The 57671-nt window shown below is 60.2% G+C and carries 49 protein-coding genes, 3 tRNA genes and 1 pseudogene (1 of these 53 running past the window's edge); 30 read left to right on the forward strand and 23 right to left on the reverse strand.

The genetic code is table 11. The features are described from left to right. Positions 1–894: methyl-accepting chemotaxis protein (locus tag CTATCC11996_RS05225; protein ID WP_003073887.1), on the reverse strand; the 894-nt coding region annotated here is incomplete at its 3' end. A gap of 189 nt (positions 895–1083) precedes the next feature. Between CTATCC11996_RS05225 and CTATCC11996_RS05230 the strand changes: the two genes are divergently transcribed. The 3 genes from CTATCC11996_RS05230 to CTATCC11996_RS05240 are packed head-to-tail and all read left to right on the forward strand — an operon-like array spanning position 1084 to position 2944. Next, the gene (locus tag CTATCC11996_RS05230) at positions 1084–1947 is read left to right on the forward strand and encodes a 3',5'-nucleoside bisphosphate phosphatase (protein ID WP_034348299.1); all 864 of its coding nucleotides are present in this window, start codon (positions 1084–1086) and stop codon (positions 1945–1947) included. A gap of 18 nt (positions 1948–1965) precedes the next feature. Next, the gene (locus tag CTATCC11996_RS05235; RefSeq protein WP_003073889.1) at positions 1966–2610 is read left to right on the forward strand and encodes an L-threonylcarbamoyladenylate synthase; all 645 of its coding nucleotides are present in this window, start codon (positions 1966–1968) and stop codon (positions 2608–2610) included. 10 nt (positions 2611–2620) lie between these two features. Continuing rightward, positions 2621–2944 carry a hypothetical protein gene (locus CTATCC11996_RS05240; protein ID WP_003073890.1) on the forward strand — a complete coding sequence of 108 codons (324 nt, stop codon included), beginning with the start codon at positions 2621–2623 and terminating at the stop codon, positions 2942–2944. Between the two features lies 1 nt (position 2945). Here CTATCC11996_RS05240 and CTATCC11996_RS05245 read toward each other — a convergent pair whose 3' ends face one another. After that, positions 2946–4202 (reverse strand): methyl-accepting chemotaxis protein, encoded by a 1257-nt coding sequence (locus tag CTATCC11996_RS05245; protein ID WP_003073891.1) that lies wholly within the window; start codon positions 4200–4202, stop codon positions 2946–2948. Between the two features lie 227 nt (positions 4203–4429). On the opposite strand from CTATCC11996_RS05245, the gene CTATCC11996_RS05250 reads away from it, so the two are divergent. The 5 genes from CTATCC11996_RS05250 (at position 4430) to CTATCC11996_RS05270 (ending at position 11474) form a co-directional block, all read left to right on the forward strand. Continuing rightward, entirely contained in the window at positions 4430–5098 is a 669-nt protein-coding gene (locus CTATCC11996_RS05250; protein ID WP_003073892.1) for a site-2 protease family protein, read from the forward strand. A gap of 42 nt (positions 5099–5140) precedes the next feature. Beyond that, a complete protein-coding gene (locus CTATCC11996_RS05255; RefSeq protein WP_003073893.1) occupies positions 5141–6442 on the forward strand; it encodes a tryptophan--tRNA ligase in 1302 nt (433 codons plus the stop codon). Between the two features lie 79 nt (positions 6443–6521). Then, a complete protein-coding gene (locus CTATCC11996_RS05260; RefSeq protein ID WP_003073894.1) occupies positions 6522–7232 on the forward strand; it encodes a response regulator transcription factor in 711 nt (236 codons plus the stop codon). A 73-nt stretch (positions 7233–7305) separates the two neighbouring features. Beyond that, complete coding sequence (locus CTATCC11996_RS05265; RefSeq protein WP_003073895.1) at positions 7306–9012, forward strand: FecR family protein; 1707 nt, start codon at positions 7306–7308, stop codon at positions 9010–9012. Positions 9013–9128: 116 nt separating this feature from the next. Then, positions 9129–11474, forward strand: a complete 2346-nt coding sequence (locus tag CTATCC11996_RS05270) for a CHASE2 domain-containing protein (RefSeq protein WP_003073896.1) — start codon at positions 9129–9131, stop codon at positions 11472–11474. A 53-nt stretch (positions 11475–11527) separates the two neighbouring features. Here the strand turns inward: CTATCC11996_RS05270 and CTATCC11996_RS05275 are convergent. After that, positions 11528–11604 (reverse strand) — tRNA-Arg (locus CTATCC11996_RS05275). 1975 nt (positions 11605–13579) lie between these two features. Here CTATCC11996_RS05275 and CTATCC11996_RS05280 point away from each other — a divergent pair. After that, the gene (locus CTATCC11996_RS05280) at positions 13580–13795 is read left to right on the forward strand and encodes a hypothetical protein (RefSeq protein WP_003073897.1); all 216 of its coding nucleotides are present in this window, start codon (positions 13580–13582) and stop codon (positions 13793–13795) included. Positions 13796–13868: 73 nt separating this feature from the next. Continuing rightward, entirely contained in the window at positions 13869–14738 is an 870-nt protein-coding gene (gene trfA / locus CTATCC11996_RS05285; RefSeq protein ID WP_003073898.1) for a plasmid replication initiator TrfA, read from the forward strand. Between the two features lie 168 nt (positions 14739–14906). Here the strand turns inward: trfA and CTATCC11996_RS05290 are convergent, their stop codons facing one another. The 3 genes from CTATCC11996_RS05290 to CTATCC11996_RS05300 are packed head-to-tail and all read right to left on the reverse strand — an operon-like array spanning position 14907 to position 21876. Next, positions 14907–18191 carry a type I restriction endonuclease subunit R gene (locus tag CTATCC11996_RS05290; RefSeq protein WP_003073899.1) on the reverse strand — a complete coding sequence of 1095 codons (3285 nt, stop codon included), beginning with the start codon at positions 18189–18191 and terminating at the stop codon, positions 14907–14909. Positions 18192–18226: 35 nt separating this feature from the next. Next, positions 18227–19555, reverse strand: a complete 1329-nt coding sequence (locus CTATCC11996_RS05295; protein WP_034348257.1) for a restriction endonuclease subunit S — start codon at positions 19553–19555, stop codon at positions 18227–18229. Then, positions 19552–21876, reverse strand: coding sequence for a type I restriction-modification system subunit M (locus CTATCC11996_RS05300; RefSeq protein WP_003073901.1), 2325 nt, complete (start codon positions 21874–21876; stop codon positions 19552–19554). The genes CTATCC11996_RS05295 and CTATCC11996_RS05300 overlap by 4 nt, the downstream gene beginning before the upstream one ends. 333 nt (positions 21877–22209) lie before the next feature. On the opposite strand from CTATCC11996_RS05300, the pseudogene CTATCC11996_RS26100 reads away from it, so the two are divergent. Further along, a pseudogene (locus CTATCC11996_RS26100) lies at positions 22210–22374 on the forward strand (integrase); the annotation flags it as partial. A 310-nt stretch (positions 22375–22684) separates the two neighbouring features. Here the strand turns inward: CTATCC11996_RS26100 and CTATCC11996_RS05305 are convergent. The 3 genes from CTATCC11996_RS05305 to hrcA all read right to left on the reverse strand — a co-directional run bounded on the left by CTATCC11996_RS05305 (position 22685) and on the right by hrcA (position 24982). After that, a complete protein-coding gene (locus CTATCC11996_RS05305; RefSeq protein ID WP_003073903.1) occupies positions 22685–23740 on the reverse strand; it encodes a site-specific integrase in 1056 nt (351 codons plus the stop codon). Between the two features lie 105 nt (positions 23741–23845). Further along, positions 23846–23922, reverse strand: a tRNA-Ile gene (locus CTATCC11996_RS05310). 52 nt (positions 23923–23974) lie between these two features. Next, complete coding sequence (hrcA, locus tag CTATCC11996_RS05315) at positions 23975–24982, reverse strand: heat-inducible transcriptional repressor HrcA (RefSeq protein ID WP_003073904.1); 1008 nt, start codon at positions 24980–24982, stop codon at positions 23975–23977. 29 nt (positions 24983–25011) lie between these two features. Here hrcA and CTATCC11996_RS05320 point away from each other — a divergent pair, with 29 nt between their 5' ends. The 7 genes from CTATCC11996_RS05320 (at position 25012) to CTATCC11996_RS05350 (ending at position 32582) form a co-directional block, all read left to right on the forward strand. Next, positions 25012–25911 (forward strand): NAD kinase, encoded by a 900-nt coding sequence (locus tag CTATCC11996_RS05320; RefSeq protein WP_003066061.1) that lies wholly within the window; start codon positions 25012–25014, stop codon positions 25909–25911. Between the two features lie 2 nt (positions 25912–25913). Next, positions 25914–27671, forward strand: coding sequence for a DNA repair protein RecN (gene recN / locus CTATCC11996_RS05325; protein WP_003073905.1), 1758 nt, complete (start codon positions 25914–25916; stop codon positions 27669–27671). A gap of 4 nt (positions 27672–27675) precedes the next feature. Continuing rightward, positions 27676–28599 (forward strand): RNase adapter RapZ, encoded by a 924-nt coding sequence (rapZ, locus tag CTATCC11996_RS05330; protein ID WP_003073906.1) that lies wholly within the window; start codon positions 27676–27678, stop codon positions 28597–28599. 29 nt (positions 28600–28628) lie between these two features. Further along, positions 28629–29312 carry a winged helix-turn-helix domain-containing protein gene (locus tag CTATCC11996_RS05335; protein WP_003073907.1) on the forward strand — a complete coding sequence of 228 codons (684 nt, stop codon included), beginning with the start codon at positions 28629–28631 and terminating at the stop codon, positions 29310–29312. Between the two features lie 5 nt (positions 29313–29317). Further along, positions 29318–30772: a two-component system sensor histidine kinase CreC gene (creC, locus tag CTATCC11996_RS05340; RefSeq protein ID WP_003073908.1), complete on the forward strand. Its 1455-nt coding sequence runs from the start codon at positions 29318–29320 to the stop codon at positions 30770–30772. A gap of 107 nt (positions 30773–30879) precedes the next feature. Beyond that, positions 30880–32304 carry a cell envelope integrity protein CreD gene (creD, locus tag CTATCC11996_RS05345; RefSeq protein WP_003073909.1) on the forward strand — a complete coding sequence of 475 codons (1425 nt, stop codon included), beginning with the start codon at positions 30880–30882 and terminating at the stop codon, positions 32302–32304. Further along, positions 32301–32582, forward strand: coding sequence for a hypothetical protein (locus tag CTATCC11996_RS05350; RefSeq protein WP_003073910.1), 282 nt, complete (start codon positions 32301–32303; stop codon positions 32580–32582). Before creD ends, CTATCC11996_RS05350 begins: the two co-directional genes overlap by 4 nt. Positions 32583–32646: 64 nt before the next feature. Here CTATCC11996_RS05350 and mutY read toward each other — a convergent pair whose 3' ends face one another. From mutY to mutM, 3 genes are all read right to left on the reverse strand, one after another. Further along, on the reverse strand, positions 32647–33714 hold the full coding sequence (mutY, locus tag CTATCC11996_RS05355; protein WP_034348258.1) for an A/G-specific adenine glycosylase: 1068 nt from the start codon (positions 33712–33714) through the stop codon (positions 32647–32649). A gap of 4 nt (positions 33715–33718) precedes the next feature. Then, the gene (locus CTATCC11996_RS05360; RefSeq protein ID WP_003073912.1) at positions 33719–35716 is read right to left on the reverse strand and encodes a dynamin family protein; all 1998 of its coding nucleotides are present in this window, start codon (positions 35714–35716) and stop codon (positions 33719–33721) included. A gap of 267 nt (positions 35717–35983) precedes the next feature. After that, positions 35984–36823, reverse strand: a complete 840-nt coding sequence (mutM, locus tag CTATCC11996_RS05365) for a bifunctional DNA-formamidopyrimidine glycosylase/DNA-(apurinic or apyrimidinic site) lyase (RefSeq protein ID WP_003073913.1) — start codon at positions 36821–36823, stop codon at positions 35984–35986. A 50-nt stretch (positions 36824–36873) separates the two neighbouring features. Here mutM and CTATCC11996_RS05370 point away from each other — a divergent pair, with 50 nt between their 5' ends. From CTATCC11996_RS05370 to pth, 7 genes are all read left to right on the forward strand, one after another. Beyond that, positions 36874–38661 (forward strand): tetratricopeptide repeat protein, encoded by a 1788-nt coding sequence (locus CTATCC11996_RS05370; RefSeq protein WP_003073914.1) that lies wholly within the window; start codon positions 36874–36876, stop codon positions 38659–38661. Then, complete coding sequence (locus tag CTATCC11996_RS05375) at positions 38658–39179, forward strand: lipoprotein insertase outer membrane protein LolB (protein WP_003073915.1); 522 nt, start codon at positions 38658–38660, stop codon at positions 39177–39179. Before CTATCC11996_RS05370 ends, CTATCC11996_RS05375 begins: the two co-directional genes overlap by 4 nt. 59 nt (positions 39180–39238) lie before the next feature. Next, entirely contained in the window at positions 39239–40102 is an 864-nt protein-coding gene (gene ispE, locus CTATCC11996_RS05380; protein ID WP_003073916.1) for a 4-(cytidine 5'-diphospho)-2-C-methyl-D-erythritol kinase, read from the forward strand. Between the two features lie 30 nt (positions 40103–40132). After that, positions 40133–40209: transfer RNA gene (locus CTATCC11996_RS05385), tRNA-Gln, on the forward strand. A 44-nt stretch (positions 40210–40253) separates the two neighbouring features. Then, positions 40254–41213 (forward strand): ribose-phosphate pyrophosphokinase, encoded by a 960-nt coding sequence (locus tag CTATCC11996_RS05390; RefSeq protein ID WP_003066035.1) that lies wholly within the window; start codon positions 40254–40256, stop codon positions 41211–41213. Between the two features lie 156 nt (positions 41214–41369). Then, on the forward strand, positions 41370–41993 hold the full coding sequence (locus tag CTATCC11996_RS05395) for a 50S ribosomal protein L25/general stress protein Ctc (protein ID WP_003073917.1): 624 nt from the start codon (positions 41370–41372) through the stop codon (positions 41991–41993). Positions 41994–42121: 128 nt separating this feature from the next. Beyond that, a complete protein-coding gene (gene pth, locus CTATCC11996_RS05400) occupies positions 42122–42760 on the forward strand; it encodes an aminoacyl-tRNA hydrolase (RefSeq protein WP_003073918.1) in 639 nt (212 codons plus the stop codon). An 80-nt stretch (positions 42761–42840) separates the two neighbouring features. Here pth and CTATCC11996_RS05405 read toward each other — a convergent pair whose 3' ends face one another. Continuing rightward, positions 42841–43101, reverse strand: coding sequence for a YfhL family 4Fe-4S dicluster ferredoxin (locus CTATCC11996_RS05405; protein WP_003073919.1), 261 nt, complete (start codon positions 43099–43101; stop codon positions 42841–42843). A 175-nt stretch (positions 43102–43276) separates the two neighbouring features. On the opposite strand from CTATCC11996_RS05405, the gene CTATCC11996_RS05410 reads away from it, so the two are divergent. The 5 genes from CTATCC11996_RS05410 to CTATCC11996_RS05430 all read left to right on the forward strand — a co-directional run bounded on the left by CTATCC11996_RS05410 (position 43277) and on the right by CTATCC11996_RS05430 (position 48662). Next, on the forward strand, positions 43277–44239 hold the full coding sequence (locus tag CTATCC11996_RS05410) for an ABC transporter permease (RefSeq protein ID WP_003073920.1): 963 nt from the start codon (positions 43277–43279) through the stop codon (positions 44237–44239). Then, entirely contained in the window at positions 44236–45141 is a 906-nt protein-coding gene (locus CTATCC11996_RS05415; protein ID WP_003073921.1) for an ABC transporter permease, read from the forward strand. The genes CTATCC11996_RS05410 and CTATCC11996_RS05415 overlap by 4 nt, the downstream gene beginning before the upstream one ends. 6 nt (positions 45142–45147) lie before the next feature. After that, on the forward strand, positions 45148–46176 hold the full coding sequence (locus CTATCC11996_RS05420; RefSeq protein ID WP_003073922.1) for an ABC transporter ATP-binding protein: 1029 nt from the start codon (positions 45148–45150) through the stop codon (positions 46174–46176). Beyond that, a complete protein-coding gene (locus tag CTATCC11996_RS05425) occupies positions 46173–47003 on the forward strand; it encodes an ATP-binding cassette domain-containing protein (protein ID WP_003073924.1) in 831 nt (276 codons plus the stop codon). Before CTATCC11996_RS05420 ends, CTATCC11996_RS05425 begins: the two co-directional genes overlap by 4 nt. A 171-nt stretch (positions 47004–47174) precedes the next feature. After that, positions 47175–48662 (forward strand): ABC transporter substrate-binding protein, encoded by a 1488-nt coding sequence (locus CTATCC11996_RS05430; protein WP_003073926.1) that lies wholly within the window; start codon positions 47175–47177, stop codon positions 48660–48662. A 182-nt stretch (positions 48663–48844) separates the two neighbouring features. On the opposite strand, the gene CTATCC11996_RS05435 is transcribed toward CTATCC11996_RS05430, so the two are convergent. From CTATCC11996_RS05435 to ubiB, 10 genes are all read right to left on the reverse strand, one after another. Continuing rightward, on the reverse strand, positions 48845–49492 hold the full coding sequence (locus CTATCC11996_RS05435; RefSeq protein ID WP_003073928.1) for a LysE family translocator: 648 nt from the start codon (positions 49490–49492) through the stop codon (positions 48845–48847). Positions 49493–49570: 78 nt separating this feature from the next. Next, entirely contained in the window at positions 49571–50461 is an 891-nt protein-coding gene (locus CTATCC11996_RS05440; RefSeq protein WP_003073930.1) for a DMT family transporter, read from the reverse strand. Positions 50462–50656: 195 nt separating this feature from the next. After that, entirely contained in the window at positions 50657–51379 is a 723-nt protein-coding gene (gene folE, locus CTATCC11996_RS05445; RefSeq protein WP_003073932.1) for a GTP cyclohydrolase I, read from the reverse strand. A gap of 193 nt (positions 51380–51572) precedes the next feature. Then, positions 51573–52337: an endonuclease/exonuclease/phosphatase family protein gene (locus CTATCC11996_RS05450; RefSeq protein WP_003073934.1), complete on the reverse strand. Its 765-nt coding sequence runs from the start codon at positions 52335–52337 to the stop codon at positions 51573–51575. A gap of 14 nt (positions 52338–52351) precedes the next feature. Next, positions 52352–52855, reverse strand: a complete 504-nt coding sequence (nudB, locus tag CTATCC11996_RS05455; protein WP_003073937.1) for a dihydroneopterin triphosphate diphosphatase — start codon at positions 52853–52855, stop codon at positions 52352–52354. Positions 52856–53098: 243 nt separating this feature from the next. Beyond that, positions 53099–54904 (reverse strand): aspartate--tRNA ligase, encoded by a 1806-nt coding sequence (aspS, locus tag CTATCC11996_RS05460; protein ID WP_034348259.1) that lies wholly within the window; start codon positions 54902–54904, stop codon positions 53099–53101. 18 nt (positions 54905–54922) lie between these two features. Beyond that, the gene (locus CTATCC11996_RS05465) at positions 54923–55567 is read right to left on the reverse strand and encodes a DUF502 domain-containing protein (RefSeq protein ID WP_003058473.1); all 645 of its coding nucleotides are present in this window, start codon (positions 55565–55567) and stop codon (positions 54923–54925) included. A 14-nt stretch (positions 55568–55581) separates the two neighbouring features. Continuing rightward, positions 55582–55866, reverse strand: a complete 285-nt coding sequence (locus tag CTATCC11996_RS05470) for an FmdB family zinc ribbon protein (protein ID WP_003066005.1) — start codon at positions 55864–55866, stop codon at positions 55582–55584. A gap of 101 nt (positions 55867–55967) precedes the next feature. Further along, positions 55968–57419, reverse strand: a complete 1452-nt coding sequence (locus CTATCC11996_RS05475) for a high affinity choline transporter 1 (RefSeq protein ID WP_003073943.1) — start codon at positions 57417–57419, stop codon at positions 55968–55970. Positions 57420–57454: 35 nt separating this feature from the next. Beyond that, positions 57455–57671, reverse strand: partial view of a ubiquinone biosynthesis regulatory protein kinase UbiB gene (gene ubiB, locus CTATCC11996_RS05480; RefSeq protein WP_003073945.1) — the end only. The gene runs 1352 nt beyond the window's last position; the window shows 217 of its 1569 coding nt (coding positions 1353–1569); its start codon lies off the right edge, out of view — the gene reads right to left on this strand; its stop codon occupies positions 57455–57457.

Consider the following 57671-nt stretch of genomic DNA (forward strand, 5'->3'; position numbering starts at 1 on the left):
GAGGTTGGCCGCCGTCTGCTCGGTGCGTGCCGAGAGATCCTGGTTGCCCGTGGCAATCTGGCCCGAAGCCGAGGAGACGGATTCCACGCCCGAGCGCACCTGGCCAACGACGGAGCGCAGACGCTCAGCCATGGTATTCAGGGACTTGAGCAGACGACCCAGTTCGTCATGACGGTCATTGCGTACCGTTGCCGTCAAATCGCCGGCAGCGATGGAGTCGGCCAGAGTTACCGCCTCATTTAACGGAGCGATGATCGAGCGCAGGATCAGAGCCGCCATCGCCAGGCCCAGCAGAACGATCAGGCCGCAGACCAGACCGATAGCCACATAGGCCTGAGACTGGCGTGCTTCGCCATCGGCAATCGCGCGCTGGCTGCGTTGCTCCTGCAACTGCACAAACTTGCGCTGCGCATCCACGTATACCTTGGCGTTGGGACGCAGCTGCTTCTCAACCAAATCGAAGGCCGCCGCAAAATCATTGTCCTTGCGCGCGGCCTGCACGGCGGCATTGCTCTCCAGCGTCGCGCGCCTGCGCTCGGCGACCTCGTCCAGCACCTTGCGTGATTCATCGTCAGTGACCAGCTCGTTGAGCTTTTTCTGCAGTTCGGTGATATGCGCAATCCCGTCACTCATCAGCTTGCGCTGCTGCTCCACCAGGTTTTCCTCGGAGGAAATGGCCGCGACGATGGAGCGATCCACGCTTTGCTCGGTCAGATGACGCCACTCGCTGGCAATGTTGGCAGCCATTCGGGTACGTGTGGCCTCCTTGGAGATGCTCACGTACACGCGATCCAGATAGATCAGACTGCCCGCAGACACCAGCAACAAACCCGCCAGCAAGCCAATCACCAAAGCCCACAGCTTTTGTGACACAGAGAACTGATTCAATTTCATTTTTTATCCATCTCAATAGATCAAGCAACACCGTGGCAGCCTTAACGAATTCAGAAACTCACAAGCGCTGTAGCCAATCCTTAATCGGCATCCTGGCGAGAGATTTAAGCTTTGTTACAAGCTACGACCGCAACAGCGCTCGTGCTATGACACCAATCATGATTGCGTACAGCCGCCTACAATCAAGCCGTGCCCAAAACCTATCTGAACGCCGATCTGCACTGTCACTCCGTCGTCTCCGACGGCACTCTGACGCCCGAGCAACTGGCTCTGCGTGCTGCCGAGCGAGGGGTGGAGCTCTGGGCGCTGACCGATCATGACGAAGTCGGTGGCCAGCACCGGGCAGCAGCCGCAGCCAGGTCAGCGGGGCTGGACTATCTGACAGGCACTGAAATTTCCGTCAGCTTCTCGGGCAGCGGCGTACATATCGTGGGCCTGGGCTTTGACGCCGAAAACGCAGCGCTGACCCAAGGCCTGTACGACACGCGCAACGGCCGCGGCCCACGCGCCCGCGAAATGGCCAGGCAGCTGGAACTGGCTGGCATTCCCGGCGCCTATGAAGGAGCGCTGCGCCATGCAGGCAACCCCGAGCTGATCTCGCGCACCCACTTTGCACGCTTTCTCGTGGAGAGCAGAGTCTGCAGCGACACCTATGAAGTCTTCAAACGCTATCTGACAGAAGGCAAGCCCGGTTATGTCGCCCATGTCTGGGCGAATCTGGAGGATGCCGTGCGCTGGATCGTGGATGCAGGCGGCGTCGCCGTGATTGCTCACCCAGCACGTTACGACTTGAGCCGCAACGAGGAATATGCACTGTTTTCCAAGTTCAAGGAACTCGGCGGCCAGGGCGTGGAGGTCGTGACCGGCAGCCATCGCCCACACGAATATGCGATCTATGCCGATCTGGCCCTGGAGTTCGGACTGGCCGCATCGCGCGGCAGCGACTTTCACAGCCCCGATGAATCGCAGATAGACCTGGGGCAGCTGCCCTATCTGCCCAGCCAGCTCAAACCCGTCTGGGAGCTGCTGCAGGACCGCATACAGCGTGCATAAATCACAGAGAGAGATTGCATGACCATCGTTTTTGAAGTCTACCCAGAGAACCCGCAACCGCGCATCATCAAGCAGGCGGCAGACATGCTGCGCAAGGGTGCCATTCTTGCAGTACCCACCGACTCCAGCTATGCCCTGGTCTGCCACCTGGATGACAAGAGCGCCGTGGACCGCATGCGCCGCATCCGGCAGATCAACGACAAGCACCACCTCACGCTGCTGTGCCGCGACCTGTCCGAGCTGGCCAACTATGCCCGCGTGGACAACCGCCAGTACCGCTTGCTCAAGCTGGCCACGCCAGGCCCCTACACCTTTATTCTTGAAGCCAGCAAGGAAGTACCCAAGCGCCTGAGCCATCCTTCGCGCAAGACCATCGGCCTGCGGGTGCCGGATCGCAAGGGTCTGCAGCTGCTGCTGGAAGAACTGGGCGAGCCCTTGCTGGCCACCACCTTGATTGCGCCCGGTGAGACCGAGCCGCTCAATGATGCCGAGTCGATTCTGGAGCGCTTCCCCCATGAGCTGGACGCAGTGGTCGACTCCGGTGCCTGTCCGCAGCAACCCACCACGGTGCTGGACCTCACGCCCATGGCCTTGAACAATTCGCCCGTCGTGGTGCGCCAGGGCATGGGCAGCCTGAAAGACATAGGCCTTCAGCCCGAATAAGCGCGGCCTCATGCAGGAAAAGCAGCTGCCGCAAGACTTTGTCCAGCGCCACTGGCCCTGGCTCATGGGCTTTTTGTGCGCGTACTCGGTGATGGTGGCTGTGCTGTTCTGGCAGGCGTCTCAGTCATGGCTGATCTATGCCCTGGCCACCCTCTGGACGGCGTGGGCAATCAGAGCCTATGGCAAAGACCAATCATTCCATGTCTCTCCAGGACTGTCGGCACATGAGGATGACTCCATGCTGCGCCGCAGAGTCCTGCTGGGAACAGCTATCTGCCTCCATTTCGGCTTTACCGTCGTAGCCATTTACGGCTCTGTGCACGAAATTCGCTGAATCAAAGCTCTTCATAGGCCAGCTCGCGGGCACGAGCCGGACGCGCCTGAGTGGCCACAGCTGCGCGCGGAGCTGGCATGGCAGAAGGAGCCAGACCAGGCGACTCATCGTCATCGAGTTTGAAGGCACCCACCGCCTGCTGCAGATCCTGCGTGCGCGCATTGAGCGCAGCAGCGGCCTGCGTGGCCTGCATGACCAGGGCGGCATTTTCCTGATTGGTGCTGTCCATGTGAGCCACGGCCGTATTCACATGGGCGATGCCCTCGCTTTGCTGCTGCAGTGCACCGGAGATTTCGCTCAGCAGGCCTGTGACCTGGCCCACGGACTGCATGATTTCCTTCATGGTGCTACCTGCCTGGCCCACCAGGCCAGAGCCGCTTTCAACCTGAGTCACGCTGGCCGTGATCAGCTCCTTGATCTGCTTGGCCGCTTCGGCACTGCGCTGCGCCAGCGAGCGCACCTCACTGGCCACCACGGCAAAGCCACGCCCCTGCTCTCCGGCACGCGCCGCTTCAACGGCCGCATTGAGGGCCAGGATATTGGTCTGGAAGGCGATACCTTCAATGACCTGAATGATGTCCACAATCTTGCGCGAGCTGCCGCTGATGGCATCCATGGTGTGAACGACCTGGTCCACCACATCACCGCCACGTCCGGCCGTGGCCGATGCTGTGACCGCTAGAGAACTGGCCGAATGAGCACGCTCTGCGTTCTGGCGCACGGTGACGGTGAGCTGCTCCATGCTGGCTGCGGTTTCGGTCAGCGCGCTGACCTGCTGCTCGGTACGGCTGGAGAGGTTGGTGTTGCCTGCATCAATCTCGTAGGCCGAAACGGCCAGCGAATCAGTGGACTGCTTGATACGGCCCACCAGCTCGGTCAGCGTGTCTTCCATGGTGCTCAGTGCCGTCAGCAAACGTCCGAACTCGCCTTCGGCATTGGAAGAGAACTCCTTGCTCAGATCACCTGCCGCCACGGTCTCGGCAATCAGGATGGCTTCCTGCAGGGGCGCGACGATGCGGCGGCGCAGGCTGACCCACGACCAGGCGCAGGAAATGCAGACCCAGGCCCCCAGTGCCAGCAGCCACCAGCGCGAACGCTCCACCTCGGCCATCAGGCTCTCGGACTGCTGCGCCGTCAGCGATCCCGCCTTGAGCACCTCCAGCACATCGGACATTGCTGACCATGCAATTCCCATCAAAGCCAGCACAAAAACGCTGATGCTGACAAACGCGATCACCAGTCGCTTGCTTACCGTCATATCGATCCCCTTGCCCTGTCCTGCCGAACGCCGTGTTATGTATTGATTTCATCAACCCACACAAAACCTGTTCCGCCTTGCAGGCAGCAACCGCGGATTTGCGCGAGTTGCATTTTGCAACATCTGGTTTACCACACAACTATGTGCAACCCGCATTTCTGCAACAGCAAACCGGCTTGTCCCGGCACAAGACAGCAGCTTGGCGCGTCGTCTGAGACAATCAACACGTGGAACTCACCGAACTCATACAAACCGTACTGATTTACGCACTGCCCGTGCTGTTCGCCATCACCATTCATGAGGCGGCGCACGGCTATGCTGCGCGTCACTTTGGCGACAACACGGCAGCCATGATGGGGCGCATCACGCTCAACCCCATCAAGCATATCGATCCCATCGGCACCATCTTGATGCCGCTACTGCTGTATTTCGCTACCTCGGGCGCGTTTCTTTTCGGCTACGCCAAGCCCGTGCCCGTTCGCTTTGACCATCTGCGCCACCCCAAGCGCGACATGATCTGGGTAGCGCTGGCCGGTCCCGCCTCCAATTTCGTGCAGGCCGTGTTCTGGGGTCTGCTGCTGATCGTCCTGGTAGGTTCAGGTCTGCACGAGCGCTTTTTCCTGGAGATGTGCCGCGCCGGCATTCTGGTCAATCTGGTGATGTGGGCGTTCAATCTCTTTCCGTTGCCGCCTCTGGACGGCGGCCGCATTCTGGTCGGTCTGCTGCCCTGGAAACAGGCGCAACTGGTGGCGCGTGTCGAACCCTATGGCTTTTTCATCGTCATGGCACTGGTGATTGCCGGCGTGGTCGGCAGCTACTGGCTGCGCCCGTTGATGAGCCTGGGCTACTCGGCCATCGATCTGATCCTCTACCCCTTCATGGCCTTGCTGCGCTGAACCCCGCGCCTGGTCTGCTACTGATATCTGTTGTTGATCCCTATGAGCACTACCCGTTTTCTGACCGGCATCACCCCCAGCGGTACCCCACACCTGGGTAACTACGCAGGCATGATGCGCCCCGCCATCGAAGCCAGTCGCGACAAGAATGTGGAGAACTTCTACTTTCTGGCCGACTACCACGCGCTCATCAAGTGTCAGGACCCCGAGCGCGTGCAGCGCTCGACCATCGAAATCGCCGCCAGTTGGCTGGCCGCCGGTCTCGACCCCGAGCATGTGACCTTCTACCGCCAGTCGGACATCCCCGAGATTCCGGAGCTGACCTGGTTCCTGACCTGCGTGACCGGCAAGGGCCTGCTTAACCGCGCCCACGCCTACAAGGCGGCGGTGGACAAGAACAATGCATCCGGCAGTGAACCTGACGACGGGGTGACCGCCGGTCTTTTCATGTACCCCGTGCTCATGGGTGCCGACATTCTGATCTTCAACGCCAACAAGGTTCCTGTGGGCCGCGATCAGGTGCAGCATCTGGAGATGGCGCGCGACATGGCGTCGAGCTTCAACCACATCTACGGCAGCGAGTACTTCACGCTGCCTGAGGCCGTGGTGGAGGAGTCTGTCGCCACCCTGCCCGGCCTTGACGGCCGCAAGATGAGCAAGAGCTACAACAACACGATTCCGCTGTTTGCGCCGCGTGAACAGCTCAGAAAGCTCATCAACAGCATCACCACCGACTCGCGCGCCCCCGGCGAGGCCAAGGAAGTCGAAGGCTCGGCCCTGTTCCAGATCTATCAGGGCTTTGCCAGCGAAGAGGAAAGCGCCGCCCTGCGCCAGCAATATGCCGAAGGCATTGCCTGGGGCGATGCCAAGCAGATCCTGTTCGAGCGCATCGACCGTGAAATCGCCCCCATGCGCGAGCGCTATGAATACCTGATTGCCCACCCCGCAGAGCTGGAAGAGATTCTTCAGGCCGGTGCCGTCAAGGCACGCAAGCTGGCGACGCCTTTGCTGCAGCAGCTGCGCGGCGCCGTGGGCATCCGCAATCTGGCACAGGCCAGCAAAGCCAAGACCAAGGCCGCCAAGACTGCACTGCCCCAGTTCAAGCAGTATCGCGAATCCGATGGCCAGTTCTACTTCAAGCTGGTGGCCGCTGACGGTCAGCTGCTGCTGCAAAGCCTGGGCTTTGCAGCCCCCAAGGAAGCGGGGCAGAGCATTGCCCAGTTGCAGCGCGAAGGCGCGACGGCTCTGGCCGCCATCAAGCCGCGCCTGCAGACACTGGATGGTGTCAGCGATGACCTGGTGATCCAGGCTCTGGAACAACTGCGTGAGGCGGCCGAGCAATAGCTCCTCGCTGCCCGATGGACGCTGCCTCTGCATTCAAAGGACAGCGTGGATGCAATCCTTCGCACTAAAGGAACTACCGATGCGTATTGCTGCTCTGGATGACGATCCACTACAACTGGAACTGTTGCAACAAGTCGCGACGGAAGCCGGGCACAGCTGTCACTCCTACCTCAAAGGGGCAGCCCTGCAGCAAGCCCTGCGCCGCGAAAGCTTCGATTTGCTGCTGATTGACTGGGAGCTGCCCGATGTCAAGGGGCCCGATATCGTGCGCTGGGTGCGCGAGCAGATCAGCAAGGAAGTGCCGGTCATCTTTGTGACCCACCGCAGCGAAGAGGCCGACATTGTCGAAGGCCTGGCCTGTGGTGCCGATGACTTCATGATCAAGCCCGTACGTGCGGGCGAGCTGCGTGCTCGCATCTCCGCCCTGCTGCGCCGCGCCTATCCGCTGACAGCACAAAGCGTGCTGGACTTCGGTCCCTACCGCTTTCTCACCACCACCAATGGCATAGAGATGGACGGCCAGCCCGTGGAGGTCACGCACCGCGAATACACGCTGGCACTGACGCTGTTCCAGAACCAGGGCCGTTTGCTCTCGCGCGATCATCTGCGCGAAGTCGTCTGGGGCCATAACGCCGAGGTGCAGTCACGCTCGCTGGACACCCATGTCTCGCGCCTGCGCAATCTGCTGAACTTGCGCGCCGGTCAGCCCTATGCCATTTCAGCCGTTTATGGCTATGGTTACCGCCTGGATGCCCCCGAAGCTGCGCAGCCCGCAGCCCCAGCTGCCTGAGTTCTGCAGCCCCCATAACCCGCCCTTAAAGATGCCTGATTTACGTCAAAACCTCTTTTCCGTCCACTCCCCCATGCCTATTCTGGGTGCAGGCATGCTGTGGGTGGCGTTTGGAGGGATGACGGCAACAGGTCTGGCTCATGCCCAGATCACGCCCCGCGGCAACGATGTCATTGCCCACCACGTGGTGACTGGAGATACGCTGGAGACGCTGGCAGCACGCTACCTGGGCGACCACATGCGCTGGACAGCACTGCAAAGCCACAACAAAGTGGAAGACCCCTTGCGCCTGCGCCCAGGTTCGGTGCTGGAAATTCCCACGCGCCTGTTGCGCGCCGCGATGGCTTCGGTGGTGTTTGTGCAGGGCGATGTGCAAAGCACACGCTCTGTGAGCCATCTCGCAGACTCCGTCAACGCGCCGCCGCAGCCTGTGCAAAAAGGCCAGCTGCTACAGGAGGGCGATTCGCTGCAGGTTCCCGCCAACGCCTTTGTCTCTGTGCGCCTGGCAGATGGCTCACTGGTGCGCGTGCAGTCCGAATCCGATGTCGAGCTGCGCCAGATGCGCCGCAAAGGCCGAGCCGGCACTCTGCAGTCCGTCATCGATCTGCGCGAAGGCGCGATTGAAGCAAAAGTGTCCAGACAGACCAATGGCGAGCGCCGCTTCGAAGTGCGCACCCCGGCGGCCTCGACCAGCGTGCGCGGCACCCAGTTTCTGGTAATGAGCGATGACGAGGGCCGCACGGCTGCTGCCGTCGACGAAGGCTCGGTCGCCGTACAGACGGGCCAGCCCTCAGCCTTGCTGAGGCCAGGTCAAGGTCTGTCCGTTTCCGCCAACGGCCAGATCGGCAGACCCACCGCCATGCTGGAGGCTCCCGATATTGCGGCCTGGCCCTCTCTTGTCGAAGACGCCAGCTGGGTCAGCCTGCCCCTGCCTGCCATGGCTGGTGCCGTGCGTTACCAAGTGCTGCTGGCTCAGGACAGGGAGCTGACCCAGATCGTGCGCGGCGGCATGTTCACCAGATCACCTGCACGCCTGACGGGAGTGGAAGACGGCAGCTACATTGCGGCCATTCGCGCCATTGACGCCAACGGCATTCCTGGCAAGCGCAGCCTGCAGGCATTGCGCATCAAAGCTCATCCGGTGCCGCCACTCTATGAGTCTCCAGCACCTGAAGCCACCATCGGACAGGGCCAGCAAGGCCTGCAATGCACCCAGGTGGCGGAGGCCTCGGCCTACCGCATCCAGGTAGCTGCCGCCGACGGCAGCTTTGCCCAGCCGCTCATCGACGCCAACGACCTCAAGGACTGCGCCCTGCCTGCCGAGGCGCTGGCCAGGCTGCCTGTCGGCGAGTACCTGTGGCGCGTGGGCAGCATCCGCACGCTGGGCAACGGCCAGCCGGATGCGGGCCCCTTTGCCCCCCCTCAAAAGATGAAACTGGCCCTGGCACCCAAATCGCCCGAGCTGCAGATCGGCGGCGCGCCCGGCGAAGGCAGCAGCCATATTCACTGGGCAGGTGAAGAGGGTCAACGCTACCGCATCGTGGTGGCAAGCGACGCCGGTTTTACGGCACCCCTGATCGACATCTGGGTGACCCAGCCTCAGTGGAGCACGCAGGACCTGCCTCCTGGCACCTACTATCTGCAGATGCAGGTTGAGGACGCCAACGGCCTGCGCAGCAATCTCTCTGCCGCGCGCCAATTCCAGACCGGCAACTGGGTGACCTCGTCCGAGGGGCAGACGATGACTTCCGGCGACGGTTCACGCCTGATGCGCCAGTAAAAACAATAGCTGCCAGCGCTTGAATTCCATGAAACTTCATAGGATTCATATCTTGATCGCTTATGTAGCAAGCGCTGGTAGATATTGTTTTATGTGCTTCTCACCGAATCGCCCATATGGTTGAAGCTCCCAACCTGCGCAAAAGCCGCTTGCAGAACCTGCGCCTGAGCTGGCTGCTGCTCAGCACTTTCCTGCTCGGCATGACCTGGTGGCTCAGCGGCCCGGGGCAGCTGGCACGTCTCAACGGCATTATTCAGGACACCTCGGCCTGGCTGCACCAGCGTCCTGCCTCGCCCGATGTTGTCATCGTGGCCATCGACGATGACAGTATCGACAGCATAGGCCGCTGGCCCTGGCGGCGTGCACTGCACGCCGCCGTGCTGGAGCGCATCACCCAAGGCCAGCCTCGCGCCATCGGCATGGATGTGGTCTTCAGCGAGGAAGACTGGGATTACCCCGGAGACGATCTGCTGCTGCAACGAGCATTGCAAAAAAGCGGCAATGTAGTGCTGCCCGTCACGCGCGCCGCGCAAAGCGCTGCCACCACCCCTTTACAGAGCCTTGCCAGCGAGGCTGCTGCTCTGGGGCACACCCAGATGCCTGTGGATGCCGACGGTGTGGTGCGACGCTTTTATGCGCAGGAAGGCAAGGCCGGCCAGCTCTGGTGGCATATGGCGCTGAGCCTGTACTGCGTGGGCCAGACCACCCGCCCCTGCCAGCCATCTGCCCCATCTCCAGCAGACCCGGTTGCAGCCAACTCCTGGCAAAGGCTGCAGCCCCAGTTCATCGCTTTTGCCCGAGCTTCGCGGGACCGCCAGAACAGCCTGGGCTCGCCGTTCACCACCTACTCCTATATCGACATCCTGCGCGGCAATATCCCAGCGGTCGCTTTTCGCGGCAAATACGTGCTGATTGGAGCCACTGCCGCAGGTCTTGGCGAAAAATTCACAGCCCCCATCGGCTTTGATGCGCGCCTGATCTCGAATGTGGAAATGCTGGGCCATGTGCTCAACGGCATCCTTCAGGACACACATCTGGAGCCAGCCTCTGCCACGCTCAACCGCAGCCTCAATCTGCTGCCCGTGCTGCTGGGCCTGCTGGCTCTGGCCTGGCTCGGGCCTTCTGGCGGGCTGATCTCCAGCATCCTGCTGGCCTTGCTCAGTCTGTCGATAGCCGGTTTGGCGCCACGTTGGGGTCATGTGCAGACAGCCCCCGCTGCGGCACTCCTGAGCCTGTCGCTTGCCTACCCGCTCTGGAGCTGGCTGCGCCTGCGCGCCGCCACACGCTTTCTGGCTCTGGAGCTGCGCGATCTGCAAGGCCAGGTCCTGCCCGCGCCCTCGCTCAAGAGCGATGCATTCGATCAGCGGATCGACGCTGTGGAGCAAGCCTCGCGCCAGCTGCGCGCATTGCATCATTTCGTCAGCGAAAGCCTGCGCCAGCTTCCCTCGGCCACTTTTGTCTGCGACCGCGAAGGACTGCTGCTGCTTGCCAACACGGCCGCGCACCGCTATATCGAAAGCCTGGGGCACAAACTCCAGCAAGGCGACGATCTGGTCGCCCTGCTCCACGGCCTGAACAGCGCCAGCAGCGACGGCGGCCGCGCTGCCAGCAACACACCACTGCTCACACACAGTGCATTGCAGCAAGCCACTCTGTCACGCCAGAGCGAAGGGCGCGACACCCAGGGCCGCCACTTGATGTTGCTGAGCCAGAGCTTCGAGGCGCCGCCTACCACGGGCTGGCTCATCACCCTGGTCGACATCAGCGACCTGCGCAGTGCACAGGCCCAGCGCGACCAGGCCATGCAGTTCATCTCCCACGATATCCGCGCCCCGATAGGCTCCATCATCACATTGCTGGAGATGCAGCGCACAGGCAAGCGCATCGAGTCGCAAGATGCACTGCTTGACCGCATTGAGGGCTATGCCCAGTCGTCTCTTGAGCTGGCAGACGATTTCGTGCATCTGGCCAGAGCCCAGCAACAGCAATACCGCAGCGAGGTTCTGGATCTGGGTCTGCTGGCGGATCAGGCCGTCTCGGATTGCTGGACCCTTGCCCAGCAGCAGAACATGCAACTGGCGTTCGAGCTGCCGGATGCCGAAGCCTGCGTGCATGGCGACCCCGGTCTGCTGCACCGCGCCGTCATCAATTTGCTGACCAATGCCATCAAGTACGGCAAGCCGCAAGATACCGATGCCAGCGCCCTTGTGGAAATCCGTATTGTTGAGCAAGGCAGCCAATGGGGCATTGCCGTGCGCGATCACGGCCCCGGCATGGATGAGGAGTCGCTGACCAGGCTCAGCCAGCCCTTCGAGCGCCTGCAGCAGCACCAGCGCATGGATGGCGTGGGCCTGGGCCTGGCCTTCACGCGCACCGTGGCACAGCGTCATGGCGGCAGCCTGCAGATAAGCAGCCAGCTGGGCCAAGGCAGCAGCTTCACATTGCTGATACCCAAAGCCTGAGCCCAGAGACGAAAAAGCCTCAGAACTTTTCAGTTCTGAGGCTTGACGTTTTTTGGTGCGGCTGGCAGGAATCGAACCCACGACCCCTTGGTTCGTAGCCAAGTACTCTATCCAGCTGAGCTACAGCCGCAACAGGGTTGTATTCTAGCAGCGCAAAAACGGCTCCCGGACCAAATCGACAACTTTTTCGCGTGCATGCAAAGAAAAAGCCTGCCATCGATGAAGACGGCAGGCTTTCATGCAGCTTGGTAGGGCGTGGCGGACTTGAACCGACGACCAAAGGATTATGAGTTTCGGCAGGTTTGTGCTTGCCTAGGGAAGTGTACCGAAGTGCACCGAAACCTGCAGAAGCTAAAAGTATTTTAGTGACAGTAAGTTAGCGAAATTTGATGGAGTTCGATAGAACTGGTGGGTGTACCGCTGGTGTACCGAAAAACCCAGGCCAAAAGCCAAACAAGCTCTTCACAAGAGGGTTTGAATTGCCGGTAGAAACTAAGAATTTGCCCTCCTTTCCACATCGTCCAACAACTCTATGACCCACACGCATGAAGCGCGAATCGACTCCTTGTTTTAGAGCGTACCTCCAACCAGGTCAACATCTGCCATTACCGGATTGGACAGAAAACTTACCCACCGCCTACGAGCGGGCACGTGAAGATTGGTGGAGCCAACTTGATGATGCCAACCGCAAGCACTGGATAGCCCTCTCGGGCGGGAGCGGGACGGTTACAGACGCTTGGGAAGCATTCCTAGCGAGCAAAGCACGCGGCCCTGTCTTTACATAGACCCTTAGCAACTACTGCACTGGCACTGCAGATTCACGGCCTTATCACTGCACTTACACCGCAAGTTCACTGCATCGCCACTGCAGTCTCACTGCAAATTCACTGCCCCAACAGGACGCCATCACATGTGCTCGCAATGGAGCACATTTCGGCTTGCGTGTGCCACTCATTAACTCAATGATTTAAAAAGAAAAAATCATTAAAAACCACCTACAGCGTGTCACGTTCTTTATGTTCCACTAAGCAGCGAAGTTCGTTCAGTTGAGTTGCCGCAGTGTCCAAGACACTCCATCGAATATCGACCACGTGCCGCAATGCAGTCGGTATCAGCAAAACATCAGCAACTCTCAATAGGGCATCAGCAAAAGATCAGCAGAACATAAGCAAAAGATCAGCAAGCCCTAAAGAGTTGACCTCAGGATGCGCTTAAGGACGCGCATTTCCACCTTCCCCTCAGGCCATCCATTTGGCAGACCCGCACCGGCCAAGGCCTGGAAAAAATCCAAGTAACGCCAGCGCTCAAAAAGCAGAGGCCAATTTTTCCAAGCGGAGCGTGGGCGGATGGCCTGCACCCAGCAGTTGCTCGATATAGCCCATGCATAACTGTCTATCCACAGCTCACGCTAGGTAAAAAGAAGGTAATAAGAAGGTAAAGGGCAAAAAATTGACAAAAAAACCAATGATGACAATACCTTGAAGACACCCTGCGCGATGCTATGCGGATAAAGCGCGACGCTATGCGGATGAAGAGCGATGCTATGCGGAAAGGGGCGCGACGCTATGCGGAAGTTCTGAGCAACCTCTGTACCCGAACTGGGGTCTGTGGTCTAGCGTGTTGAATGAGTCGGCCTGCCATCTGCATGGCACCGGGAGTTGGGTCTTCTTGATGAATGCGTTTGCGAAGCACTGGAACATCACGGACCTAACGATTGCCAATCTAGAAGACTTCGCCAGTTCGTACTGATGGCGCTGGGCAACCCGTGCCGCCATCGCATGCAGGGTGTTTCCAGCTCACCAATCAGCAACCAGTACCAGGAAATGCTGGCTCGTCCTCGCTGCCGGAAGTGCAGCCGTTTTCTGCGTGATCAGTTTCAGTTAGGTTCCTGCTCAATAAGTCAGCGCTGCATCATCGAAATAGCTCGAATCCATGCGCCCAAGCGTTGAAGCAGATAAATTCAAAAAATAAAAAACACATACACGACAACAAGTTAAGCGTTGCTTGTCTCATTTTCACTATATTCACCATACTTCCGCTGATCAGTTCATTTGCCCAAACTTCGCTCATACCCGATGTGTTTCGGTTGTTTTTGGAGTAAGAGCATGACAAAAGAACAGACCCTGGTCAGCAAGTACGGAACTTTGATGACATTGGTGCATTTGGCTCAAGAACTTCATCGTTCGCCCGATGGCCTGCGTATCAGCTTGCGTAGCAATGCAGGATGGGCAAGCCAGGTCAATGCGGCACGTAAAAAATTCGGGCGCCGCGTTTATTTCGACACTGCGAAGATTGCCGCCATCATTGATGACATGAGCTGAGCTAGGGTTCTGCATGTTGATGTCTGAACTCGTTGATGCGCTGCAAATTGAGGCGTTGCTGCAGTAGTCGCGTATGGAGGATTCATTCGAGTGTCTTAAACAACGCGCAGACGAAGCACAGGCTCATGCAGAGATACAACGAGCAGCTCGTAAGCCCGTTGAGTTGTTTCTTCGTGGCTTGGACGATCAAAGGCGTGCCATGCCAAATCAGATAGCAAGATCGTCACTCTTTGCTCCTATAGCTAGAGGGCGGCGAGAGCAGCTCACCGAGGCACTACTTGTGACGCGCGCAGATGCTGTCATGAGCTATTCGGGAGAGCAGCTCAATGAAGCTGATGCGGATATTGCGTTGCAACTATTTTTCGAGACCAAAAATCAACCGTTGGGCTTGCCAATAAAGCTTAATCGTGCAGCTTTTCTACGTGCGATGGGCAGGCAAACAAGCTTGAGTCAGTACCAGTGGCTCATGAGGCGGATGAAAGCGCTAACCAAGGCAACACTCATCGTTGAAGCAAGGCGATCGGACGGCAACAGGAAGTACCGAGTGGGGAAATTTGATGCGTTTCACATTGTCCAGAGCTTTTACTATGACCCCGTCACAAAGAGCTATACCTTCACCCTGGATTCGCGATGGGCAGTGCTATTTGGCAACGAGGAGTACGCCCTTCTGGATTGGGAGAAACGAAAGCAAATAGCCAGGGGACAAGATATGGCCAAGGCTCTTCAGCGGCTTATAGCAACGTCTAGTGACCTCGTACAGCGCTATTCGCTGGAACGGCTCAAGGAAAAAATGCAGTATCGGGGGAGGATGCGAGATTTCAAGAAGGCATTAGTGCGAGCATGCCAGGAACTTGAGCGTTTGAGCATCGTTGCCAATAGCAAAGTCGAGATGAGTACAAAAGGCAAGCAACAGCTATCGCTTTGGATAGCTGTATCCGCATAGCGTCGCTCTTAGCATCGAGCACCCACTTGGCGCTACTGCAAGGTATGGCTGATGGCAGCGGTTGCCATGCAGCGGGCGCGCTAGATCAATATGAAACACATCACAACCGCCGCCACATAGCCTTGGGCACTACCCAAAATCAGCGATTAGACCTCCCGCATAACCGATCTACTTCTCGTAACGGTGGAAATTGGGGGTACTCCCCTGCACCAGCAGATCAAACACAACCCGCGCAAAGTTGGCCGCTTTGTCTGGGTCGGCCAGCAACTGCATCATCTGGTTCTGGTGGGCTTCGCTGCTGTCCATGATGGCGTCGTCTATCGCCTTAGAGAAGTCGCCCAGCATGGCCTGTTCGGGCGAGTTATTCTCGATCTGCTTCATCACCTTGGCGTTCTCGCCCACCTTGTCGCGGATGGTGTAGACGTAGTTCACCATGTCCTTGTCGGTGAGCTGGTCGGTAACAAACACCTCGTTCAGGCGGTGGATGATCTGCGACAGAAACTCTTCCTTCTTGTCCTGCGGCTTAGCCGTACCCAAGCCTTCGCCGGGCTCCAGCTTGTAGTCCGCGCTGTTTTCTTTGAGCACCAGATCCTGCTGGCGTATCTTGGCCACACGGTAGTGGCTCAGCACCACGTTGCCCAGGTCAATGTCGTCTTCCTCAAGCAAAGTTTCGCGCAGCATGGGCCGCAGGTTGCGGGCGTATAGGCTCAGCTTTTCCAGGTCGGTGTCGTCGTAATCCACGATCTGCGACATGAACTCGTAAAACCGCACAAAGGTGCCCAGGTCTTTCTTGAAAATTTCCAGGGCGTCCTTTTCCTTCTGACATTCCTTCAGGCTTTTCTCGGCGTTTGCAATCAGCACAGCATCGCCCGTCTTCTGGGTGCGATCAAACATCTCCTTGGCGATCTTGAAAGCCTCCACCGCTGATTTGTAGCGCAGCTGCCAGCGTTGCACCGCCGGCTTGCAAATGTTGGCAATGGCCGCGTTGCTCTTGTTCTTCACATAAAACGCCGCGCAGAACTGCTCCACCTCCTGCCACGTAAAAATGCTCCCTGCCCGCAGCTTGTCCTGCAGCGCAAAGATCAGGTTCGGGTCCGACACATCCAGCAGCTCTGCCGTCTGGTAGTACGGCTGAAACGCCTCCAGAATCTCATCCGACTCATTGAAGAAATCCAACACATAGGTGCCCGTCTCGGCCTTGTTCGGGTAGGTGCGGTTCAGGCGCGACAGCGTCTGCACGCACTCCACCCCGACCAGCTTCTTGTCCACATACATAGCGCACAGCTTGGGCTGGTCAAACCCGGTCTGGAACTTGTTGGCGACGATCATCACCTGGTAGTCGTCCGAATCGAAAGCCTTGCGCATGTCGCGGCCCTTGAGGTTCGGGTTCATATTCGTCTCGGTGAACTTCTCGCCGATCTGGCCCGCCGCAGCCGGGTCTTTGTCGGTGAACTCCACCTCACCCGAAAACGCCACCATGGCGTGAATCTTCTGATAACCCTTGTCGGTTATGTACTTATCAAAACACTGCTTGTAGCGCACCGCCTCCTTGCGCGAGCTGGTCACCACCATGGCCTTGGCCTGCCCGCCCAGCAAGCCCATCACGTTGTCTTTGAAGTGCTCCACGATCACCATCACCTTTTGGGCAATGTTGTGGTCATGCAGGCGCACCCATTGGTTCAGCTTGACCTTGGCGCGCTTGCTTTCCACCTCGGCATCGGCGTCCTGCACCTTCAGGGCCAGCTTGTAAGCCACCTTGTAGTTGGTGTAGTTCTTCAACACGTCGAGGATGAAGCCCTCCTCAATCGCTTGGCGCATGCTGTACACGTGGAAAGCCGCAGGCTTGTTGGTGGCGGAAGGCACCTCGTCCGGGCGCGGAACGCGGCCAAACAGCTCCAGCGTCTTGGCCTTGGGCGTGGCGGTAAAAGCAAAGTAGCTCAGGTTGCCCGATGCGCGGCGCGACGCCACCGTGGCGGCAATGATGTCGTCGCTGTCCAGTTCCGCAGTCTCATCCCCCGCTTCACCGGCCTCCTTCATCAGTACTTCTTTAAGCTGCCGCGCCGTGGAGCCGCTTTGCGACGAATGCGCCTCGTCCGCAATGATGGCGTAGCAGCGCTCCTTCAGGCTCACGCTGTTTTCAATCGCCTTCAGCACAAAAGGAAAGGTCTGGATGGTGACGATGATGATAGGCTGGGCCGACTCCAGGGCTGCGGCCAGCTTTTCAGACTTGGAACCATCGCCCTCTTTGTTGTTGATGCGCCCCACCACGCCATCGGTGTGCTCGAACTGGTAGATCGTGTCCTGCAACTGCGCATCGAGCACCGTGCGGTCCGTCACCACAATCACCGAGTCAAACTGCTTTTTGCCGTCATGCTTGTACAGCGACGAGAGCTGGTGCGCCACCCAGGCAATGGAGTTGGACTTGCCCGAGCCCGCGCTGTGCTGAATCAGGTACTTCTGCCCCGGCCCCTCGCTGCGCGCCGCCGCCAGCAGCTTGCCCACCACGTCCCACTGGTGGTAGCGCGGGAAGATCAGGCTTTCCTTCTTGTACTTGCGGCCTTCCCAGTCTTCCTTGTCCTCAATCTGCAGGTGCACAAAGCGGGCCAGGATGTTAAGGAGGTTGTCTGGCAGCAGCACCTCGTTCCACAGGTAATCGGTGGCGTAGCGGTTAATGTCCTGCGGCACATCGTTGCCCGCGCCGCCGTCTGCCGTGCCTTTGTTGAAGGGCAGAAAGTACGTGCCCTCCCCCTCCAGCTTGGTTGCCATGTGCACCTCGTACTGGCTCACCGCAAAATGCACTAGCGCCCCGCGCTTGAAGGTCAGCAGCGGCTCCGGCTTGCGCGCCACGGGGTCAACGGGCAGGCGCGTGGTTTTGTACTGCCGCACAGCGCGATCCACCGCCTGCTTGAATTCGCTCTTTAGCTCCAGCGTGGCTACCGGCAGGCCGTTGACGAACAGCACCAGGTCAATGCGCCACGCTTTTGCCTTGGTTCCGGTCTCGGCCAAATGAGCTTCGGACGCCCACGGGCTGTACACCAGCTCCGGCACCACACGCAGGCGGTTTTTGGCGTAGCGGGCCAGCGTGTCCGGGTTCAGATCGTGCTCGGGCTTGAACTGGCACAGCGACAGGCGCGCATTGCGGTCGCGCAGCTCGTGGCGCAGCACCCCCAGCGTGCCAAAGGTGCGGCTGTCTTTGTGCGTGGCATTCGGGTCGGCTTTGCCCAGTTGCGCAGCGATCAGTTGCAAGAACTTCTGCTCCGCATCCTTAGGGTGGTTGGCGCAAAACCTTTGCCACTGCGCGTCTTGCGTCTCTTGCACAAAGCCCAGCGCATCCTCGGGGTACAGGGCCAGTTCGCGGTTGTACTTTTCCGGCGAGCCTAGCAACCAACCATTTGCCAGCAACTGGCGAATGATGTCGTCTTGAAAGATGCGTTCGGTGGCTTGGTCGCTCATAGTCAAGGAAGGTTTGGCTTTGTGGGTGAAGGCAGTCAGGCGGCGGCTTGCCAATCGCGCACGTCGATCTTGCCGGTGACGGCGGCGGAGATCAGGGCTGTGCGGCGTTCGTGAATGAGGGCCAAGCTAGATTCAACTTGGCTAATAAGAACATCTATCTTTGAGGTTCGTTCTTTTACGTAGGCGATGATTGCGGAACGTTCCTCAGCTGGAGGTAGAGGAATTTCAAAACCGTTAATGTTTTCAACAGTTAACTGGTTAATCATAGAGGTTAGGAAAGAGCCAGACTGGTATTCAAAAAGCTGAGAATTAAGAACCCAGAAAATATAGGGATTAACCTCTGATCTGAAAACCATCATAAATGCACCGTAAGCCAAACCAGCTGCATTTTCTTCAATCAATGCATTCTTACCAATTAACGCTCTGCTGCCGTTTCTTGAGCAGATCAGTATGTCGTTTAAACGGGTGATGATTCTTTCATGAATATACTTGTTCACATAAACATTGTCGCCAAAGGCGATTTTCATGTTCTGAACATTTGATGACCTTAAAACCAATGTTCCCTCGCCCTCATCAACAATGTCCTCAGGGGAGTAGGTCAAGCCGTTTCTGGCTTCACCTAAAAATCTGAGCTTTTTCATTTCCCAATGCGCAGGCACCTCACCCAGCCACTCCACGCCGGAGTCTTTCATTGGGGCGTTGGGGTTGAGGCCTTTGGTGACTGCGTGGCTGATGACGGCTTGGCGCTTTTCCTTGAGTAACTCAATCAGCCGCTGCTGCTTCTCGATCAAGGCATCAATCTTCGCCGTTTCGTGGTCGAGGAAAGCGGCGATGGACAACTGTTCTTCTACATTTGGAATCGGACAACCTATATCGCCCAATAACTCTAAATTTAGGCCATCTCGAAGGTCGCCTCCGGCCATGTTTCTGATGTTCTGGTAGTTTGAGTACAACCACCAGAATAAATAACGTGAACTCTGTAAGTTTTGAGGAACGATGGCAGCCATAGACTGATTGCATGTAGCATCTATTGCAAGCTGCGCAATCATTCCTTTCGTTTTTCCCTGCCCCGCAAGCGCCATCACCAGTGCATTTTTAGGAATCCATTTCGCACTGCTGTTTTTGTAGGCAGCTTCTGTAATGTAGGTTGATACTTCCGAAATTAGGCCTTGATTTACTTCGCCAGAATTAATCCAAGGCACTACCCCATTTTCCCAATACTCCTCAATAGCCTTGGATGGCGTACCTCCGGCATATAGTTTTGCAATCCAGCGAAGATGTACAGAATTCCAGTGCTTTGGTGTTCTTTCTGCCCATTGGAGTTTTGATTTTTCGTACTCCGGATAAGCCTTGTACCGACTCACGAATGCACCTCACGCAGCAGCGCCATGATTTCTGTACTCACGGCATCCAGATCGGCGTCAATTTCTTCCAGTGGCCGTGGCGGCTGGTACTGGTAGAAGTGGCGGTTGAAGGGAATTTCATAGCCGACGATGCCGATCTCGCCATCCTTGGCGTCGCGCTTGCTGGCGTCTATCCACGCATCGGGCACATGGGGCTGCACTTCGGCAATGAAGTAGGCTTCGTTGACTTCATTCACCGTGCGGTTGGGGTCCAGGGCCACGTTTTCAAAATCGCGAAGTTCACCATCGGCTTGGTATTCGATGACTTCTTTCTTCACCTCGAACAAACCGTAGAGGGGATTGGCTTTGCCTTTGTGAACCTTCTTGACCACTTTTTCGGCGGCAGGGTTCTTCCAGCTCACGGCATCGGCGATCTGCTTTTTCTCTTTCGCGCCCAGCGTGATACCTGCTTTTTTGCTGGCGGCCTTGATGGCTTCGTCATAGGCATTGAAGTCGTCGTGCTGGGCGCTGCCGATTGCGCTTTGCAGGGCGCGGGCCTTGAGCAACACGGCCTTTTGTGCCAGCCAGGTGCGGGCATCGAGCAGATCTTTGATCTGCTTTTCCTTGAGGTCGGCAAAGTCGCGCTTGAGGTGGGCGCGTATTTCTTCGGCGTAGTCGTCCAACTGGCCGTAGAGGTCACAGTCGGCAGCGTCTTGCCAGTAGGGCTGGCCGTACTCGGCGTAGACCCACTGCATGGCCGCATTCAGGTTGCCTGACTCAAAGCGCAGGCTGGCGATGCGTTCATCGCTGAACTGCCACGACAGGCGCAGGGGCCGCTCAATGGTGATGCGGCGGTAGCCAAACTCGTGCGTAGCAAAAATTTTGCTGGCAAAGGTTTTGACGGCTTCGGGCTTGGGGTTGGTAGCTTGGCGGCCCCGGTTGCTTTTGGCTTCCGCCGGTTTGTTGAGCGCCTGCGCATCGACCACCGCAAATTGGCCGAAGCAACGGGTGATGGTGGCAATGTCGGCCTCGTCCATCACATTGCGCTTGCTGCCCAGCGATTTGCGCATCTTGCCGCAGAGGTTGGTGCCATTGATGAGCTGCACCTTGCCTTTGCGCTCGGCAGGCTTTTTGTTCGACAGCACCCACACATAGGTGGCAATGCCGGTGTTGTAGAACATGTCGGTGGGCAAGGAGACGATGGCTTCGAGCAGATCGCTTTCCAGAATATGGCGGCGGATTTCGGATTCGCCTGAGCCTGCGCCACCAGTGAACAGCGGCGAGCCATTGAGGATGATGCCGATGCGCGAGCCACCATCCTTCACATCGCGCAGTTTGCTGATGAGATGCAGCAAAAACAGCAGCGAGCCATCGGACACCCGCGGCAGGCCGGGGCCAAAGCGGCCGTCAAAGCCTTTGAGGGTGTGTTCGTCGGTAATGTCGCCTTCGATCTTTTTCCAGTCCACGCCAAAGGGGGGGTTGGAGAGCATGTAGTCAAACTTGCTGGCGTAGAGGTGGTCGTTGGACAGCGTGTTACCGAGCTTGATGTTGCTGACATCCTGTCCCTTGATGAGCATGTCGGCCTTGCAGATGGCGTAGCTCTCGGGGTTGAGTTCCTGACCAAACGCGCGCATTACGGCCTGGGGGTTCAGCTCGTGCACATATTCCATGCCCGCCGAGAGAAAGCCGCCCGTGCCCGCTGTGGGGTCGTAAATGGTGCGGATGATGCCAGGCTTGGTGAGGGCTTCATCGTCTTCCATGAACACCAGCGAGGTGGTGAGGCGCACGATGTCACGCGGGGTGAAGTGCTCGCCCGCCGTCTCGTTGGAGCTTTCGGCAAACTTGCGGATCAGTTCTTCAAACACCAACCCCATGTCGTGGTTGGAGACGACCTTGGGGTGCAGGTTCATGGTGCGGACTTTTTGCACGACCTTGTAGAGCAGGTTGGCATCGTTGAGCAGGCCAATGAATTCGGCAAACTTGAAGTGGTCAAAAATCTCGCGGGCGTCTTTGGAGAAACACTGGATGTAGCGCTCCAGATTGGCCTTGATGCCCGACTCGCCCAGGGTGCTGAGGTCCATGGGCGAGGTATTGAAGAAAGACAGACCGCCGGTGGCGCGCAGAATCAGCTTTTCTCTGGCCTCTTCGGCAATGGCCATTTTTTCGACCTTGGCGGCTTCGGTCAGCACAGCGGGCTTGCTGCCCTCCAGCACACATTCCAGACGGCGCAGCAGCGCAAAAGGCAGGATGACGCGGCCATATTGGCTCTGCTTGAAGTCGCCGCGCAGCAGGTCGGCCAGCGCCCATAGGTCGGCGGCGAGGTTGTTGGTTTCTTGGGTCATGTGTTACGAACGAGGGCTTGGGGTTTCAACCCTACGAGGGCGAGTATTGCACGGGCTTAGGGGTTGATTTCCGAACCGAGGCACAGGCGCTGGCCTACAAAAAACAAAGCCCGAACTGTTGCCAGATGCCGGACTCAAAAATCTGTGGGCGGAAATCTGCATTGCCGTCCGAACCGATCACCCAATGCGGGATCTGTATGAATCGCACCTGGCTGTGCGCAGCGGCAGATAGTTCACCGCTCGTTCCGCTACGAAGCATCGTCAGCCTGGCAGATTAGCTCCGATGACATGCAACAGCGGCAGGAATACCATGGCGGCGGCTTTAAATGCCGAACGCACTCTATGCGCCGGACATAGGCAACTTTGATCTACCGTAGAACCAAGAACCTTCGTGCAGTGCAAATTTTGCTCGGACCTACCAAGTTGGAAAGCACGGTTCGCTACCTGGGTATAGAGGTAGAGGATGTTCTTGAGATTTCAGAGCAAACAGAACTTTAGCGAGAATTCCGGCAGCGGGGCCTGGCCTTCGACTGCCTGCTTCACGGCGCATAGGTGACGTTCATCACAACGGTGCGACTGGCTGTAATCGCTGCACATCAGACATCCGGTAGATGGCTCGAGCGACAGCAATGGGGGGCGGATTGCGACATTGAGCCACACTACCGATAAGTTCTGCGTGGTTTGGGGTGGGATTGAATGCAGACCACTGGTGGGTTTGGGATGCGAACCAGTGGAGGTTTTGTTGTGCAAACGTCTGGTGGATATGCTGCTAATACTCAACCAAGCTCTGTTCAGTTCCAGAGTTTAATCAATCGAGCAAGTTTGATTCACTTCTCTTGTCCAGCTTCGCTACCAAATCTTCTGCCCTTAAGTGGGTATAGCGCTTCAGCATCTGCATAGACTTGTGCCCGCTGATGGCAGACACCTCTTGATCGCTGAAACCTTGCTCAACTAGGCGACTTACAGCCTCATGGCGGAGATCGTGAAAGTGAAGGTCATGAAATCCTTCGCTTATCAAAATTTGGCGCCAAACGCGATCGTACTGCCATGGTCTTCTCTGCCCATCCCTGCCAGGCTCTCCGAAAAATATAAGGCGTGTATCGCCAGGACGAACAGGATTAGAAATAGCCTCTTGCATCACTTCGGTAGCCCGCCGGCTGAGAGGAACGGTTCGTGGCTCACCATTTTTAGTGTCAAGCAGTCTGACGATACGGCGCTCCATGTCCACGTGCTCTAGCTTTAATGACGTTATTTCGGATCGGCGCATTCCGGTCTCAATAGCCAACTCCACAATCCACTTCAACATGGGATTGCTATGTGCTGCCACTGCGGCAAACAATCGAGCTTCTTCACCAGCATCCAAACGCCGGTCGCGGGCAGCACCAGGAGTAGGCTTCCTAATCAAGCGCACCGGGTTGTAGACGAGCCCTACGCCCCATTCACGCATAGCCACAGCGTACAGATGGCCTAACAGCGCTAAGTCAAGCCGAACTGTGTTGGCAGCCTTGCCATCAGCCAAACGCTGATCACGGAATTTAGCCACCAGCTCGGGCGTCACTGCACTCATGGAGTACGCCCCAAAGAACTTCGTCAAGGCAGCAAGATGCGACCGCTCACCGAGCTGGGTGTAATGCTTTTTGGTGGGAGTGACTTCAACCGCATAGCGCTCCAGAGCCTGGACCAACGTCATGCGATCGGCGGACTGTCTACGAATGTACAAGCCGCGCACCATTTCATCCTCAGTCGTGCGAGCCCAATCATCGGCATCTCGCTTGACGCGGAAAGTCTTGATGGCGGTGGGAAAGCCGCGCTTGCGGATGATGGCCTTCCAGGTGCCAGAGGGGGTTTTGATGATGCTTGCCATGAGGTGCCTTCGGTTCAATGTACCGAAACTGTTACCTCAGGGGCTATGGTGAATAGCCTTCGCTACAACAGTGCAAGCCTAATCTGTTGTTTCCATTAGAAAAAATGGTAGGGCGTGGCGGACTTGAACCGACGACCAAAGGATTATGAGTCCTCTGCTCTAACCAACTGAGCTAACGCCCCAACACTGACAACAGCCGTGGCTGCCACCAGAAAAACTTCGCCATTGTAGGGCCTAACGCTTGTGGCTCAGAGCATTGCTCACCAGTTTGGATGTGATATCGACAATCTGGATCATCTTGTCGTAGTGCATGCGCGTGGGGCCGATGACCCCCAAGGTACCGACCACCTTGCCGTCGAGTTCATAGGGAGCACTCACTACGGACAGATCTTCAAACGGTACGGTCTGGCTCTCGCCGCCGATATAGATGCGCACGCCATCGGCCTGATTGGAGAAGTCCAGCAACCTGAGGATTTGCGTTTTCTGCTCGAACAGGTCAAAAGCACGGCGCAGATTGCCCATGTCGCTGGAAAAATCGCTCACGGACAGCAGATTGCGCTCGCCGGCGATCACCACATCCTCGCGATCATGGTTGCTCATGACCTCAGTGCCTACATTCACCGCCGCCTGCATGAGGCTGGCAACCTGACCCCGCAATTGCTCCACCTCGGTTTGCAGCCGCGAGCGCACCTCCTCCATTGTCAAACCGGCGTAATGGTGATTGAGGAAATTCGAGGCTTCTATCAGTTGCGAGGACTCGTAATCCACATCCGTGAAGATCACACGGTTTTGCACATCGCCTTCGGGCGAGACGATGATGACCAGAAAGCGCCGCTCCGACAGGCGCACGAACTCGATATGCTTGAAGACGGAGCTGCGACGCGGCACCATGACCACACCCACGAACTGGGAGAGGTTGGATAGCAGATTGGCCGCATTGGCAATCACCTTCTGCGGCTGTTCAGGCATCAGGCCGGGCGTTACAAGATCGCTGCGATCCACTGTCAGCATGGTGTCGACAAACAGGCGGTATCCCCTGGCTGTCGGCACGCGGCCTGCCGATGTGTGAGGGCTGATGATCAGACCCATCTCTTCCAGGTCGGCCATCACATTGCGTATGGTGGCAGGCGACAATTCAAGCCCGGATGCACGTGAAAGAGTGCGCGAGCCGACTGGTTGACCGTCAGCGATGTAACGCTCGATCAGCGCTTTGAGCAATAACTTGGCACGTTCGTCGAGCATGATTTCATTTTAATGATGTAATTTCCCAGATGACATCCACGTTCCACCATATTGCCCTGATCGGCAAGTACCACACACCCGCAGCAGGCGTTCCGTCCGATGCAGCCAGCGAAGCGCTGCAACGGATTGCCGGTTACGTGCGCAGCCTGGGTTGTGAGGTGATTCTGGATACCCAGTCCGCCATCTACGCGGGCCTGCCCGATTACCCGAGCATGGACGTGGACGGCCTGGGAAGGCATTGCGACCTCGGCCTGGTGGTGGGCGGCGACGGCACCATGCTGGGCGTGTGCCGCCATCTGGCGCGCTATGGCACGCCGCTGGTCGGCATCAACCAGGGGCGCCTGGGTTTTGTCACCGATATCGCCCTGGATGAATTCGAAGCCTCCATCACGCCCATACTGCAGGGCGAGTACGAGGAAGACGAACGCACCCTGATGAATGCTCGCGTCATGCGCGACGGCCAGTGCGTGTTTGAAGCCCAGGCCATGAATGATGTGGTGGTCAACCGTGGCTCGACCTCGGGCATGGTGGAGCTGCGCATTGAGGTCGGCGGCAGCTTTGTCTCCAACCAGCGCGCGGACGGCTTGATCGTAGCCACCCCCACGGGCTCCACCGCCTATGCGCTATCGGCCGGCGGCCCCATGCTGCACCCTTCGATTCCGGCCTGGGTGATGGTGCCCATAGCGCCGCACAACCTCTCCAATCGCCCCATCGTGCTCTCCGACGCCCAGGAAGTGACTATCGAGGTGGTGGGCGGCCGAGGCGACGCCAGCGCGAACTTTGACATGCAGTCACTGAAATCGCTGCAGCATGGCGACCGCATCCTGGTGACGCGCGCCGATCACAGCGTGCACTTTCTGCACCCCAAGGGCTGGAATTACTTCGACACCCTGCGCAAAAAGCTGGGCTGGAACGAGGGAGGCGTCTGACCATGGCCTTGAAGCGCATCGTCCTGCGGGACTTTGTGATTGTCCAGTCACTCGATCTGGACTGGCAGACCGGCTTCACGGTGCTGACCGGCGAAACCGGGGCCGGCAAATCCATCATGCTCGACGCTCTGCAACTGGTGCTGGGCGCACGAGCCGATGCACAGGTGGTGCGCGAAGGCTGCCCTCAGGCCGATATTTGCGCAGAGTTCGATTGCCCACCCCATCTTCATGAGTGGCTGGAAGAGTCGGGTTTTGCGCAGGAACAGGATTTGCTGCTGCGCCGCGTCATTGACAGCCTGGGCCGCAGCCGTGCCTGGATCAACGGATCGCCCGCCACGGCCACGCAGCTGCGCCATCTGGGCGATCAGCTGATCGACATTCACGGCCAGCATGCCTGGCAAAGCCTGACCCGCCCGGACGCAGCACGCGCCATGCTGGATACCTACGGCGGCATTGAAACGACCCAGCTCAAATCGCTTTGGCAGGACTGGCGCCAGAATCATCAGGCTCTGGAGCAGGCGCTCTCGGCCCAGGACAATCTGCAGCGCGAACGAGAGCGCCTGCAATGGCAGATTTCCGAACTGGACAAGCTGTCGCCGCACGCCGAAGAGTGGGATGAGCTCAATGCCCAGCACACACGTCTGTCACACGCGCAGACCCTGATGGACTCGGCCCAGTCCTGCCTGCAACTGCTGGAGGATGACGATGCGGGAGCGGCCACCCCCTTGGGCAGGGCCCACCACATGCTGCAGGACCAGGAGCACCTTGAGCCCGAGTTTCAGAGCATTGCCGACGTACTGGGCTCCTGTGTGGCCCAGTTGCACGATGCCCGTCACTCGCTGCAGGCCTATCTGCGCCGCGCCGATCTGGACCCCGAGCTGCTGGCCGATCTCGATGAACGTCTGTCGCTGTGGATGCAGCTGGCGCGCCGCTACAAGCGCACGCCCGAGGACTTGCCCGCCCTGCTCGAAGGCTGGAGACAGGAGCTGCACCAACTGGATGCTGCCGTCGATGTGGAGGGGCTGCGCGCCAAAGAGCAGGCCGCCCACCTCAGATATCAGGCCGAGGCGCGCAAAATCTCGCAGCAGCGCACCCTGGCAGCACCACGCCTGTCGCGCGCCATCACCCAGTCCATGCAAAGTCTGGGCATGAAGGGCGGCCGTTTTGAGGTGCAGCTGGAGCATGCCGATGCAGCCAGTCCCGCCGGCATGGACAGCATCACTTTTCTGGTTGCAGGCCATACCGGCGCCACGCCCAAACCCGTTGCCAAGGTGGCATCGGGCGGCGAGTTGTCGCGTATCTCGCTGGCCATTGCCGTGACCACCAGCGAACTGGGCCAGGCCGGAACCTTGATCTTTGACGAGGTGGACTCCGGCGTGGGTGGAGCGGTGGCCGAAACCGTGGGCCGCCTCATGCACTCGCTCGGCGATTCGCGCCAAGTGCTGGCCGTCACTCACCTGCCCCAGGTCGCTGCCTATGCAGACCAGCACTACCGGGTGACCAAGCGCCCCAAGTCAAACACCACCATCAGCAGCGTGGACCCGCTGGCGGGCGAGGAGCGCGAGATGGAGATGGCCCGCATGCTGGGCGGCGAGCACCTGTCCGAAGCAACCATGGCCCATGCCAGAGAAATGCTGGCCATGGCAAGATTGCCTGCAAAGCAGGTCGCAAGCATCGCCCTGCGCCCATCGGGCACCCAGGCCCGAAATGCCAAGGCCAGCACTACAGCACGCAAAAGCGGCAAAGTCAGAGGAGTTTGAAATCATGTCCATGGAGATTGTTCTGATCAGCGGCATGTCCGGATCGGGCAAATCCGTTGCGCTGCATGCGCTGGAGGATGCTGGCTACTACTGCGTCGACAACCTGCCCCCGGAACTGCTGCAATCCTTTGTGGAGCTCAAGCTCAACCATCAGGACGAGAAAGTGGCCATCGCCATGGATGCACGCAGCGCCAAGGGCCTGCCTCAGTTGCCTGACCAGCTGCGTCGCCTGAAAAAGCAGGGGCTGATGCCACGCATGATTTTTCTCGATGCCGACAGCAGCACTCTGATCAGGCGCTTTTCGGAAACCCGCAGGCGCCACCCTCTGTCTCCGGGCTCCCAGACGAACGAGCGCCAGGCACTGGAGCTCGATATTGAAAAGGAGCGCGAGCTGCTGGGCCTGCTGCGCGACCGCTCCATCGTCATCGACACAGGCGACCTCAAGTCGGCGCAGCTGCAAAGCTATATCAAGCAGATCATCGAAGCACCCACAGGGCAGATGACGCTGATGTTCCAGTCCTTTGGGTTCAAGCACAGCATGCCCACAGACTCTGACTATGTGTTTGACGTGCGCATGCTGCCCAATCCCTTCTACGACAATGAACTGCGTGCCTTGACGGGCCTGGACAAGCCGGTTGCCGACTATCTGGGCGCCTTGCCCGAGGTGCAGCAGATGCAACTGGATATACAGCAGTTCCTCGAACGCTGGCTGCCGCTGCTGGCCAGAGATCACCGCAGCTATGTCACCGTGGGCATAGGCTGCACGGGCGGGCAGCACCGCTCGGTCTTTCTCGTCGAAGCCCTGGCCAAGCATTTCGAGAAGCACTGGCCCACCGTGCGCCGCCACCGATCACTGGATTTTCGTGACAAATTCATCCAGGTCTCGCAGCAGTTTCTGGCCCCGGACGCCATCCAGCCGATCAGCTGAACCGCATGCTCAGCCCTCAGACGTCAGCCATGCAGGTGCTGCTGCTCGAAGACGACCCGGCCATTGCAAGAACGATTTGCTACGCTCTGGAGCGCGAGGGCATAGCCGTCACCCACAGCCTGCTGATTGCCGATGCGCGTCAGCAGTGGAGCAGGACAGCGTTTGATGTACTGCTCATGGATGTGGGCCTGCCCGACGGCAACGGCCTGGACTGGTGCCGCGAGCTGCGCTCTGCCGGCTCCATTGTTCCGGTACTGGTGCTCAGTGCCAGAGGCGAGGAGATGGACAAGGTTCTGGGCCTGGAACTGGGCGCGGACGACTATCTGACCAAGCCCTTCAGCCCCCGCGAGCTGCTGGCGCGCACCCGAGCCCTGCTGCGTCGCTCCAGGCAATTTCAGCCTGCAGCGACCGCCCAGCTTGCGAAAGCACTGCAAATAGATGAGCAAGGACAACGGGCTCTGATCCACAGCAAGGCGCTGGATCTGACCAGGCGCGAATATCAGCTGCTGCAGAGCCTGGTCAACGCGGCAGGCCGTATCCTGAGCCGCGACGCCTTGCTGGAGCAAATCTGGGGGCTGGACAGCGAGAGCACGGACCGCACGGTGGATACCCACATCAAGACCCTGCGCGCCAAACTGCGCGAGCGTTTGCCCGATCAGGAGCTCATCGTCACCCACCGCGGTCTGGGCTATAGCCTGAACCAGCCCGGATAGCCGGTATGCGTCTGGGCCTGCGCCTCTTCTTTGCCTTCTTCCTGATCAACGGTCTGGCCGCCTTTTTCGTGCTGCGCGTCTTCATGGTGGAGATCAAGCCCAGCGTGCGCAAGGTGACCGAAGACACGCTGGTGGAGACCGCCTATGCGCTTGCCACACTGGCCAGTGCCGACATGGAAAAAGGTCGGCTGCAAGCCGGTGCGGACAGCACGTTTGCTGCTCAGCTTCAGGGCTACACACAAAAGCCGATACAGGCCTGGATCTGGGACACACGCAAGACCACGCTGGATCTGCGCATCACCGTCACCGACGCCCGGGGTATGGTGCTGTTCGACTCCCAGGGCAGGGACCAGGGCGCCGACTACTCGCGCTGGCGCGATGTCTATCTGACGCTGCGCGGTGAATATGGCGCACGCACCACGCGCGCCGTCAAGGAGGACGAATCCAGCAGCGTCATGTATGTCTCCGCGCCCATCATGGTGGACGGCCAGATTGCCGGGGTGCTGACCGCATCCAAGCCCTCCAGCTCGGTACAGAAAATCGTCGACGGCGCGGAGCAGAAGATTCTGCGCGGCGGCCTGCTGTTTGTGCTGCTGTCCGCCGCCGTGGGCTGTGCCGTGACCTGGTGGTTTGTGCTTCACGTGCGCCGGCTGCGCAACTATGCGCAGCATGTACAGGCCCCCACCCTCAACGAGTCTGCCCATCCCGCACAGGCCTCTGCTCCTGCGGCCATACCCGACATGCCCGGCGAGCTCGGCGAGCTGGCCCAGGCCATGGACAATATGCGCAAGCGCCTGGAAGGGCGCGACTATATCGAGGGCTATGTACGCGCCCTGACCCACGAACTCAAAAGCCCGGTGGCCGCCATACGCGGCGCGGGCGAGTTGCTGCAGGAAGAGCTGCCGCCCCAGGACCGGGCCATGTTTGCCAGACAGGTGGTGGAGCAGAGCCTGCGCCTGCAGAACCTGATTGACCAGCTGCTGCAACTCAGCCGTCTGGAGCAGCGCCAGCAACTGGACACCAGCCATGGCTGCAGCCTGATGGAATGTGCCCGGCAAGCCATGGCCTCCCTGCAAAGCCATGCAGAGCAACGCGGCATGACCATGCGCCTGAGTGGCGTGGACAGCAGCGGCCCCTGGGAGACCGGCCTGGTCACCCTGGCCATCAGCAATCTGCTGCAGAACGCCCTGGATTTCTCTGCAGAGAACAGCGTGATCGAGCTTGAGCTGGCGCCGCACCGAATCACTGTCAGTGATCAGGGCCCGGGTGTTGCCGAGCCCTTGCTAGCCCGCCTGGGCGAGCGCTTCTTCACGACCCCCAGACCCAACGGAGAGCGTAGCGGCACCGGGCTGGGCCTGTCCATCGTCACCCGCATCATGCATCTTCATGGCGGCAGCATGCAGGTACGCAATCGTCACCCCGGCCTTGTCGTGACACTGGATTTCGCTCCCCAAAGCTGAGCAACCAAGGCTTTCGGCCAGGACTTCACACCCGCTTCACAGACTTCATTGCGTCCACACAGTCGCTGCCGACACTGCGTCCTGAAACCCCTCATTCAGGAGCACGCATGAAAAACCGACTGCTGTTCAAGACAGTCTCACTGCTGATCGTTCTGGCCTTGCTCATGGCCGGCCTGTCCATGATTCAGGATGTGGTGAAAGACCGCATCCGCAACCGCGACTACGCCGTGCAAAGCGTGGTCTCCAGCCTGGCCGGCACGCAGACGCTGATTGGTCCTGCCCTGGTGCAGAACTGCACGGAGACAACCAGCACGACCAACGGCAAGAAAATCGAATACAGCACCCGGGAATTCCAGCGCATGCTGCTGCCCGACACGCTCAACCACGACGCCAATGCCAAGATGGAAGAGCGCTCGCGCGGCCTGCACCATATCAACACCTATGTGCTGCACGACCAGATATCAGCCGGTTTTGCCAACGCCGCGCAGTATGCGGAGCTGCCCAAGCCCAGCGAGCCCAACGCCGTGGTGCGCTGCAAGAAGGTCCTTGTGGCATTTGCGCTCAGCGACCCCCGTGGCATCCGCAGCGCGACGCTGCAGGCCAACGGCCAGGATCTGGCGGTCGAATCCGGCACGCCGCTGGAGCGCTACGGTAAAGGCATTCAGGCAGAGATTGACGCCAGCCTGCTGAAAAAAGGCCAAGCCCTGAACCTGGACCTCAAGCTGCAACTGCTGGGCACCGAGCAGCTCGCCTTCAGCCCCATCGCCACGGAAAGCAAGGTCACGCTGACAGCTGACTGGCCCCACCCCTCGTTTGGCGGCAGCTTTCTACCCAGCCGACGCGAGGTGACGGACAGCGGCTTCACCGCCAGCTGGGAGCTGTCCTCGCTGGCCACCTCTGCCAGCACGGCCTTCACCCGCCAGCAACGTCTTTGCAGCCCCGGCTACTGGGGCAGCTCGGAAACCTATGCCGCCTCTGCAGCCCGTGGCCATGACGACAGCGGCCCCTGCCTCGAAACCATGGACACGGAGTTCGTCAACCCCGTCAATGTCTACTCGCTGAGCGAGCGCGCCACCAAATACGGCATTCTTTTTGTGATCCTGACCTTTGTCGCGGTCGGCCTGTTCGAAGTCATGAAAAAGCTGCGCGTTCACCCCGTGCAGTACCTGCTGGTCGGCTCGGCCTTGTGCAGCTTCTTCCTGCTGCTCATCAGCCTGTCCGAACACCTGGGCTTTGCCACGGCCTATGCGATAGCTGCCAGTTCCTGCGTGGCTCTGCTGGCCTTCTATGCCAGCCACATTCTGGGCAGCATCAGGCGCGGCCTGCCGTTCGCGATTGCCATTTCGGCCCTGTACGGCCTGCTGTATGTGCTGCTGCAGCTGGAGCAGACCGCTCTGGTTGTCGGCTCCATCGCCCTGTTCGGCGTACTGGCCCTGGTCATGGTCTGCACCCGTCATGTGGACTGGTATGCCTTTGGGCGCAGCGAGAGCGAAGCGCCAAGCAAGTCTTCGAAACAAGAGGAGGCCGCATGAACCAGTCACGGCACACCCCGCAGGCCCAGGCCTTGCTGAACACCTCGTCGCGCCATCTGCTCGGCCAGCCTTGCCAGCTCAGCGTGCAGCAGTACCAGCAACTCTGGCTGAGTGCACAAAGTCAGGGCGACCGCAGCGCGCAGCAAGTCCTGCGCCAGCAGGTGGTGGCCGCCGGCCGGCAATTGCAGGCGCAGCGCAGCAACCCGCAGGCCAGGGCCCTGTGGCTGGCCTTGATGGGGCTGCGCTGCTCCATGCTGATACCCAGATTGCGCTTCTGAAATCTGCAGCCATGAAAAAAGGTGACGCCGGCCGTCACCTTTTTTTCATTCATGCGGCAGGCGCTCAGGCCAGCTCGGCATCGAGCAGCTTGCGGATGGGAGCCGGCAGACCCAGCTCGGCCCAGGCCGCTGCATCCGCCCAGCACGATTCATCGACCTCTGACACCAGGGCTGCATGCGCCTGATCGACGGGCACCAGAACCGGATGCAGGTGCAGATCCTTGTGGGTCAGCACATGCAGAAAGCCTGGAAGATCCTGCCAGCCCCGGGTCCCGTCCTGAGACCAAGCGGCCTGCGCATGGCTTTGCAGTGCCGCGTAGTCTTCAAAGACCGGCGGGCTGTAAAGCCCGGCCCAGATACCGGCTTGCGGACGCTTTTGCAGCCATACGCGGCGCTGTGCATCCACCGCCAGCAGCAGCCACCAGGACTCGGAGCTGCGCTTGATCTTGCGCGTGCGCACGGGATAGTTCTCCGGGTTGCCGGCGCGGGCCGCCCGACATTCGGAGTGCAAGGGGCACACCAGGCAAGTGGGCTTGCGCGATGTGCAGACGCTGGCGCCCAGGTCCATCATGCCTTGGGTGTAGCGCGGCATGGCTTCGTGCAGATTCTCGGTGGGGCACAGTTGCTGGGCGTGTTCCCAGAGCTGCTTTTCATTTCTGGACTGCGCCAAGTCCGCATCGAACGCCAGCACCCGTGTGAGAACACGTCGCACATTGGCATCCAGAATCGGCACCCGCTCGGAAAAGCAGAACGACGAAATGGCGCCGGCCGTGGAACGGCCAATGCCTGGCAGGGTCGCCAGTTCTTCGGCCGTTTGCGGAAAAGCCCCGCCCCATTGCTCCATCACGGTCTGCGCGCATTTATGCAGATTGCGCGCACGGCTGTAGTAGCCCAGGCCGCTCCACAGCGCCAGCACGGCATCCTGCGGAGCAGCAGCCAGGCTGGCCACATCCGGAAAAGCATCCAGGAAGCGCTGGTAGTAGCCCAGCACGGTACTGACCTGGGTCTGCTGCAGCATGATTTCAGACAGCCAGACGCGGTAAGGGTCACGGGTTTGCTGCCAGGGCAGATGATTGCGGCCATGGCTGGCCTGCCACTGCACTACGGCTGTGGCAATCGAAGGGAGAGTCAAGATTTCAAGCTACCAGGTTGATGTCCAACGGCATGGACACGGCCTGCGGCCGTTCGGCCGCAATCGGATCCAGCAGTTGTGCCGATGCGCTGATCAGCTGCGTCTGCAGCATTCCCAGGCGGGCTTGCGCATTTTCCATCTCGGCAATGCGCTCCTCCAGCTCAGTGGCTGCACCGCTGATCCGGTCCACGGCCTCCAGGCGGCGCGTGTAACTGCGTTTACGTTCGCGCAATTGTGCATCGACCGGCGCAGTCAGTGATTTGCTCCACATATCCACATCGTTCGATGCCGCTTCAAACACCGTGCGCAGACGCAGCGCCAGCGCCTTGATCAGGCGCTGCGAAAAGTCGGCACTGCCGAGCCTGATGACACTGCTGAGCCCCAGATACTGGGTGTAACTGCCCTCGATGCTGCGCAAGTCGTCCTTGAGCTCGGACAGCACCAGCTGCGGCGGCGTCTGCAGGGAGAAGCCGAACTCCGCATTGAGCTCCTTGAACGAGGCACTCATCATGGTCTGGATTTCATCGGCCTGGACCTGCACCCTGGCAGCCACGGCATGCAGACGCCCGAAGGTCTGCTCATAGACGTTGCGCAGGCCCAGTTTGAGCCCGCGCTGATCCAGGGTCTCTTTGAGCTGCGACAGTTCGGCCTTCAAGGTTCTCGAGCTCAGAAGCCGGAACAGCTCCTTGAGCATGCGCAGATGGATGCTGCGCATGGCCTGGATGCGGCCGGCACTCTGATCGAACTCCTTGTGCTCGGCCTCGATGCGGGCACGCATGCCGGCAATCACCGTCGCATTCTTTCCGCGCAGGCCGCAGAGCTCGGCCAGCTGGTCGTCGAGATCGCCGCGGCGCATATTGATGACGCGCTCCACCTGCGATCGCAGTTGTTGCACATTGGTGCGCACTGCGGCCTGCAGCACTTTCTGGCGCTGCCCCATGATGCCATTGGCCAGAAGGTCTTCAAAAGCGGGCAGACCACTGGCCTGAAGCAGACTGTCGTTACGCCCCACCTTGGCGACCAGTCCCTTCTGGGCGGAGATGGGCAGCACGCGCTCCAGCGCCACCCCCAGCAACTGGGCCGAGTCCTGCTGCTGACGGCGCAACTGGGCATGCACCTGCGCGCCAGAACTCAGACTGTCCCACAGCGTATCCACCTTGTTGAGCACCACCAGACGCGACGCAGCCAGGGCGTCATCGTCCCCCACCTTGCCAGCTCCTGCCGGCAGCACATGGTCGCGCCAGATGGCAAGGTCGGACTTGGTCACGCCGGTATCGGCGCCCAGCACAAAGACCACGGCATGTGCCTGGGGTATCAGATTGACGGTCAGCTCCGGCTCGGCCCCCACTGCATTCAGGCCAGGCGTGTCGAGAATCACCAGTCCCTGTTTGAGTAGAGGATGGGGCATATTGATCAAGGCATGGCGCCACATCGGCACCTCAACCCAGCCGTCGGCATCGACCATGGGGTTGTCGGCAGCCTCGTCGTCATGCCAAAAGCCCCAGGCCCTGGCCTGATCGATGGAGACCTTGCGCACCTCCGCCACCTTGGCCAGCGTGTCGGATATCTGCTGCGCATCGGCGATATCCAGCGGCTGCTGCACCCAGGCGTCGGGGCGCATGCGCCACTGGCCCAGGCTCTCCGGCGACTCTCTGGTATCGATGGGCAGCAGACGCAGGCAGGGTGGCAGCTCCGGCTCCCAGCCCAGCTCCGCTGGACACATGGTGGTGCGGCCTGCACTGGCCGGCATCAGCCGACGGCCGTAATGGGCAAAGAAGACAGCGTTGATAAGCTCGGATTTGCCGCGCGAGAACTCAGCCACGAAGGCCACCATGACCTTGTCCGAGCGCACCTGCTCTTCCAGTCTCTGCAAGCGCTCCTGCACCGAGGCGTCCAGCAGATCCTGGGCAATCAACCATTCACGCAGCTCCTGCAGCTGGGTGGCAAAGCCCCGTCGCCATGCACCATACTGACCAAACTGCTCGTTGAATGAAGCTGACACATCTACCCCTCTTGTTTGTCTGAGTCGCCGTGTCAGCCATGGCTGACAGCCTGATCAATATATAGCATTGCCCCTTGACAGCATCTACGGCTCTTCCAGAGGCTGGCCTGATATATCTAGTCGCAAAGTATCTGCACGCAACGACGCAGAACAGCGCCAGTGCCTGGACATTGGCAACGCCCCTGAGGCATATCAAGCATCAAAATGAAATTGTGACGTCAAAACATGCCTGAACGCATACTCAAACTGCGGTATTAGCTATCAAATTCAGAGAGTTTTCGCGACTTTCTGGCAGCGGGCGCAGTAATAGGTGCTGCGCTGCCCCTGGCGCATGAGCTGGATGGCGGCACCGCAATGCGAGCAAGGCTGGCCATCGCGGCCATAGACCTGGGCCTCCAGCTGAAAGTGCCCTTCCATGCCGTTGGCTGCGGAAAAGTCGCGCAAGGTCGTTCCGCCTTTCTCCACCGCCAAGGCCAGCACGGTGCGAATGGCCTCATACAAAACCTTGACCTTGCGCCTGCCCACATCGCGCGCCGGTGTTGCCGGGTGAATCCGCGACAGAAACAACACCTCGGAAGCATAGATATTGCCGACACCGACCACCACGCTGCCGCTGAGCAGCAACTGCTTGATGGGCGAGCGACTGGCGGCCAGCCCGGCCTGAAAGGCATCCAGCGTGAATCCCTCGCTCAGCGGCTCCATGCCCAGATGGTCAAGCAGCTTGCGCGCCAGGGCATCACCCTCATCCGGGACATAGATCACGGCACCGAAGCGGCGCGGATCATGCAGGCGCAGCAAACCGCGCGATGTCTGCAGGTCGAAGTGATCATGCGCACCGCCAGTGCCCAGCGGCTCCTCGTCGCGGCCCGCAAAGCGCAGGCTACCCGACATGCCCAGGTGCATGAGCAGCAGACCTTCGCTCAGGTCCAGCAGCAGATACTTGCCGCGCCTGCGCACCCCCAGCACGACTCTGCCGGCCAGTGCCTGTGGCAACAGTCCCAGAGGCCAGCGCAGGGGCTTTCCCAAGGTGGCTTTCTCAATCTGCGCACCCGCAATGCGGTCAGCAAAAGAGCGGCGCGTAACCTCGACTTCGGGCAACTCAGGCATGCAATCTCTTCTTCGCCAAGTGTTCAACAAGCTTGGATTATTATGGGCCGATGGTTCATCCTCTACGTTTTCAGGGACTCGCCGTGGCCGCCGTTGTGGCCATGGGATCGGCAATCGCATCCGCCCAGACCGTCGACCCGCCATCCCGGCAGGACAAGATCGAGCAAAGCACCGATCTCGAACAGGCCGCAGAGCGTGAGAATGAGCAAGCAGCTCTGTCTGCCGAGCTGTTCTACGAAATCCTGGTCGGAGAGATGGCCGCTCAGGAAGGTGCTCTGACGGACGCTCAGGCCCTGATGATGGAGGCCGCACGCAGCAGCAACAACGAAAAGCTCTATCGCCGCGCCACCGAACTTGCCATTCAGTCCCGCTCGGGCGACCGCGCACTGCGCAATGCCCGCGCCTGGCTGGAGGCCTACCCCGAATCACGCGATGCCAACCGCGCGGTGCTGCGCATTCTGGTGGTGATGAACCGCATTGCAGACTCGGGCAGCTATCTGCGTCGAGAGGTCGAGCTGACCCCGCAAGCCAATCGCAGCGCCACTTTTCTGGCCATCACCCAGCTCTACAACAATGCCTCGGACAAGCCCCTGGCCGCCGATGTGGTCGAGCAAGCGCTGGAAATCGATTTCAAGGACCCGAAGAACGGCCCCATGGCCTGGGCCGCCATAGGCCATATGCGCCTGATCGCCGGCCAGAAGCCCGCCGCCCTGCAGGCCTTGCAGAACGGCGCCAAGCTGGGTCCCGAGTCGGGTGCCGTCGCCTTGCTGGCCATGGAGCTGCTGGAATCGGGTTCCGCCGAAGTGGAGCCGCTGGTCAAGCGCTATCTTGAAAAGAATCATTCGCCCCAACTGCGCCTGACCTATGCCCGCGTGCTGCTGGGACAAAAGCGCAATGCCGATGCCAAGACCCAGCTGCAGCTCATAACGCGCGAGGCACCCGAATTTCCGGAAGCCTGGGTCATGCTCGCCAATTTGCAATTGCAGGATGGCGAGCTCGATGCTGCCGACGTTTCCCTGACACAGTTCAGCGCTCTGCTGCCCAAGCTGCCTGAGGGTGTGGGCCGCGCTGCTGGCGAATCCCAGCTCTATCTGCTCAGGGCCGATCTGGCCGAGAAGCGCCAGCGCTACGACGAAGCCGACATCTATCTGCAGCGCATTCCCGATGCCGCCAACCTGCTCAGCGTGCAGGCCCGGCGCGCCGATCTGCTGGCTCGCCAGGGCAAGGTGAAGGAAGCTCGCGCCCTGATCCAGGCCATTCCTGCAAACGGCCCCAACCAGAAGCGCCTCAAGCAGATTGCCGAGGTGCAGCTGCTGCGCGACGCCGGCCTGAACAAGGAAGCCTATGCGCTGCAAGCCCAGCTGCTGAGCCAGGCACCCGATGATGTGGAGCTGGCCTATGACACAGCCTTGCTCGCGGAAAGAGCCGGAAATTTCAGTGAGATGGAGCGCCTGCTGCGCGACATCATCAAGCGCAAACCCGACTTCAAGCATGCGTACAACGCACTGGGGTACTCCTACGCGGATCGCGGTATCAAGCTGGAAGAAGCGCAGACCTTGATCCAGACCGCTCTGGACATGCAGCCCGGTGATCCATTCATCACCGACAGCCTGGCCTGGGTGCATTTCCGCCGCGGCAATCTGGACGAAGCCGAAAAACTGCTGGAGCAGGCCTATGCCACGCGTCAGGATGCAGAAATTGCCGCCCACCTCGGGGAAGTCCTCTGGGCCCAGGGCAAGCAGGACCGCGCCCAGCTCATCTGGCGCCAGGGCATGAAGGCAGACAGCAGCAATGACACTTTGCTGGAAACGCTCAAACGCCTCAAAGTGACGCCATGAAGCGCAGCCCGACTTTCTTGAAAATTCTTCCAGCCCTCGGACTGGCTCTGGCAGCGGCCATGCTCGGCGGCTGCGCACAACCTGCACGGCAGTTGCAGCCCGATGTGGCGGCCAGCCACCACTGGTCCGGCCGCATGGCGCTGCAGGTCCAGGATGCCCAGCAGCAATCCTTCAGCGCCGGTTTTGAGCTGCAAGGTCAGCCCGAGAGCGGCACGCTGCTGGTCTTCAACCCGTTGGGATCCATCATGGCCCGCCTGCAGTGGACGCGTGCCGGTGCCACCTTGCAGCAAGGCGATCAGATCACCCAGTCAGACTCCCTGCCTGAACTCATCACCCGCATGACCGGCAGCGATATTCCCGTCGCCGCACTGTTCGACTGGCTGCAAGGCAAGGACACGGCCGTGACCGGCTGGCAGACAGATCTTTCGCGCATCAGCGATGGTCGCCTGCGTGCCGACCGCATCAGCCCGCCACCCGAGGCCTCTTTGCGCATCGTTCTCGATCAGGACGCTCGCTGACTGGCAGGCAACCCGGTGCTATCGTTGCACCGTTTTTCTCCTACTGATACATACACGCCATGCACTCGCTTTATGACGTGCCGGCCCCGGCCAAGCTCAATCTTTTTTTGCATATTACCGGCCGCAGGCCTGACGGCTATCACCTGCTGGAGTCCGTCTTCATACTCATCGACTGGCATGATGTGCTGCATTTCGAGCGTACGGTCAGCAGCCAGATCAGCCGTGAAGACCTCAACGGCGTTGCCCTGCCTGCCGATGATCTGATCACACGCGCGGCCCGCGCCCTGCAGCAAGCCACAGGCTGCACGCAAGGCGTGCGCATAGGGATTGAAAAGTACCTGCCCGCCCAGGCCGGCATGGGGGGCGGCTCATCCGATGCGGCCAGCACGCTGATGGCGCTGAACCGCCTCTGGAATCTGAACCTCTCGCGTCAGGAGCTGCAAAGCATAGGCTTGAAGCTCGGCGCCGATGTTCCCTTTTTCCTCTGCGGTCACTCGGCCTGGGTCAGCGGCATCGGCGAAATCATCACCCCGCTGACAGGCCGCAATGCCTTGCCGGAGCAGCAGTTCCTGGTGGTCAAGCCCGAACAGGGCTTGGAAACTGGCAAGATTTTTTCCAGCGAGTTCCTGAAACGCGACACAAAGCCTGCTATAGTTGCGGACTTCGCTGCAAATCACTTCGGCTTTGGCCGAAACGACCTGCAGCCGGTCGCTGAAGGCTTGCAGCCCGAAGTGATGAAAGTCAGAAGCTGGCTCGAATCACTCAAATTGCATGCTAGAATGACGGGCTCTGGAAGTGCGGTATTTGCACCGATAGCGCAAAGCATTGATTTGAGCTGTGCTCCTGGCACATGGCAGATCAAAGTTTGCAGAAATCTGGAAAAACACCCACTTAATAGCTGGATTCCAGAGAACAAGTTATAAGGCTGTTTGTCTTCGACAAAAGGCCTGTGTAGGGGAGTCGCCAAGTTGGTTAAGGCACCGGATTTTGATTCCGGCATGCGAAGGTTCGAATCCTTCTTCCCCTGCCAAACATCTTCTTGCGTCATAGCAACCCACAGCACTGGGACGCACAATGCATTCACATCACTCTGATTTCATGGTCTTCACAGGCAATGCCAATGCTGGCATGGCCGAAGAGATTGTTAAGCACCTCGGCACCTCTCTTGGTGCTGCTGACGTTGGCCGTTTCTCCGATGGGGAAGTCGCGGTCGAGATCAAGCAGAACGTTCGCGCCCGCGACGTTTTCGTGGTTCAGTCCACCTGCGCTCCGACCAACGACAACCTGATGGAGTTGCTGGTCATGGTCGATGCCCTCAAGCGTGCATCGGCCGAGCGCATCTGCGCCGTGATCCCCTACTTCGGCTATGCCCGCCAGGATCGCCGCCCCCGCTCCAGCCGCGTGCCCATCACCGCCAAGGTGGTGGCCAACATGCTGCAGGCAGTTGGCGTCGAGCGCGTCCTGACGATGGACCTGCACGCCGACCAGATCCAGGGCTTCTTCGACATTCCCGTGGACAACATCTACGCAACCCCTGTGCTGCTGGGTGATCTGCGTCAGAAGAACTACGAAGACCTGATCGTCGTCTCCCCGGACGTTGGCGGTGTGGTGCGTGCTCGCGCCCTGGCCAAGGAACTGGGCTGCGATCTGGCCATCATCGACAAGCGTCGCCCCAAGGCGAACGTGTCCGAAGTCATGCACGTGATCGGCGATATCGACGGCCGCAACTGCGTGATCATGGACGACATGATCGACACCGCCGGCACGCTGGTGAAGGCTGCCGAAGTGCTCAAGCAGCGCGGCGCCAAGAACGTGTACGCCTACTGCTCGCACCCCATCTTCTCGGGCCCGGCCCTGGAACGCATCGGCAACGGCAGCGCTCTGGACGAAGTGGTTGTGACCAACACCATTCCTCTGAGCCCCGCAGCCCAGCAGTGCGGCAAGATTCGCCAGCTGTCCGTGGCCGGCCTGTTTGCCGAGACAATTCACCGCATTTCCACAGGTGATTCGGTGAGTAGTCTGTTTACCGCTTAAAATTTCTGGTTTTTCGGCCTCGAGCCCAAGCAAACCTCCTTCGGGAGGTTTGACCGTTTCGAGGCCACCGCAAGAATCCACGGCCTTGCTGCAAGGTGCAGATTCTTTTATCAATCGGGCGAGACTGGTCGCGGTCCGTCCATCTAGGAGTTAGTTATGCAATTCGTCGCTACTGAGCGCGCCAAGCAAGGTACGGGTGCGAGCCGCCGTCTGCGTCTGTCGGGCAAGACCCCTGGTATCGTCTACGGTGCTGGTGAAGCCCAACTGATCGAAATCGATCACAACGCCCTGTGGCACGCTGTGCACAAGGAAGCTTTCCACTCCAGCATCCTGGACATGGATATCAACGGTCAAGTGACCAAGGTCGTGCTGCGCGACGTGCAGTTCCACCCCTACAAGAAGCTGGTGCAACACATCGACTTCCAGCGCGTTGACGGCAACACCAAGCTGCACATGAACGTGCCCCTGCACTTCGAAGGCGCTGCTGAATCCCCCGCCGTGAAGGGCGAGAACTGCACCGTGACTCCTCTGATGCACGAACTGCAAGTGATCTGCGAACCCGCAAACCTGCCCGAGTTCATCAAGGTGGACCTGAGCGCTCTGACTTCCAAGTCCGTGCTGGGCCTGCAAGCTCTGAAGCTGCCCAACGGCGTGAAGGCTGTGGTGCGTGGCGCCAACAAGAACCCTTCGCTGATCTCCATCAAGCTGCCCGAAGTGGCTCCTGCCGAAGGCGCCGCACCTGCTCCCGCAGCTGCTCCCGCCAAGAAGGGCAAGAAGTAATTCTTGTGTCTTCGGTACAGCGGCTGCCGCTGTACTCCAAGAAAAGGCCCACCTCGGTGGGCTTTTTCTTTGGGCCACGCAGAACCAGCGTGCCAGCCCAGCTTTGCTAGCAAGAAGATAATCCAGCAATGATCAAACTGTTTGTCGGCCTCGGCAATCCCGGCCCTGAATATGAAGACACCCGGCACAACGCCGGCTTCTGGTGGATTGATGCGCTGGCGCGCGAACTCAAGGTCAGTCTGGTTCCCGAACGTAGCTACTGGGGACTGATGGCCCTCACCAGCATCCACGGCCAGAGCGTCTGGCTGCTGGAGCCGCAGACCTTCATGAATCTCTCGGGCAAGTCGGTAGGCGCGCTGGCGCGCTTCTTCAAGATCCAGCCAGAGGAAATCCTGGTCGTGCATGACGAGCTGGACTTCGAGCCCGGCGTGGTCAAGCTCAAGCTCGGCGGCAGCCATGGCGGCCACAACGGTTTGCGCGATATCCATGCCCAGCTGGGCTCGCCCAATTACTGGCGTCTGCGCGTGGGCATAGGCCACCCCGGCCACAAGGGCGAGGTCGCCAGCTGGGTGCTCAAAAAGCCGGCCCCCGACCAGCTCAAGCTGATCGAAGACGCCATCGCACATTCGCTCAAGGCCTGGCCCGAGATGGTGGCAGGCCAGATGGACAAGGCCACTCTGGCCATCCACACCACCAAGGCGCCCCGCCCCAAGCCTGCCCGCAAACCGGCACCCGATGCCGCCCAGCCCGCTGCTGGCGAGGCCTGAACCTGAGGCAGAATGAAAAATAGCTCCTGAATAAGGAGCTATTTGCGCTTGATATACAAGGAATTCAGACTCAAAAAGCCTTAACTTTCTTTCTTGGCCTGCGTAAGCTGCTCATATTTCTTGAACAGCACCTCACGGCTTTCGATGTACTCTGGGTTCACCGGTATGCAGGCCACAGGGCAGATCTGCACGCACTGCGGCTCGTCAAAATGGCCTACGCACTCGGTGCACTTGTGCGGATCGATTTCGTAGAACTCCTCACCCATATAGATGGCATCGTTGGGGCACTCGGGCTCGCACACATCGCAGTTGATGCATTCATCGGTAATCATCAATGCCATATGCCAGCTCCTGTGCAGTTCTCGGTATCGGCCCACATTATCCCAAGCTCCCCAAGACATGGCAGCACCCGGGACAAAGCCGCCCCCTCCCGGACGCGGCACAATTGCCGCTATGCTGCGCAGCACGCAAACACCGTGCCTGAGCCCACTTCACGATGAAACAACGCCCCACGCCATGAGCATCTTCTTGCTCAAACGCCTGCTCACGCTGATCGCCACATTGCTCGGCGCCTCCATCGTGGTTTTTGCCGTGCTGGAAGTCCTGCCCGGCGATGCAGCCCAGATGCTCATGGGCCCCGACGCCGAGCCCGAGGCCGTGGCGGCCATGGTTCAGCAACTGGGCCTGGACCAGCCCGCGCTGACGCGCTACTGGCAGTGGATAGCCGGCCTGCTGCACGGCAACATGGGCGACAGCTACGTCTATGGCTCGCCCGTGGCCGAGCTGGTCTGGGAACGCCTTGCGGTCACCGTGCCGCTGGCCATCATGGCCATGTGCATCACCGCCGTGCTGGCCATTGCGGCGGGAGTGTTTGCAGCGGCCAACCACAAGCGCTGGGGCGATGTGGGCCTGATGGGCCTGGCCCAGATCGGCATTGCCATCCCCAACTTCTGGTTTGCGATTCTTCTGATCCTGCTGTTCTCGGTGAAGCTGCAATGGTTCTCGGCCGGCGGCTTTCCGGGCTGGAGCGAGGAGGCCGGCGGCGGCTTCTGGCCTGCGCTGCAGGCACTGCTGCTGCCTGCCATTGCGCTGGCCGTGGTGCAGGCCGCCATCCTGGCGCGCATCACCCGCTCTGCGGTGCTGGAAGTGCTGCGCGAGGACTTTGTACGCACGGCCCGCGCCAAGGGGCTGTCACGCGGCGCGGCGCTCTGGCGTCATGTGCTGCGCAACGCCATGATTCCCGTCGTCACCGTCATGGGCCTGCAGTTCGCCAACCTGCTGGCAGGCACCATCGTGGTGGAGAACGTGTTCTATCTGCCGGGTCTGGGCCGGCTGATCTTTCAATCCATCTCCAACCGCGACGTGATCGTGGTGCGCAACTGCGTGCTGCTGCTGGCCGCCATGGTGGTGGTGGTGAATTTTGTCGTCGACGTGCTTTATGCCGCCATCGACCCCCGCATCAAGGCCGGCGATATATGAGCAGGCAGACCGATACTCGCGCTAGCGTGCCCAACTACCCGACACGCGCCTTCACGCGTGCACAGCCCCAAGGCTTTGGCCGACGCGCCCTGCAGCACCGCAGCTTTGTGCTCGGCGCCCTGCTAACGACCTTGCTGATTGCCGCCGCACTGCTGTCTTTTGTCTGGACGCCGGGCTCGGCCCATGAAGTGGACATGGACGCTGCCCTGCAGGCCAGCAGCAGCCGGCACTGGCTCGGCACCGACGCCTTCGGGCGCGACACGGCCTCGCAGATTCTGGTCGGTGCGCGCGCCTCGATTGCCGTGGGCCTGATCGCCGTGGGCATAGGACTGGCGCTGGGCATGGTGCTGGGCCTGGTCGCCGCTGCACGCCGTGGCTGGGTGGAAGAAATCATCATGCGGCTGGCGGACTTCACCTTTGCCTTTCCAGCCCTGCTCTCGGCCATCATGCTCACGGCCGTGTTTGGAGCCGGCATGGTCAATGCCATCATTGCCATCGGCATCTTCAACATCCCCACCTTTGCGCGCATCACCCGCGCCTCGGCCAATGCCATCTGGGCCCGCGACTACGTGCTGGCCGCCAGAGCCTGCGGCAAGAGCCGCACGGCCATCACGCTGCAGCATGTGCTGCCCAATATTGCGGCAGTGCTGGTCGTGCAGGCTACCATTCAGTTTGCGCTGGCCATTCTGGCCGAGGCCGCCCTCTCCTATCTGGGGCTTGGCACGCAGCCGCCCCAGCCATCCTGGGGGCGCATGCTCAGCGAAGCCCAGACCCTGATGTTCCAGGCGCCGCTGCTGGCCGTCTGGCCCGGCCTGGCAATTGCCTTGTCGGTGCTGGGCCTGAACCTGCTGGGCGACGGTCTGCGCGACCTGCTGGACCCCCGACTGACACGCGAGCGTTGAATCACCATGGCTTTGCTTGAAGTCTCCAGCCTCACCATCAATCTGCAGACCCATCGCGGCCGGGCTCAGGCCGTGCGCGATGTGAGCTTTACGCTGGAGCGCGGTGCCACGCTGGGCCTGATCGGCGAATCAGGCTGCGGCAAATCGCTGACGGCATTGGCGCTGATGGGCCTGCTGCCCGAACATGCACAGGTGGACGGCAGCATCCAGCTGGACGGCCAGGAGCTGCTGGGCCTGGGCGAGCGCCAGCTCTGCGCCCTGCGCGGCAACCGCATGGCCATGGTGTTTCAGGAGCCCATGAGCGCCCTCAACCCCGTGCACAGCATCGGCCGCCAGGTGGCAGAGCCGCTGCGGCTTCATCTGGGAATGAGCCGCGCCCAGGCTCGCGCCCGCGCCACCGAGCTGCTGGAGAGGGTGGGCATTGCGCAGGCTGCGCAGCGGCTCGATGAGTATCCGCACCAGTTCTCCGGCGGCCAGCGCCAGCGCATCATGATTGCCATGGCTCTGGCCTGCGGTCCCGATCTGCTGGTGGCCGACGAGCCCACCACGGCCCTGGATGTGACGGTTCAGCAGCGCATTCTGGATCTGCTGCAGGAGCTGGTGGCCGAGCATTCCATGGCGCTGGTTCTCATCAGCCATGATCTGGGCGTGATTGCCCAGAATGCGGAGCAGCTGCTGGTCATGTATGGCGGCACCGTAGTGGAATCCGGCATGACGGAAGCGGTGTTCGCCAGGCGCGCCCACCCCTATACACGCGGCCTGTTTGCTGCACACCCTCAACTCCACGCCGCAGAAGGTACAGTCCGTCTGCCCACCATTGCCGGAGCCGTGCCAGAGCTCGTGGATCTGCCCGCAGGCTGCCCGTTTGCGGGCCGCTGCGCCCACACCCAGGACGAGTGCTATGTGCAGCGCCCCCAGCCTCGCACGCTGCACCAACCCAGCATGGCGGCACCAGCCTCTCTTTCCTCCTGGCGCCAGCCCCATGTGGCGCGCTGCCTGTATGAACAGGTGCTGACGGCAGGAGCCAGGACATGATCAAGCCGGCCGAATCTTCTGAAACAGGAACCAGCAGCGCAATCCTGCTCAGGGTTAGCGGCCTGAAACGCGCATATTCGCGCCCCCGTACATCGCTGTGGCACAAGCCCGAGCCGCTGCAGGCACTGCGCGGCGTGAGCTTTGAACTGCAAGCGGGACAGAGCCTGGGCGTGGTCGGCGAATCGGGTTCCGGCAAGTCCACACTGGCGCGCCTGGTCATGGCGCTGGACCGTCCCAGCGAAGGCAGGGTGGAACTTCTGGGCCGCAATCTGCACCGTCTCTGCGAACAGGAACTGCGCGCCGCACGGCGCGACTTCCAGATGGTGTTTCAGGACCCCTATGGATCGCTGGACCCGCGCATGACAGTAGAAGCCATCGTCAGCGAGCCTTTGGGAACGACTCATGAAAAGCTCAGTCGCCCTGCCAGGCGTCAGCAGGTGCTGAGCGTGCTTGACCAGGTGGGTCTGCGCGTACAGGACGCCGACAAATATCCGCACGAGTTCTCGGGCGGCCAACGCCAGCGCATTGCCATTGCCCGCGCTCTGATTACCCGCCCCCGCCTGATCGTGGCCGATGAGCCGGTCAGCGCGCTCGACGTCTCGGTGCAGGCCCAGGTGCTCAATCTCATGCAGGACCTGCAGCGCGAGCTGAGCCTGTCCTATCTGTTCATCAGTCATGACCTGGCCGTGGTCCAGCATGTCTGCGATCAGGTCATCGTGCTCCATCAGGGTGAAGTGGTGGAGCGCGGCACACCGCGCAAGCTGTTCTCAGCCCCCGACCACCCCTATACCCAGGCCTTGGTCAAGGCCGCACCGCGAGTCATCTGAACCGGGCCGCCAAACAGTTGCTCACACTCGCAGCAGCGATATGCCTGCGACCACAGCAAAGACTGCTCCGACTGGTGTAAAAACGCATATGAAACAAGTCCGCTCCCCGCGATGACTTGCAGCGCTTTTGATGGCCCCATGCGGCCAGCCCCCCCATCGGAGACTTTGTTGATGCTCAATCGCCGCTCCTTGCTGGCCAGCTCGGCTGCCAGCTTGCCCTTGTTCGCTGCCTGGCCTGCCATGGCTCAGGCCAAAAAAGACAGCGTCACGCTGGCCATGACGCTGGAGCCGCCAGGACTGGACCCCACAGCCGGGGCTGCTTCCTCGATTGCCGAAGTCGTGCTCTACAACGTGTTTGAGACGCTGACCAAGATCAACTCCGACGGCAGCGTCTCGCCTCTGCTGGCCGAGAGCTGGGAAGTCTCGTCCGATCTCAAGACCTATACCTTTCGCCTGCGCAAGGATGTGAAGTTCCAGAACGGCGAGCCCTTCAACGCTGCCGCCGTCAAGTTCTCGTTCGACCGCGCGGCAGCCGACAAAAGCACCAACAAGGACAAGCGCACCTTTGCCAATCTGAGCACCAAGGTCGCCGACGAGCATACGGTGGTGCTGACCAACCAGGAGATCGATCCCGACTTTCTGTTCATGATGGGTCAGGCCACGTCCATCATCGTCGAGCCCAAGAGCGCCACCACCAACGCCAGCAAACCCGTGGGCACCGGCCCCTACAAGCTTGCTGCCTGGGCCAAGGGTGCATCGGTCACGCTGACCGCCTGGCCCGACTATCGCTCGGTACAGAGCATTCGCATCAAGCGCGCCGTGTTCCGCTTCATTCCCGACCCCGCAGCACAGGTTGCCGCCCTGCTGGCCGGCGATGTCGATGCCTTCCCGCGCGTCTCGCCGCGCAGCGTGCCCCAGTTCAAAGCCAATGCCCGCTTTCAGGTGGTGGTGAGCAACTCGCGCGCCAAGACCATTCTGGCCATCAACAATGCGCGAAAGCCTCTCAGCGACATCCGCGTGCGCCGTGCCATTGCCGCCGCCATCGATCGCAAGGCCGTGATTGCCGGTGCCGCCGACGGCTATGGCGTGCCCATCGGCAGCTACTATGTGCCCTCAGCCTTTGGCTATGTGGACACCACAGGTGTCAATCCCTTTGACCTGGAAAAGGCCAAGGCTCTGATGGCTGAAGCAGGCATCAAGACCCCGCTGACGCTGACCATGACGCTGCCGCCAGCGCCCTATGCGCGCCAGGGCGGTGAGCTGATTGCAGCCCAGCTGGCCAAGATCGGCATCCAGCTCAAGCTGCAGAATGTGGAATGGGCACAGTGGCTGTCGGGCACCTACACCAACAAGAACTACGACCTGACCATCATTTCGCATGTGGAGCCGTTTGATCTGGGCAACTTTGCCAAGGCCGATTACTACTGGGGCTACCAGTCCCAGGAATTCAACGAGCTTTTCGACAAGATCAAGCACACACCGCGCCCTGCCGACCGCGCACGCCTGCTTGGTGATGCACAGCGCCTGCTGGCGCATGATTCGGTACACGGCTTTCTCTACACTCCGCAGTGGGTGACCGTGGCAAACAAGAAGCTGCGCGGGCTGTGGAAAGACATGCCGGTGTTTGTCAATGACTTGTCTGCTCTATCCTGGGGATAGAGCATCACCGCCTGAGGCGCTACGCACCTTCCCCCTGGCCGGGCGCCCCTCTCTCTATGTGCTTCGCACTATGGGAGGGGACGGAGGGGGACGATAGCCTCGCGGCGGGGCGGTGCGGCCGGCACAGGCCCTTGCCCGCTGCCCCCTGTGCTGGGGCGCGCCAGTTTTAAGAGTGTTTGCCTCTAGCGTTGCACCATCACAAGACGAAGTGCGAGCGCGCCGAAAACGGTGGCAGCGATGCGGTTAAGCCAGCGCTGGGCGCGCACGGAGCGCTGCAGGATCTGGCCAAACAGCCCCGAGAAACAGGCGATAGAGCCAAAGACCAGCCAAGCGGCTGCCATGAAGACGCTGCCCAGCACCATGATCTGCACTGGCACGCTGCCACGAGCGGGGTCGGTGAACTGGGGCAAAAAGGCCAGAAAGAAAATCAGCACCTTGGGGTTGGTCAGGTTCATGACCACGCCTTTGCCCACCCAGCCCATGGCGGAGCGCAGAGTCAGCACATCGCGCTGCTCCTGCGCCCTGGCACTTTCTTCGACGCTGACCGGCGCATGCCATGCGCCCCAGGCCAGATAGGCCAGATAGGCGGCGCCGCAGAGCTTGAGCGCGGTGAACAGCATGGGCGATGTCGCCACCACGGCCGCCAGCCCCAGCGCCACGGCGGCCGTATGTCCGACAAGGCCCAGACACAGGCCCAACACTACGCACAGCCCCACGCGCCAGCCGCGCTGGGCCGACTGCACCAGCACAAACAGATTGTCAGGGCCGGGGCTCAGACCCAGCAGCAGGGCTACACCAAAGAATGTGATCAGGACTTCCCAGGTCGGCATTTTCAGATCTCTTCAAAAACAATAGCCACTTGCGATGCATCGACAATGGCTGCAGGCCTTTTTGACAAACGACTCACTTCAACCCAGGCCCAGCGCCGTCACGCCCAGGGCAATCATCACGGCCCCCGCAATGCGCAGGGCCCGGTCGCCCTCGCCCAGCAGCCTGCCGCCGATCAGGGCCGCGAACAGCATGGACACCTCGCGCGCGGGAGCGACGTGAGAGATAGGCGCGCTTTGCACCGCATACAGCACCAGCACATAGGCAATGGGGCTGAAGAAGGCCACCACGGCCGCATAGCGCCACTGCAGACGCCACAGGCGCTTGGTCTCGGGCCAATCCCGGACGGCCAGCGGCGCCAGAATCACCAGCCGGATCAGATTGCCCACATAGTCCACCAAAATCGGCGACATCAGCAGCATCTTGACGGCATAGCTGTCCACCACCGTGTAGCTGGCAATGAACAGCCCCGTCAGCAGGCCGTAGTAGAGACCGGAGAGCACGCGCTGGCGCGCCTCCAGATCCTGCCCCTCTCGAATGGCCACAATCATGCGCGGGCCGCCCGCGATCAGGAACACGCCCAGCACCACGCCCGCAATGCCGGCAGCCCCCAGCGTTGAAATCTGCTCCCCCAAAAACATCACCGCCACCAGCGAGGAGATCAGCGGCCCGCTGCCGCGCGCCAGCGGATAGACCACGGTGAGATCGGCCACGCGGTAGCCGCGCAGCAGCACCACGAAATAAGCCACATGCAGCACGGCGCTGGCGGTGACGAACGCCCACTCCATCCAGCCCCAGCCCGGCACCACATCCTTGCCCAGCCACCAGCCCAGCGGCAGCCAGATGACGGCATTGCAGATGGCGGTGTAGAGCGAAAAACGGGCATCTCCACCCGCCTTCTTGGCCACGATATTCCAGCCCGAATGGATCAGGCCGGCCAAAATGATGAGAGTGAACGCTTGCAGGGACATGGGAGCCAAAAATGCAAAAGGCCGCGCGACGCGCAGCCTTTTGAAAAGAAAAATTCAGTTGCTCATCTGGCCAGGTATGGCCGACACCTCATGAAACTGGCGCCAGCCGTCAGAGGGATGCCGAGCAAGAGCCGCCTCGCAGCGAGGGCATCGTCCCCCTTGGGGGAATGCGCGCAGCGACTCAGGGGGGATCATTTACTTGCGGGCTGCAATGAGCGACAGGAATTCGCGGCGCAGTTCGGAGTTGGTGAGGAACGCTCCACGCATGACGGAGTTCAGCATCTTGGAATCCATCTCGCGCACGCCACGCCAGGACATGCAGAAATGCGAGGCTTCCATGACCACGGCCAAGCCGTCGGGTCGGGTCTTGTCCATGATCAGGTCGGCCAGCTGGATGATGGCCTCTTCCTGGATCTGCGGGCGACCCATGATCCAGTCCACCAGACGCGCGTACTTGGACAGACCGATCACATTGGTGTTCTTGTTGGGCAGCACGCCGATCCAGATCTTGCCGATCACGGGACACAGGTGGTGGCTGCAGGCGCTGCGCACGGTGATCGGGCCGACGATCATCAGCTCGTTCAGATGCTCTGCGTTGGGAAATTCGGTGATGGCCGGCTGATGCACATAACGGCCGCGGAACACTTCGTTCACATACATCTTGGCCACACGGCGTGCCGTGGCGCGCGTGTTGTGGTCGTGCACGGTGTCGATGACCATGGAGTCGAGCACGCCCTGCATCTTCTCCTGCACCTCGTCCAGCAGCTTCTCCAGCTCGCCGGGCTCGATGAATTCGGCAATGTTGTCGTTGGCGTGGAAACGTTTCTTAGCTGCCTGCAGCCGCTCGCGGATCTTGACCGAAACGGGTGTTCCTTCGGCTGAGTTGTCTTTTTTCATGTCGGCGAGATCTCTGAACATCCAAGAATGGTACCAGTGAATCAACTTCCCGAAGCTACAAAGGATTTGCCGTCCAGATGTACGTTTACAAGGCATTGGAAGCTATGGTTTCAGGAGCAATCCCCCAATCGGACTGCGCCCGGCGCCGAAGATGGCGAGCCAGTGCCGCCGCGCAGCGAGAAGGAAGAAGGCGCGGGGGCCGGGCTCAGGGCTGCTACAGCTTGAACTCCGCGATCAGCGGCAGATGATCCGACATGCGCCACCAGATGCGCCCCTTGGGCACCTGCAGCCCCAGAGGGGTCAGGCCGCGCACATAGATATGATCGAGCTGCGCAATCGGCAGCCGCGAGGGATAGGTCAGAATTCTCTGCGTTTCCTCGTATTCGAACAGGCCGAAGCCCGCCAGCATGCGCTTGATCTGGTTGCCCCAGTCATTGAAGTCGCCCGCCACCACCAGCGGCGCATTGGGCGGTACCTCGCGCTCGATGAAACGCTGCAGCAGTGCAATCTGGCGAATGCGGCTGCCCGGAATCAGGCCCAGGTGCACGACGATGGAATGCACGCGCTTGCCGTGGATGTCCAGCTCCACATGCAGCAAGCCGCGCTGCTCGAAGCGATGGTCCGAGATGTCCTCGTGCTGGTAGCCGATCACCGGCCAGCGGCTGAGCAGCGCATTGCCGTGCTCGCCGTCACGGGTGTAGGCATTGGTCAGATAGACGGACTCGTAGCCTTCGGGAGCCAGGTACTCGGCCTGCGGCACATTGGGCCAGCGGTCGAAGTACTGCTCCTCCTTGCGGTTCATCTTGCGCACTTCCTGCAGGCAGACGATGTCCGCATCGAGCTGCTCCACCGCAAGTCCCAGATTGTGAATCTCCAGCCTCCTGGCAGGACCCAGGCCCTGCACACCCTTGTGAATGTTGTAGGTGGCCACGCGCAGGATCTGCGGCTCTGGCGGCGTAAACAACTGAACTTCAGACATAGGCACTGATGGTTTCAAGGCTGTTGCCTGCAGCGGCGCTCGACCAGCGCCGGCTCGAAGCGCGGCAACAGCAAAATAGCTTCTGCGTTGGAAGAAGAAAAGCAGCGCTGGGCTGCCTCACGCCAATCATGCCAATCATGTGCGGTGTGCTCCCTGGGATTCAAGTGCACGGTCAGGTGAGATGGCACACGAAGGCCGAAGACACGCTCCTGGTTATGGCTGACGCCCGGCGCGTAACGATGCAGCCACTGTGGATAGATGGCGTAGACGTTCTCGAGTTCCCAGTCTGTCAGGCAACAGTCCGGCGCATGCGCATCGATGCCGGTTTCCTCCTGCACCTCGCGCACGGCGGTTTCATGCCAGTCCTCGTCCAGGCTGTCCTTGCTGCCCGTGACGGATTGCCAGAAAGGCTCGCCCTCGGGCGCCGCAATGCTGCGACGCAGCAGCAACACCTTCCCGTCTTCACGGTAGATCACGACCAGCACGGACTGCGGAATCTTGTAGGGCCTGACTTCCATCGCAGCATATTAGCGCGCCCAGGATGACAGCAGGCTGAGTCGCCCTGCTGCTTGATAGCCATCAATATTCATAGCTGCAACCGCTTGCTATTCATTGAATTCAGAGTGAAAACCATCTGAATTCCAAGATTGACAGGCGCAAGCAGCTCCCGATTTCAAAGCAACAAAAAAGCGCCAGCCGCTTTCGCGAACTGGCGCCTGGGTGTGAACAGCGACCGGCGCTGTTCACGGGGAGCTTGGCAATCAAGCCTCAGTGGTCGTCACGGCCACGTTGCGCAGCTTGATATGCAGCTCGCGCAGCTGCTTCTCGTCCACGGGCGAGGGAGCCTGGGTCAGCAGATCCTGGGCGCGCTGGGTCTTGGGGAAGGCGATCACGTCACGGATGGAGTCGGAGCCCGTCATCAGCGTGATCAGACGATCCAGGCCGAAGGCCAGGCCGCCGTGGGGAGGCGCACCGTACTGCAGCGCGTCCAGCAGGTAACCGAACTTGGCGCGTTGCTGCTCGGGCGTGATGTTCAGGGCTTCGAACACCTTGGCCTGCACGTCGGCGCGGTGGATACGCACCGAGCCGCCACCCAGTTCCCAGCCGTTCAAGACCATGTCGTAGGCCTTGGCAATGCACTTGCCGGGGTCGGTCACCATCAGTTCTTCGTGGCCATCCTTGGGCGAGGTGAAGGGGTGGTGCACAGCGGCCCAGCGGTCGTTTTCCTCGTCATGCTCGAACATGGGGAAGTCCACCACCCACAGCGGTGCCCACTTGTCTTCGAACAGGCCGTTCTTCTTGCCGAATTCGCTGTGGCCGACCTTCAGGCGCAGAGCGCCGATGGAGTCGTTGACGATCTTTTCCTTGTCTGCACCGAAGAACAGCAAGTCGCCATCCTGTGCACCGGTGCGCTTGAGGATTTCAGCGATCGCTGCATCGTGCAGGTTCTTGACGATGGGCGACTGCAGGCCATCACGGCCCTTGGCCACTTCGTTGACCTTGATCCAGGCCAGACCCTTGGCGCCATAGATCTTGACGAACTCGGTGTAGCCGTCGATCTCGCCGCGCGAGATTGATGCGCCGCCGGGCACGCGCAGGGCCACGACACGACCGCCCTTGGTGGTGGCGGGGGTGGAGAAGACCTTGAAGTCCACGTCGCCCATGCAGTCGGTCAGCTCGGTGAACTCCAGCTTGACGCGCAGGTCGGGCTTGTCCGAACCGAAGCGGAAGGCCGCGTCCTGGTAGGTCATGATGGGGAACTCGCCCAGATCCACGTTCAGCTGGGTCTGGAACACCTCCTTGATCATGCGCTGGAAGATGGCGCGGATTTCTTCTTCGTTCAGGAAGGAGGTTTCGCAGTCGATCTGCGTGAATTCGGGCTGACGGTCAGCGCGCAGGTCTTCGTCGCGGAAGCACTTGGTGATCTGGTAGTAGCGGTCGAAACCCGAGACCATCAGCATCTGCTTGTACAGCTGAGGCGACTGGGGCAGAGCGAAGAATTCACCGTCATGCACACGCGAGGGCACCAGGTAGTCACGGGCGCCTTCGGGCGTGGACTTGCCCAGCATGGGGGTCTCGATGTCGATGAAGCCTTCCTTGTCGAGGAAGTTGCGCACCTGGATGGCGGTCTTGTAACGCAGCATCATGTTGCGCTGCATCACGGGACGGCGCAGATCCATCACGCGATTCGTGAGGCGCACGGTTTCCGACAGGTTGTCGTCGTCCAGCTGGAAAGGAGGCGTGACGGAAGCGTTGAGCACGTTGAGCTCATGGCACAGCACTTCGATCTGGCCGCTCTTGAGCTTGTCGTTGGTGGTGCCGGCGGGACGCGCACGCACCACACCCTTGACCTGCACGCAGAACTCGTTGCGCACGTCTTCGGCCACCTTGAACATCTCGGCGCGGTCGGGGTCGCAGACCACCTGCACATAGCCTTCGCGGTCGCGCAGGTCGATGAAGATCACGCCACCATGGTCACGGCGGCGGTTCACCCAGCCGCACAGGGTCACGGTTTCGCCCATTTGGGCTTCGGTCACCAGACCGCAGTATTGAGAACGCATTGCCATGAAAATTCTTCCTGCACCTTAGGGGTGCGACAAGGTTGTTTGTTTGGATTCTTCGATCAGTGCGAGGTCTGGCGGAGCCACCACGCCCATCGAAACAATGTATTTGAGCGCCGCATCCACACTCATTTCCAGCTCGATGCATTCGCTCTTGCGCACCAGCACGAAGTAACCCCCGGTGGGGTTGGGCGTGGTGGGCACGAAGACGCTCACATATTCATCGCGCAGCAAAGCCGCCACTTCACCGCTGGGCTGGCCTGTGACGAAAGCCACGGTCCATACGCCCTCGCGCGGCCACTGCACCAGCACTGCCGTGCGAAAAGCGTTGCCGCTGTCGGAGAACACGGTGTCCGAGACCTGCTTGACGCTGGAATAGATGGAGCGCACCACGGGAATGCGGCGCACCAGCGCATCACCCCAGCCCACCAGCTTGCGGCCGATGAAATTGCTGGCAATGCCGCCCACAAGCAGCAAAATCAGCAAGGTCAGAATAACGCCAAAGCCCGGAATATGCATGCCCAGCAATCTGTCAGGCTGCCAGGCCTCCGGAAGAATGGCCAGCGTCTGATCCAGCGTTCCGATGATCCAGTTGAGCACGCCCAGCGTGATCACCAGGGGAACGATGACCAGCAAACCGGCAATCAGCCACTTGCGCAATGCAGACATAGTGTGGGTAAGCCTCAGGAATTGGCGGGCGCAGGGGCAGGGGCTGCAGCTGCTGCGGGTGCAGGGGCTGCGGCACTGTCACTGGATGAAGAGGTGCTTGCAGCCGGCTTGCTGCCGCTGTTCTTGAAGTCCGTGGCATACCAGCCAGAACCCTTGAGCTGAAAGCCCGGAGCGGTGAGCTGCTTGGAAAAGGCCTCGGCCCCGCAAGCTGGGCACACGGTCAGCGGCGCGTCCGAGATTTTCTGCAGCACATCCTTGGCGTGACCGCAGGAGCCACACTTGTATGCATAGATAGGCATAGCGCTAAAAACGGGGGAAGTGCAAAAACCCTCAATTATAGGCGCCGCCCCTGGTTTTGCTGCGCTGCGCAAGCAAGCCCCGGTGCGGCCGGTTTGCACTCTCAAGCCTTGATCTCGGCAAAGGACTCTATTTCACGGTGATGGTTGCTGATCCACTGCGGCAGCAGCGAGCCTGCCAGCATGCCGGCAACCGCAGCCAAAAGACCAGCCAGCTGCTGTGGAAAAGCCTGGTTGAGCGCAGGCGTGACCATGAATACCAGCCACACACCGATGCCCAGCGCCACGGCGCTGATGGCGCCCTGGGTGGTGGCCCTCTTCCAGTACAGGCCGAACACCAGCGGCACGAAGGCGCCCACCAGCGGCACCTGATAGGCACTGGCGACCAGCTCATAGATGGGCGTGCCTTCCATGATGATCGAATAGGCCAGCACGCAGGCCGCAAACACCAGCACGCTGATGCGCATGGTCCTGAGGTTTTCCTTGTCCGTGGTGTAGGGACGGAACTGGCGCCAGATGTTCTCGGTGAAGGTCACGCTGGGGGCCAGCAAGGTGGCCGACGCGCAGGACTTGATGGCCGAGAGCAGCGCGCCGAAGAACAGCACCTGCATGGCAAACGGCATCTTGTCCATCACCAGGGTGGGCAGCACCTTCTGCGGATCATCGGCCAGCAGGGCCGTCGCTTCGGTGGGCATGATGATGAGCGCACTGGCCACCAGGAACATGGGCACGAAGGCAAAGATCACATAGCAGGCACCGCCGATGATGGTGCCGCGCACGGCCGATTTTTCGGTGTCAGCCGACATCACGCGCTGGAAGATGTCCTGCTGCGGAATCGAGCCCAGCATCATGGTCACGGCAGCGCCTATGAAGAAAACGATTTCATGCAGCGAGGGCTCTGGCAGAAACTTGAAGAGATCGCGGCTGGTGGCCAGATCGACCACCTTGCCCGCGCCACCCGCCATGTCACCGGCAAAAAAAGCCAGTATCAGCAGGCCTGCGACCAGGATGATCATCTGCACGAAATCCGTCACGGCCACTGACCACATGCCGCCGAACAGGGTGTAGACCAGCACCGAGAGCACGCCGATCGTCATGCCCATGGGAATGCTGACGACACCGCCCGAGAGCAGGTTGAACACCAGGCCCAGCGCCGTGACCTGGGCTGAGACCCAGCCCAGATAGCTGAGCATGATGATCAGCGAGCAGATCACCTCGATAGTCCGGCCATAGCGCGAGCGGTAGTAGTCGCTGATGGTCAGCAGATTCATGCGGTAGAGCTTGGCCGCGAAAAAGCACCCGACCAGAATCAGGCACATGCCCGCGCCAAACGGATCCTCTACCAGCGCATGCAGACCGCCTTCGATGAACTTGGCTGGCACGCCCAGCACCAGCTCGGACCCGAACCAGGTCGCAAAGGTGGTGGTGATGATCATGTAGAGCGGCAGATGACGGCCGGCAATGGCGAAGTCCGCCGTGTTCTTCACGCGTCTGGCAGCCCACAGGCCGATGCCAATGGTCACAAGCAGGTAGACGATCACCAATGAGAGCAGCACGCTGGCACTCCTCGAACTCTAAAGAAAAGGAAAGCTCAGAAGCGGATGCGCAGCAGAACCTGCAGCACCACCAGACCGATGACGAAACCGATGCCGCCGCAGAGGATGGCCTGCAGCAGACGGTTGGTCGTTTTCTGCTGCTGCAGCAGCTCTTTGAGCAGGGTCTCGCTGTCATTGCCGGCTCCGTGCCTGGACAGATACTGGTGCAGCACGCGCGGAATGTCGGGCAGGATCTTGGCGTAGCGCGGCGCC

This window comes from Comamonas testosteroni ATCC 11996 (assembly GCF_000241525.1).
Lineage (GTDB): Bacteria > Pseudomonadota > Gammaproteobacteria > Burkholderiales > Burkholderiaceae_C > Comamonas > Comamonas testosteroni.

Excerpts from the sequence above, each read along its gene's own strand:
- CTATCC11996_RS05235 (WP_003073889.1), top strand. The coding sequence starts at position 1,966 with ATGACCATCGTTTTTGAAGTCTACCCAGAGAACCCGCAACCGCGCATC.
- CTATCC11996_RS05240 (WP_003073890.1), top strand. The coding sequence starts at position 2,621 with ATGCAGGAAAAGCAGCTGCCGCAAGACTTTGTCCAGCGCCACTGGCCC.
- CTATCC11996_RS05245 (WP_003073891.1), bottom strand. The coding sequence starts at position 4,202 with ATGACGGTAAGCAAGCGACTGGTGATCGCGTTTGTCAGCATCAGCGTT.
- CTATCC11996_RS05255 (WP_003073893.1), top strand. The coding sequence starts at position 5,141 with ATGAGCACTACCCGTTTTCTGACCGGCATCACCCCCAGCGGTACCCCA.
- CTATCC11996_RS05260 (WP_003073894.1), top strand. The coding sequence starts at position 6,522 with ATGCGTATTGCTGCTCTGGATGACGATCCACTACAACTGGAACTGTTG.
- CTATCC11996_RS05265 (WP_003073895.1), top strand. The coding sequence starts at position 7,306 with ATGCCTATTCTGGGTGCAGGCATGCTGTGGGTGGCGTTTGGAGGGATG.
- CTATCC11996_RS05270 (WP_003073896.1), top strand. The coding sequence starts at position 9,129 with ATGGTTGAAGCTCCCAACCTGCGCAAAAGCCGCTTGCAGAACCTGCGC.
- CTATCC11996_RS05280 (WP_003073897.1), top strand. The coding sequence starts at position 13,580 with ATGACAAAAGAACAGACCCTGGTCAGCAAGTACGGAACTTTGATGACA.
- trfA (WP_003073898.1), top strand. The coding sequence starts at position 13,869 with ATGGAGGATTCATTCGAGTGTCTTAAACAACGCGCAGACGAAGCACAG.
- CTATCC11996_RS05290 (WP_003073899.1), bottom strand. The coding sequence starts at position 18,191 with ATGAGCGACCAAGCCACCGAACGCATCTTTCAAGACGACATCATTCGC.
- CTATCC11996_RS05300 (WP_003073901.1), bottom strand. The coding sequence starts at position 21,876 with ATGACCCAAGAAACCAACAACCTCGCCGCCGACCTATGGGCGCTGGCC.
- CTATCC11996_RS05305 (WP_003073903.1), bottom strand. The coding sequence starts at position 23,740 with ATGGCAAGCATCATCAAAACCCCCTCTGGCACCTGGAAGGCCATCATC.
- hrcA (WP_003073904.1), bottom strand. The coding sequence starts at position 24,982 with ATGCTCGACGAACGTGCCAAGTTATTGCTCAAAGCGCTGATCGAGCGT.
- CTATCC11996_RS05320 (WP_003066061.1), top strand. The coding sequence starts at position 25,012 with ATGACATCCACGTTCCACCATATTGCCCTGATCGGCAAGTACCACACA.
- recN (WP_003073905.1), top strand. The coding sequence starts at position 25,914 with ATGGCCTTGAAGCGCATCGTCCTGCGGGACTTTGTGATTGTCCAGTCA.
- rapZ (WP_003073906.1), top strand. The coding sequence starts at position 27,676 with ATGTCCATGGAGATTGTTCTGATCAGCGGCATGTCCGGATCGGGCAAA.
- CTATCC11996_RS05335 (WP_003073907.1), top strand. The coding sequence starts at position 28,629 with ATGCAGGTGCTGCTGCTCGAAGACGACCCGGCCATTGCAAGAACGATT.
- creC (WP_003073908.1), top strand. The coding sequence starts at position 29,318 with ATGCGTCTGGGCCTGCGCCTCTTCTTTGCCTTCTTCCTGATCAACGGT.
- creD (WP_003073909.1), top strand. The coding sequence starts at position 30,880 with ATGAAAAACCGACTGCTGTTCAAGACAGTCTCACTGCTGATCGTTCTG.
- CTATCC11996_RS05350 (WP_003073910.1), top strand. The coding sequence starts at position 32,301 with ATGAACCAGTCACGGCACACCCCGCAGGCCCAGGCCTTGCTGAACACC.
- mutM (WP_003073913.1), bottom strand. The coding sequence starts at position 36,823 with ATGCCTGAGTTGCCCGAAGTCGAGGTTACGCGCCGCTCTTTTGCTGAC.
- CTATCC11996_RS05370 (WP_003073914.1), top strand. The coding sequence starts at position 36,874 with ATGGTTCATCCTCTACGTTTTCAGGGACTCGCCGTGGCCGCCGTTGTG.
- CTATCC11996_RS05375 (WP_003073915.1), top strand. The coding sequence starts at position 38,658 with ATGAAGCGCAGCCCGACTTTCTTGAAAATTCTTCCAGCCCTCGGACTG.
- ispE (WP_003073916.1), top strand. The coding sequence starts at position 39,239 with ATGCACTCGCTTTATGACGTGCCGGCCCCGGCCAAGCTCAATCTTTTT.
- CTATCC11996_RS05390 (WP_003066035.1), top strand. The coding sequence starts at position 40,254 with ATGCATTCACATCACTCTGATTTCATGGTCTTCACAGGCAATGCCAAT.
- CTATCC11996_RS05395 (WP_003073917.1), top strand. The coding sequence starts at position 41,370 with ATGCAATTCGTCGCTACTGAGCGCGCCAAGCAAGGTACGGGTGCGAGC.
- pth (WP_003073918.1), top strand. The coding sequence starts at position 42,122 with ATGATCAAACTGTTTGTCGGCCTCGGCAATCCCGGCCCTGAATATGAA.
- CTATCC11996_RS05405 (WP_003073919.1), bottom strand. The coding sequence starts at position 43,101 with ATGGCATTGATGATTACCGATGAATGCATCAACTGCGATGTGTGCGAG.
- CTATCC11996_RS05410 (WP_003073920.1), top strand. The coding sequence starts at position 43,277 with ATGAGCATCTTCTTGCTCAAACGCCTGCTCACGCTGATCGCCACATTG.
- CTATCC11996_RS05415 (WP_003073921.1), top strand. The coding sequence starts at position 44,236 with ATGAGCAGGCAGACCGATACTCGCGCTAGCGTGCCCAACTACCCGACA.
- CTATCC11996_RS05420 (WP_003073922.1), top strand. The coding sequence starts at position 45,148 with ATGGCTTTGCTTGAAGTCTCCAGCCTCACCATCAATCTGCAGACCCAT.
- CTATCC11996_RS05425 (WP_003073924.1), top strand. The coding sequence starts at position 46,173 with ATGATCAAGCCGGCCGAATCTTCTGAAACAGGAACCAGCAGCGCAATC.
- CTATCC11996_RS05430 (WP_003073926.1), top strand. The coding sequence starts at position 47,175 with ATGCTCAATCGCCGCTCCTTGCTGGCCAGCTCGGCTGCCAGCTTGCCC.
- CTATCC11996_RS05435 (WP_003073928.1), bottom strand. The coding sequence starts at position 49,492 with ATGCCGACCTGGGAAGTCCTGATCACATTCTTTGGTGTAGCCCTGCTG.
- CTATCC11996_RS05440 (WP_003073930.1), bottom strand. The coding sequence starts at position 50,461 with ATGTCCCTGCAAGCGTTCACTCTCATCATTTTGGCCGGCCTGATCCAT.
- folE (WP_003073932.1), bottom strand. The coding sequence starts at position 51,379 with ATGTTCAGAGATCTCGCCGACATGAAAAAAGACAACTCAGCCGAAGGA.
- CTATCC11996_RS05450 (WP_003073934.1), bottom strand. The coding sequence starts at position 52,337 with ATGTCTGAAGTTCAGTTGTTTACGCCGCCAGAGCCGCAGATCCTGCGC.
- nudB (WP_003073937.1), bottom strand. The coding sequence starts at position 52,855 with ATGGAAGTCAGGCCCTACAAGATTCCGCAGTCCGTGCTGGTCGTGATC.
- aspS (WP_034348259.1), bottom strand. The coding sequence starts at position 54,904 with ATGGCAATGCGTTCTCAATACTGCGGTCTGGTGACCGAAGCCCAAATG.
- CTATCC11996_RS05465 (WP_003058473.1), bottom strand. The coding sequence starts at position 55,567 with ATGTCTGCATTGCGCAAGTGGCTGATTGCCGGTTTGCTGGTCATCGTT.
- CTATCC11996_RS05470 (WP_003066005.1), bottom strand. The coding sequence starts at position 55,866 with ATGCCTATCTATGCATACAAGTGTGGCTCCTGCGGTCACGCCAAGGAT.